The organism is Enterobacter sp. YSU, from assembly GCF_016082135.1.
GTDB classification, from domain to species: domain Bacteria; phylum Pseudomonadota; class Gammaproteobacteria; order Enterobacterales; family Enterobacteriaceae; genus Enterobacter; species Enterobacter hormaechei_C.
In genome coordinates, this window is sequence record NZ_CP059487.1 from 2,538,800 (window position 1) to 2,594,762 (window position 55,963).

The 55,963-nt window shown below is 55.9% G+C and carries 53 protein-coding genes, 1 tRNA gene and 1 pseudogene (1 of these 55 only partly in view); 25 read left to right on the top strand and 30 right to left on the bottom strand.

Annotation, left to right across the window (positions count from 1 at the left end; genetic code table 11):
* Positions 1 to 69: 69 nt before the first annotated feature.
* Positions 70 to 1,080, top strand: a pseudogene (locus tag H2Z33_RS12360) (DUF3362 domain-containing protein); the annotation flags it as partial.
* A gap of 86 nt (positions 1,081 to 1,166) precedes the next feature.
* On the opposite strand, the gene dkgA reads toward H2Z33_RS12360, so the two are convergent.
* Positions 1,167 to 1,994, bottom strand: a complete 828-nt coding sequence (dkgA, locus tag H2Z33_RS12365) for a 2,5-didehydrogluconate reductase DkgA (RefSeq protein ID WP_003862493.1) — start codon at positions 1,992 to 1,994, stop codon at positions 1,167 to 1,169.
* A gap of 105 nt (positions 1,995 to 2,099) precedes the next feature.
* Positions 2,100 to 3,263, bottom strand: a complete 1,164-nt coding sequence (gene yqhD / locus H2Z33_RS12370; RefSeq protein WP_032672000.1) for an alcohol dehydrogenase — start codon at positions 3,261 to 3,263, stop codon at positions 2,100 to 2,102.
* 195 nt (positions 3,264 to 3,458) lie between these two features.
* On the opposite strand from yqhD, the gene H2Z33_RS12375 reads away from it, so the two are divergent.
* The gene (locus H2Z33_RS12375; RefSeq protein ID WP_017382749.1) at positions 3,459 to 4,358 is read left to right on the top strand and encodes an AraC family transcriptional regulator; all 900 of its coding nucleotides are present in this window, start codon (positions 3,459 to 3,461) and stop codon (positions 4,356 to 4,358) included.
* 45 nt (positions 4,359 to 4,403) lie between these two features.
* Here H2Z33_RS12375 and yghB read toward each other — a convergent pair whose 3' ends face one another.
* Complete coding sequence (yghB, locus tag H2Z33_RS12380) at positions 4,404 to 5,063, bottom strand: DedA family general envelope maintenance protein YghB (RefSeq protein WP_015571869.1); 660 nt, start codon at positions 5,061 to 5,063, stop codon at positions 4,404 to 4,406.
* Positions 5,064 to 5,205: 142 nt separating this feature from the next.
* Complete coding sequence (metC, locus tag H2Z33_RS12385) at positions 5,206 to 6,393, bottom strand: cystathionine beta-lyase (RefSeq protein WP_015571868.1); 1,188 nt, start codon at positions 6,391 to 6,393, stop codon at positions 5,206 to 5,208.
* Positions 6,394 to 6,644: 251 nt separating this feature from the next.
* Between metC and exbB the strand changes: the two genes are divergently transcribed.
* Entirely contained in the window at positions 6,645 to 7,376 is a 732-nt protein-coding gene (gene exbB / locus H2Z33_RS12390) for a tol-pal system-associated acyl-CoA thioesterase (RefSeq protein WP_003862482.1), read from the top strand.
* Between the two features lie 4 nt (positions 7,377 to 7,380).
* Positions 7,381 to 7,806: a TonB system transport protein ExbD gene (gene exbD / locus H2Z33_RS12395; protein ID WP_001251472.1), complete on the top strand. Its 426-nt coding sequence runs from the start codon at positions 7,381 to 7,383 to the stop codon at positions 7,804 to 7,806.
* A gap of 80 nt (positions 7,807 to 7,886) precedes the next feature.
* Here exbD and H2Z33_RS12400 read toward each other — a convergent pair whose 3' ends face one another.
* Together H2Z33_RS12400 and H2Z33_RS12405 are read right to left on the bottom strand one after the other, a co-directional pair.
* Positions 7,887 to 8,312 carry a hypothetical protein gene (locus tag H2Z33_RS12400; RefSeq protein WP_017382748.1) on the bottom strand — a complete coding sequence of 142 codons (426 nt, stop codon included), beginning with the start codon at positions 8,310 to 8,312 and terminating at the stop codon, positions 7,887 to 7,889.
* A gap of 1 nt (position 8,313) precedes the next feature.
* Entirely contained in the window at positions 8,314 to 8,718 is a 405-nt protein-coding gene (locus H2Z33_RS12405) for a hypothetical protein (protein ID WP_032649523.1), read from the bottom strand.
* 103 nt (positions 8,719 to 8,821) lie between these two features.
* Between H2Z33_RS12405 and H2Z33_RS12410 the strand changes: the two genes are divergently transcribed.
* Together H2Z33_RS12410 and H2Z33_RS12415 are read left to right on the top strand one after the other, a co-directional pair.
* Positions 8,822 to 9,325 (top strand): ESA_00282 family adhesion-associated protein, encoded by a 504-nt coding sequence (locus H2Z33_RS12410; protein ID WP_033487658.1) that lies wholly within the window; start codon positions 8,822 to 8,824, stop codon positions 9,323 to 9,325.
* 43 nt (positions 9,326 to 9,368) lie between these two features.
* The gene (locus H2Z33_RS12415) at positions 9,369 to 9,857 is read left to right on the top strand and encodes a TIGR00645 family protein (RefSeq protein ID WP_006811956.1); all 489 of its coding nucleotides are present in this window, start codon (positions 9,369 to 9,371) and stop codon (positions 9,855 to 9,857) included.
* A gap of 113 nt (positions 9,858 to 9,970) precedes the next feature.
* Here the strand turns inward: H2Z33_RS12415 and H2Z33_RS12420 are convergent, their stop codons facing one another.
* Complete coding sequence (locus H2Z33_RS12420; RefSeq protein WP_032649519.1) at positions 9,971 to 11,011, bottom strand: aldo/keto reductase; 1,041 nt, start codon at positions 11,009 to 11,011, stop codon at positions 9,971 to 9,973.
* A gap of 151 nt (positions 11,012 to 11,162) precedes the next feature.
* Here H2Z33_RS12420 and H2Z33_RS12425 point away from each other — a divergent pair, with 151 nt between their 5' ends.
* Entirely contained in the window at positions 11,163 to 12,710 is a 1,548-nt protein-coding gene (locus H2Z33_RS12425; protein WP_063134828.1) for a methyl-accepting chemotaxis protein, read from the top strand.
* Here the strand turns inward: H2Z33_RS12425 and fucR are convergent.
* Complete coding sequence (fucR, locus tag H2Z33_RS12430; RefSeq protein WP_063134829.1) at positions 12,700 to 13,461, bottom strand: L-fucose operon activator; 762 nt, start codon at positions 13,459 to 13,461, stop codon at positions 12,700 to 12,702. The genes H2Z33_RS12425 and fucR overlap by 11 nt on opposite strands.
* Before the next feature lie 76 nt (positions 13,462 to 13,537).
* Positions 13,538 to 14,404, bottom strand: a complete 867-nt coding sequence (gene yghU / locus H2Z33_RS12435; protein ID WP_003862465.1) for a glutathione-dependent disulfide-bond oxidoreductase — start codon at positions 14,402 to 14,404, stop codon at positions 13,538 to 13,540.
* Between the two features lie 183 nt (positions 14,405 to 14,587).
* Between yghU and gss the strand changes: the two genes are divergently transcribed.
* Positions 14,588 to 16,450, top strand: a complete 1,863-nt coding sequence (gene gss / locus H2Z33_RS12440; protein ID WP_032655021.1) for a bifunctional glutathionylspermidine amidase/synthase — start codon at positions 14,588 to 14,590, stop codon at positions 16,448 to 16,450.
* 52 nt (positions 16,451 to 16,502) lie between these two features.
* Here gss and pgaD read toward each other — a convergent pair whose 3' ends face one another.
* Genes pgaD through pgaA form a run of 4 tightly spaced genes read right to left on the bottom strand, consistent with a single transcriptional unit; the run spans position 16,503 to position 22,642 of the window.
* Positions 16,503 to 16,937 (bottom strand): poly-beta-1,6-N-acetyl-D-glucosamine biosynthesis protein PgaD, encoded by a 435-nt coding sequence (gene pgaD, locus H2Z33_RS12445; RefSeq protein ID WP_032655018.1) that lies wholly within the window; start codon positions 16,935 to 16,937, stop codon positions 16,503 to 16,505.
* Positions 16,934 to 18,265 (bottom strand): poly-beta-1,6-N-acetyl-D-glucosamine synthase, encoded by a 1,332-nt coding sequence (gene pgaC, locus H2Z33_RS12450; RefSeq protein ID WP_015571860.1) that lies wholly within the window; start codon positions 18,263 to 18,265, stop codon positions 16,934 to 16,936. The genes pgaD and pgaC overlap by 4 nt, the downstream gene beginning before the upstream one ends.
* Entirely contained in the window at positions 18,258 to 20,195 is a 1,938-nt protein-coding gene (gene pgaB, locus H2Z33_RS12455; RefSeq protein ID WP_063134830.1) for a poly-beta-1,6-N-acetyl-D-glucosamine N-deacetylase PgaB, read from the bottom strand. The genes pgaC and pgaB overlap by 8 nt, the downstream gene beginning before the upstream one ends.
* A gap of 8 nt (positions 20,196 to 20,203) precedes the next feature.
* A complete protein-coding gene (pgaA, locus tag H2Z33_RS12460; RefSeq protein WP_063134831.1) occupies positions 20,204 to 22,642 on the bottom strand; it encodes a poly-beta-1,6 N-acetyl-D-glucosamine export porin PgaA in 2,439 nt (812 codons plus the stop codon).
* Between the two features lie 668 nt (positions 22,643 to 23,310).
* Between pgaA and H2Z33_RS12465 the strand changes: the two genes are divergently transcribed.
* On the top strand, positions 23,311 to 23,838 hold the full coding sequence (locus H2Z33_RS12465; RefSeq protein ID WP_045324834.1) for a helix-turn-helix transcriptional regulator: 528 nt from the start codon (positions 23,311 to 23,313) through the stop codon (positions 23,836 to 23,838).
* Positions 23,839 to 23,899: 61 nt separating this feature from the next.
* Here H2Z33_RS12465 and H2Z33_RS12470 read toward each other — a convergent pair whose 3' ends face one another.
* Both H2Z33_RS12470 and H2Z33_RS12475 read right to left on the bottom strand, forming a co-directional pair.
* Positions 23,900 to 26,947, bottom strand: a complete 3,048-nt coding sequence (locus H2Z33_RS12470) for an autotransporter outer membrane beta-barrel domain-containing protein (RefSeq protein WP_063134832.1) — start codon at positions 26,945 to 26,947, stop codon at positions 23,900 to 23,902.
* 116 nt (positions 26,948 to 27,063) lie between these two features.
* Positions 27,064 to 27,378 carry a lipoprotein gene (locus H2Z33_RS12475; protein WP_017382737.1) on the bottom strand — a complete coding sequence of 105 codons (315 nt, stop codon included), beginning with the start codon at positions 27,376 to 27,378 and terminating at the stop codon, positions 27,064 to 27,066.
* Positions 27,379 to 27,553: 175 nt separating this feature from the next.
* Here H2Z33_RS12475 and H2Z33_RS12480 point away from each other — a divergent pair, with 175 nt between their 5' ends.
* The 3 genes from H2Z33_RS12480 to H2Z33_RS12490 all read left to right on the top strand — a co-directional run bounded on the left by H2Z33_RS12480 (position 27,554) and on the right by H2Z33_RS12490 (position 30,698).
* Positions 27,554 to 28,186 (top strand): response regulator transcription factor, encoded by a 633-nt coding sequence (locus H2Z33_RS12480; protein ID WP_063134833.1) that lies wholly within the window; start codon positions 27,554 to 27,556, stop codon positions 28,184 to 28,186.
* On the top strand, positions 28,183 to 29,970 hold the full coding sequence (locus H2Z33_RS12485; protein ID WP_063134834.1) for a hybrid sensor histidine kinase/response regulator: 1,788 nt from the start codon (positions 28,183 to 28,185) through the stop codon (positions 29,968 to 29,970). The genes H2Z33_RS12480 and H2Z33_RS12485 overlap by 4 nt, the downstream gene beginning before the upstream one ends.
* 401 nt (positions 29,971 to 30,371) lie before the next feature.
* Positions 30,372 to 30,698 (top strand): hypothetical protein, encoded by a 327-nt coding sequence (locus tag H2Z33_RS12490; protein ID WP_023298582.1) that lies wholly within the window; start codon positions 30,372 to 30,374, stop codon positions 30,696 to 30,698.
* On the opposite strand, the gene H2Z33_RS12495 is transcribed toward H2Z33_RS12490, so the two are convergent.
* The 3 genes from H2Z33_RS12495 to H2Z33_RS12505 all read right to left on the bottom strand — a co-directional run bounded on the left by H2Z33_RS12495 (position 30,676) and on the right by H2Z33_RS12505 (position 32,900).
* Positions 30,676 to 31,494 carry a DUF4225 domain-containing protein gene (locus H2Z33_RS12495; RefSeq protein ID WP_063134835.1) on the bottom strand — a complete coding sequence of 273 codons (819 nt, stop codon included), beginning with the start codon at positions 31,492 to 31,494 and terminating at the stop codon, positions 30,676 to 30,678. The genes H2Z33_RS12490 and H2Z33_RS12495 overlap by 23 nt on opposite strands.
* Before the next feature lie 521 nt (positions 31,495 to 32,015).
* Positions 32,016 to 32,091, bottom strand: a tRNA-Phe gene (locus tag H2Z33_RS12500).
* A gap of 95 nt (positions 32,092 to 32,186) precedes the next feature.
* A complete protein-coding gene (locus H2Z33_RS12505) occupies positions 32,187 to 32,900 on the bottom strand; it encodes a DUF554 domain-containing protein (RefSeq protein WP_017692680.1) in 714 nt (237 codons plus the stop codon).
* Positions 32,901 to 33,081: 181 nt separating this feature from the next.
* Between H2Z33_RS12505 and H2Z33_RS12510 the strand changes: the two genes are divergently transcribed.
* Positions 33,082 to 35,226 carry an ornithine decarboxylase gene (locus H2Z33_RS12510; RefSeq protein ID WP_063134944.1) on the top strand — a complete coding sequence of 715 codons (2,145 nt, stop codon included), beginning with the start codon at positions 33,082 to 33,084 and terminating at the stop codon, positions 35,224 to 35,226.
* Between the two features lie 69 nt (positions 35,227 to 35,295).
* Here H2Z33_RS12510 and H2Z33_RS12515 read toward each other — a convergent pair whose 3' ends face one another.
* Both H2Z33_RS12515 and H2Z33_RS12520 read right to left on the bottom strand, forming a co-directional pair.
* Positions 35,296 to 35,988, bottom strand: coding sequence for a response regulator (locus H2Z33_RS12515; RefSeq protein WP_015571854.1), 693 nt, complete (start codon positions 35,986 to 35,988; stop codon positions 35,296 to 35,298).
* Positions 35,978 to 37,615 carry a sensor histidine kinase gene (locus H2Z33_RS12520; RefSeq protein WP_015571853.1) on the bottom strand — a complete coding sequence of 546 codons (1,638 nt, stop codon included), beginning with the start codon at positions 37,613 to 37,615 and terminating at the stop codon, positions 35,978 to 35,980. Before H2Z33_RS12520 ends, H2Z33_RS12515 begins: the two co-directional genes overlap by 11 nt.
* A gap of 345 nt (positions 37,616 to 37,960) precedes the next feature.
* Between H2Z33_RS12520 and H2Z33_RS12525 the strand changes: the two genes are divergently transcribed.
* The 8 genes from H2Z33_RS12525 to citG are packed head-to-tail and all read left to right on the top strand — an operon-like array spanning position 37,961 to position 45,272.
* The gene (locus H2Z33_RS12525) at positions 37,961 to 39,322 is read left to right on the top strand and encodes a 2-hydroxycarboxylate transporter family protein (protein WP_063134836.1); all 1,362 of its coding nucleotides are present in this window, start codon (positions 37,961 to 37,963) and stop codon (positions 39,320 to 39,322) included.
* A gap of 17 nt (positions 39,323 to 39,339) precedes the next feature.
* Positions 39,340 to 40,203 carry a fumarylacetoacetate hydrolase family protein gene (locus H2Z33_RS12530; protein ID WP_033487651.1) on the top strand — a complete coding sequence of 288 codons (864 nt, stop codon included), beginning with the start codon at positions 39,340 to 39,342 and terminating at the stop codon, positions 40,201 to 40,203.
* A gap of 13 nt (positions 40,204 to 40,216) precedes the next feature.
* A complete protein-coding gene (gene citC / locus H2Z33_RS12535; RefSeq protein ID WP_032671991.1) occupies positions 40,217 to 41,239 on the top strand; it encodes a [citrate (pro-3S)-lyase] ligase in 1,023 nt (340 codons plus the stop codon).
* A 16-nt stretch (positions 41,240 to 41,255) separates the two neighbouring features.
* Positions 41,256 to 41,549 carry a citrate lyase acyl carrier protein gene (gene citD, locus H2Z33_RS12540; protein WP_017382935.1) on the top strand — a complete coding sequence of 98 codons (294 nt, stop codon included), beginning with the start codon at positions 41,256 to 41,258 and terminating at the stop codon, positions 41,547 to 41,549.
* Entirely contained in the window at positions 41,546 to 42,421 is an 876-nt protein-coding gene (gene citE, locus H2Z33_RS12545) for a citrate (pro-3S)-lyase subunit beta (protein ID WP_047726770.1), read from the top strand. Before citD ends, citE begins: the two co-directional genes overlap by 4 nt.
* A 10-nt stretch (positions 42,422 to 42,431) precedes the next feature.
* Complete coding sequence (gene citF / locus H2Z33_RS12550; protein ID WP_023295416.1) at positions 42,432 to 43,955, top strand: citrate lyase subunit alpha; 1,524 nt, start codon at positions 42,432 to 42,434, stop codon at positions 43,953 to 43,955.
* Entirely contained in the window at positions 43,952 to 44,491 is a 540-nt protein-coding gene (gene citX / locus H2Z33_RS12555; RefSeq protein ID WP_022651835.1) for a citrate lyase holo-[acyl-carrier protein] synthase, read from the top strand. The genes citF and citX overlap by 4 nt, the downstream gene beginning before the upstream one ends.
* Positions 44,469 to 45,272 (top strand): triphosphoribosyl-dephospho-CoA synthase CitG, encoded by an 804-nt coding sequence (citG, locus tag H2Z33_RS12560; protein ID WP_032654999.1) that lies wholly within the window; start codon positions 44,469 to 44,471, stop codon positions 45,270 to 45,272. Before citX ends, citG begins: the two co-directional genes overlap by 23 nt.
* A 79-nt stretch (positions 45,273 to 45,351) precedes the next feature.
* Here citG and H2Z33_RS12565 read toward each other — a convergent pair whose 3' ends face one another.
* The 4 genes from H2Z33_RS12565 to mutY all read right to left on the bottom strand — a co-directional run bounded on the left by H2Z33_RS12565 (position 45,352) and on the right by mutY (position 49,444).
* On the bottom strand, positions 45,352 to 46,608 hold the full coding sequence (locus tag H2Z33_RS12565) for a nucleoside permease (protein ID WP_015571846.1): 1,257 nt from the start codon (positions 46,606 to 46,608) through the stop codon (positions 45,352 to 45,354).
* A gap of 283 nt (positions 46,609 to 46,891) precedes the next feature.
* A complete protein-coding gene (gene mltC / locus H2Z33_RS12570; RefSeq protein WP_017382930.1) occupies positions 46,892 to 47,968 on the bottom strand; it encodes a membrane-bound lytic murein transglycosylase MltC in 1,077 nt (358 codons plus the stop codon).
* A gap of 124 nt (positions 47,969 to 48,092) precedes the next feature.
* Positions 48,093 to 48,365: an oxidative damage protection protein gene (locus H2Z33_RS12575; protein ID WP_003862425.1), complete on the bottom strand. Its 273-nt coding sequence runs from the start codon at positions 48,363 to 48,365 to the stop codon at positions 48,093 to 48,095.
* Between the two features lie 26 nt (positions 48,366 to 48,391).
* Positions 48,392 to 49,444 (bottom strand): A/G-specific adenine glycosylase, encoded by a 1,053-nt coding sequence (gene mutY, locus H2Z33_RS12580; protein WP_169804727.1) that lies wholly within the window; start codon positions 49,442 to 49,444, stop codon positions 48,392 to 48,394.
* Between the two features lie 144 nt (positions 49,445 to 49,588).
* On the opposite strand from mutY, the gene trmB reads away from it, so the two are divergent.
* The 3 genes from trmB to H2Z33_RS12595 are packed head-to-tail and all read left to right on the top strand — an operon-like array spanning position 49,589 to position 51,407.
* The gene (gene trmB / locus H2Z33_RS12585; RefSeq protein WP_015571843.1) at positions 49,589 to 50,308 is read left to right on the top strand and encodes a tRNA (guanosine(46)-N7)-methyltransferase TrmB; all 720 of its coding nucleotides are present in this window, start codon (positions 49,589 to 49,591) and stop codon (positions 50,306 to 50,308) included.
* Positions 50,308 to 50,634, top strand: a complete 327-nt coding sequence (locus H2Z33_RS12590; RefSeq protein WP_003862421.1) for a YggL family protein — start codon at positions 50,308 to 50,310, stop codon at positions 50,632 to 50,634. Before trmB ends, H2Z33_RS12590 begins: the two co-directional genes overlap by 1 nt.
* Positions 50,635 to 50,690: 56 nt before the next feature.
* Complete coding sequence (locus H2Z33_RS12595) at positions 50,691 to 51,407, top strand: DUF2884 domain-containing protein (protein ID WP_063134839.1); 717 nt, start codon at positions 50,691 to 50,693, stop codon at positions 51,405 to 51,407.
* Positions 51,408 to 51,490: 83 nt separating this feature from the next.
* Here H2Z33_RS12595 and H2Z33_RS12600 read toward each other — a convergent pair whose 3' ends face one another.
* The 6 genes from H2Z33_RS12600 to H2Z33_RS12625 are packed head-to-tail and all read right to left on the bottom strand — an operon-like array spanning position 51,491 to position 55,206.
* Complete coding sequence (locus H2Z33_RS12600; protein WP_047726774.1) at positions 51,491 to 51,829, bottom strand: endonuclease domain-containing protein; 339 nt, start codon at positions 51,827 to 51,829, stop codon at positions 51,491 to 51,493.
* A gap of 56 nt (positions 51,830 to 51,885) precedes the next feature.
* A complete protein-coding gene (hemW, locus tag H2Z33_RS12605; protein ID WP_017382926.1) occupies positions 51,886 to 53,034 on the bottom strand; it encodes a radical SAM family heme chaperone HemW in 1,149 nt (382 codons plus the stop codon).
* Entirely contained in the window at positions 53,027 to 53,620 is a 594-nt protein-coding gene (locus tag H2Z33_RS12610) for an XTP/dITP diphosphatase (RefSeq protein ID WP_063134840.1), read from the bottom strand. Before H2Z33_RS12610 ends, hemW begins: the two co-directional genes overlap by 8 nt.
* 3 nt (positions 53,621 to 53,623) lie before the next feature.
* A complete protein-coding gene (yggU, locus tag H2Z33_RS12615) occupies positions 53,624 to 53,920 on the bottom strand; it encodes a DUF167 family protein YggU (RefSeq protein WP_003860023.1) in 297 nt (98 codons plus the stop codon).
* Complete coding sequence (locus H2Z33_RS12620; RefSeq protein WP_015571838.1) at positions 53,917 to 54,483, bottom strand: YggT family protein; 567 nt, start codon at positions 54,481 to 54,483, stop codon at positions 53,917 to 53,919. The genes yggU and H2Z33_RS12620 overlap by 4 nt, the downstream gene beginning before the upstream one ends.
* Positions 54,484 to 54,504: 21 nt before the next feature.
* The gene (locus H2Z33_RS12625) at positions 54,505 to 55,206 is read right to left on the bottom strand and encodes a YggS family pyridoxal phosphate-dependent enzyme (protein WP_017382925.1); all 702 of its coding nucleotides are present in this window, start codon (positions 55,204 to 55,206) and stop codon (positions 54,505 to 54,507) included.
* A gap of 17 nt (positions 55,207 to 55,223) precedes the next feature.
* Between H2Z33_RS12625 and H2Z33_RS12630 the strand changes: the two genes are divergently transcribed.
* On the top strand, positions 55,224 to 55,963 hold the 5' portion of the coding sequence (locus H2Z33_RS12630; RefSeq protein WP_032669250.1) for a type IV pilus twitching motility protein PilT. It continues 241 nt past the right edge of the window; the window shows 740 of its 981 coding nt (coding positions 1-740); it begins with the start codon at positions 55,224 to 55,226; the stop codon falls past the right edge of the window.

Genomic DNA, 55,963 nt, shown 5'->3' on the forward strand with positions numbered 1-55,963 from the left:
TTAGAAAAATGAAATCTTTCAATTCATTGATTTTAAACGCAAAAAAATTTCTAAATGATCAGAATTATAGGGTGCTCGCTCTGTTCGATCACCGAACATGAAGGCCGTATTATTCAGAGCCGTTCCGAAGAGTCGATTGTTAACGAGATCGAAGCGATTCGCGACACGGTGCCGGGCTTTACCGGCGTGATCTCCGATCTGGGTGGTCCAACGGCCAACATGTACATGCTGCGCTGTAAATCGCCGCGCGCCGAGCAGACCTGCCGTCGTCTCTCCTGCGTCTATCCGAGCATTTGCGAGCATATGGACACCAACCACGAGCCGACTATCAATCTTTACCGTCGCGCCCGTGACCTGAAAGGCATCAAGAAGATCCTGATCGCCTCCGGCGTGCGTTACGACATTGCGGTGGAAGATCCGCGCTACATCAAAGAGCTGGCGACGCACCACGTTGGCGGTTATCTGAAGATCGCCCCGGAGCACACCGAAGAAGGCCCGCTGTCCAAAATGATGAAGCCAGGCATGGGCAGCTATGACCGCTTTAAACAGCTGTTTGATACCTATTCAAAACAGGCGGGGAAAGAGCAGTATCTGATCCCATACTTCATCTCCGCACACCCCGGCACCCGTGATGAAGACATGGTGAATCTGGCGCTGTGGCTGAAGCAGCGTCGATTCCGTCTGGATCAGGTGCAGAACTTCTACCCGTCGCCGCTCGCCAACTCGACGACCATGTATTACACCGGCAAAAACCCGCTGAGTAAGATTGGTTATAAGAGCGAAGACGTGGTGGTGCCGAAAGGGGATAAACAGCGCCGTCTGCATAAAGCGCTGCTGCGCTATCACGATCCGAAAAACTGGCCGCTGATCCGTCAGGCGCTGGAAGATATGGGGAAAAAGCACCTGATCGGCTCGCGTCGTGATTGCCTGGTGCCAGCGCCAACGCTGGAAGAGATGCGCGAAGCGCGCCGCCAGAACCGCAACACGCGCCCGGCGCTGACCAAGCACACGCCTATTGCGCATCAGCGTTCGAACGGTGTTGCGGGAACGAAGAAGAACGTAAAACGTAAGACCGGTTAAACCTGTAACAATGCCCGGTGGCGCTGCGCTTACCGGGCCTACAGGTCTAACCCTCTCCCCTCCGGGGAGAGGGCAGGGTGAGAGGATCACCCGCCAAACTGATCCGGGTCCGGCCCAAGCCGTTTGCCCTGATCCAGCTTCGCAATTTCACCCAGCTCGTCTTTATCCAGGCGGAAATCCCAGACGTCGAAGTTCTCGGCGATACGCGATGGCGTGACCGATTTCGGGATCACCACCAGACCGCTATCCAGATGCCAGCGAATGACGATCTGCGCCGGGGTTTTACCGTACTTATCCGCCAGTTCACGGATGATTTTCTGGTCAAACACCCCTTCGCCGCCCTGGGCCAACGGGCTCCAGGATTCGGTCTGGATCTTGTGCGTGGCGTTCCATGAATGAAGCTGGCGCTGCTGCATCAGCGGGTGCAGCTCAATCTGGTTAATTACCGGCGCGACGCCCGTTTCATCAATCAGGCGTTGCAGATGATGAACCTGGAAATTACAGACGCCGATGCTTTTTATCAGCCCCTCTTTTTGCAGTTCAATCATCCCTTTCCAGGCATCAACGTAATGGTCGATAGCCGGTACCGGCCAGTGCATGAGATAAAGATCGACGAAATCGAGCTGGAGTTTCTCCAGACTCTCCTGCAACGCTTCGCGGGGACGCTTTTGATCGTCGTTCCACAGCTTGGTGGTGATGAAAAGCTCATCCCGGGGAACGCCGGCGCTGGCAAGCGCTTTCCCCACGCCGTCCTCGTTTTTATAGGCGGCGGCGGTATCGATGGACCGATAGCCGACTTCCAGGGCTTTATGAATGGCGGAGACGACCTCGTCGTTACCGGCTTTCCATACACCTAGCCCCAGCTGGGGCATCACGTTGCCGTCCTGTAGCTTGATTACGGTTTGGTTTGCCATTTTTCCTCCTTCAGGTGCTCATCGCCGGAGGGAACCTCCGACGATGTGATGTGCATTAAGTCTGGACGAAATGTCAAAAAACGAAAGTCAGGATCCTAAAAACGCTTAGCGTGCCGCTTCGTAAATACGACGGCTGACGTCCAGGGTGATGTCGCCATGCTCGCCGATCTGCGTCATACCGTGTGCTTCCAGTTTCGCCAGCAGGGCAGGGATGGAACTGCCGTCCAGGCCATAGCCAGAGAGACGCGTTGGCACGCCCAGGCTTTCAAAGAAGTGACGGGTGGCTTCAATCGCGGCATCGATACGCGCATCGTCGGAACCGTCGGTGATGTTCCACACGCGTTCGGCGTACTGGAGCAGTTTGGCGCGTTTAGCGTCACGTTTTTCGTTCCACAGCGCAGGCAGAACCACCGCCAGCGTCTGGGCGTGATCCAGGCCGTGCATCGCCGTCAGCTCGTGGCCGAGCATATGGGTAGCCCAGTCCTGCGGCACGCCTGCGCCGATCAGGCCGTTCAGCGCCTGGGTGGCAGCCCACATCACGTTGGCACGCACGTCGTAATTTTCAGGCTCTTTCAGCGCTTTTGGACCTTCTTCAATCAGCGTCAGCAGAATGCCTTCCGCGAAACGATCCTGAATTTTGGCGTTTACCGGGTAAGTAACGTACTGCTCAACGGTGTGAACAAAGGCGTCGACCACGCCGTTCGCCACCTGACGCGCAGGCAGGGTATAGGTGTAAACCGGATCGAGGATCGCGAACACGGGCTGAACGTGTTCGTTCATAAAGGCCTGCTTGTCACCGGTGGTTTTACGAGAGATGACCGCGCCTTTGTTGGACTCTGATCCGGTGGCCGGCAGCGTCAGCACGGAGCCCATCGGGATCGCACTGCTGATGTCGCTGCCGCCCGTTTCCAGAATATGCCACGGGTCGATGTCGTCAGCGTAATGGGCCGCCGCCGCGATGAATTTGGTGCCGTCCAGCACGGAGCCGCCGCCCACCGCCAGCAGGAAGGTGATTTGCTCATCACGGGCGATTTTCACCGCGTTCATCAGCGTTTCATAAGACGGGTTAGGCTCGATACCGCCGAACTCGCGCACGTCCAGACCTTCCAGAGCGCTGTACACCTGATCCAGTACGCCGGTTTTTTTCACGCTGCCGCCGCCGTAGGTAATCAGGACGCGGGCGTCAGCGGGGATTTGCGCGCGCAGGTCGGCGATGGCGTCTTTACCAAACAGAATGCGGGTTGGGGTATGAAGATTAAAGTTGTTCATGGCTTGTTCCCTGTAGTGGGTAAAAAATCGTGGTGGCGCAGAAGGCAACCTGATGCTGCTCATTGTGGCGGGCAGGCGCTATCCTCTCAATGCACATTCCTGCCGATGTCTTGCCCATTTCTACAGCGCGCTGGAGAAACGGTAAGAAAATGCGCACACTGTCAGCGTCGGAAACCGTACCCGGAGTAACTGAAAATGAACCGTGATGCCATCTGCCGCCAGCTAACGTCGCAGATTAAAAGACTGATAGATAACGGAAATGATTCGGCTGAGCTGTTGCCGGATATCCGATTGCTGTACGGTACCCAGCCCGGGACGCGCACCCCGGTGATGTATCAGCCCGGCATCGTGTTTCTCTTTTCTGGCCATAAGATTGGCTATATCAATGAGCGCGTGTTCCGTTACGACACCAATGAATATTTGCTTCTGACAGTACCTTTACCCTTCGAATGTGAAACTTTCGCGACAGAGGAGGTACCGCTGGCCGGGATCCGCGTCAACGTCGACATCCTCCAGTTGCAGGAGCTGCTGATGGAGATTGGGGAGGACGAACTTTTCCGGCCGTCAATGGCGGCAAGCGGTATCAACTCCGCGACCCTGTCGGAGGAAATTCTCTGCGCGATTGAACGCCTGTTAGACGTGATGGAAAGGCCGCTGGATGCGCGTATTCTCGGAAAACAGATTATCCGCGAAATTCTTTACCATGTGCTGCTGGGACCGGGCGGCGGGGCGCTGCTGGCGCTGGTAAGCCGGCAAACGCACTTCAGCCTGATTAGCCGCGTGCTGAAGCGCATCGAGAGCCAGTACACGGAAAACCTCAGTGTTGACCAGCTGGCGGCGGAAGCCAATATGAGCGTCTCGGCGTTTCACCATAACTTTAAATCTGTCACCAGCACGTCGCCGTTGCAGTACCTCAAAACCTACCGTCTGCATAAGGCGCGGATGCTGATGATCCACGATGGCATGAAGGCCAGCGCCGCGGCGATGCGGGTCGGGTATGAAAGCGCGTCGCAGTTTAGTCGGGAGTTTAAGCGCTACTTCGGCGTCACGCCGGGGGAAGATGCGTCACGTATAAGAACCATGCAGGGAGCCTGAGGGGAAACGGAGGCCGGGTAAGCGGTAGCGCCACCCGGCTTTTATTTATGCGCTGCAATACTTTTTCTTAATCACCACCGCAATGGTACCCACCAGCCCTGCAACCAGCAGGAAAATCGGCAGGATCATCAGGAAGGTCATCACCTGGTCTTCATGGCGCTTAACAAAGGGGATCATATTCAGCGCGTAGCCGAGCGTGGTGACCACGCCTACCCAGAGCAGGGCGCTCAGCCAGTTGAAGAACTGGAAGCGGCGGTTAGAGAGGCCTGAAATACCCGCCATGGTAGGCAACAGGGTACGAACAAACGCCAGAAAACGCCCGGCAAGTAACGCCAGCAGGCCGTGACGGTCAAACATGCAGGTCGCGCGCTGGTGATATTTATGCGGCAGCTGCGCCAGCCAGCCTTTCACCACGCGAGTGTTTCCAAGCCAGCGCCCTTGCAGGTAGCTCAGCCAACAGCCGAGACTGGCCGCAGAGGTGAGGATCACCATTGTCGGTGCGAAGTCCATCACGCCCTTGCCGATTAACGCCCCTGCGAGCAGGAGCAGGCTGTCACCGGGTAAAAATGAGGCTGGCAGTAATCCATTTTCCAGAAACAGCGTCGCGAACATCACGAAATAGACAATCCCGACGACATGCGGGTCCGCCAGCGCGGCAAAATCGTGTTGCCAGAGCGCCGTGATGATATTTTGAATAACAGCCATGGACTTTCCTGTGGAACAGCAGATATAACGCTATTGTACTCCCAATTTTGCCTGTCGGGGTTGATCGCAGGCGCATCTCATACAGACTTTTCTGCTTGCGGTGTTCAGAATAGCGTCCGGGGAGTACATTTCAGCCAGCACTTTACACGATGCGCTCAAATCCTGCCGATAAATCCGCAATTAAATCGTCCACATTTTCCAGCCCAATATGCAGGCGGATTAAGGTCCCCTCGAAGTCCACCTCGCCGCCCGGGCGCAGGGCCGCAATCTGCTCCGGCTGGTTGGGCAGGATCAGCGATTCAAACCCACCCCATGAATAGGCCATGCTGAAGAGGGTAAAGTTATCCAGATAGCTTGCCAGTTCGGCGTCATTCAGGCGCTTTTTAAGAACAAATGAGAACAACCCGCTGCTGCCCGTAAAGTCACGTTGCCAGTATTCGTGGCCCTTGCTGCCCGGCAGCGCCGGATGGTTAACGCGCTCCACCTGCGGATGCAGCGCCAGCCACTGTGCAATTTGCAGGCTGCTTTCGTGATGCTGACGCAAACGCACGCCGAGCGTACGGATGCCCCGGCTGGTCATGTAGGCGGTATCGGCATCCACCATCTGGCCCATCAGGTAGGCGTTTTCACGCAATTGATCCCAGCAGCGGGCGTTAGACACCGCCGTACCGATCATGCCGTCGGAATGGCCAATCAGGTATTTGGTCGCCGCCTGAATGGAGATATCGATGTCAAATTCCAGGGCTTTAAACAGCACACCTGCCGCCCAGGTGTTGTCGATCATGATGATCGCTTCCGGCGCTATGCTGCGCACCGCCTTCACGATGGCCGGGACGTCATGCACTTCCATGGTGATGGAGCCGGGAGATTCCAGGAACACAACGCGCGTGTTGGGCTGAATAAGCGCGGCAATACCGGCCCCAATCAGCGGATCGAACCAGCTGGTGGTGACGCCGAGCTTGCTGAGTATTTTGGTGCAGAAGTCCTGGCTTGGCTCGTAGGCGGTATTGGTCATCAGGACGTGGTCACCCTGTTCCACAAACGCCAGAATGGTATTGGCGACCGCCGCCGCGCCGCACGGGAACAGCGCGCAGCCCGCGCCGCCCTCCAGTTCGCACATGGCTTCCTGCAACGAGAAATGGGTTAACGTGCCACGACGACCGTAAAACAGCCCGCCCTTCGCGCGATTACGCGTAGCGATTTTTTTATCTTCAACGGTATCAAACACCAGCGAGGAGGCGCGCTGGATCACGCTGTTGACCGAGCCCTGCGTGTATTTTTTACTGCGTCCTGCCTGCACCAGCGTGGTCTCAAGCTGCTTTTTAGTCATGTTCGCTAACCCTTTTTTTATACGTCTGGACGTCCAGACTACCACGATTGTCAGAATGTGCATCCGGATGCTTATCGAATAAGCAGAAAATATTATCAAAAATTCGCATAAGAAATTTTTACTGCGTAAGCGCAAGGAAAGTGAGCGAAAATTACGGCACTATGTAAATACTAATGAGAACTACTATCAATTCGACGACGTTTTGATATTATTACGTTCAGATTTTGTGATTTGCGTCCTGGAGATACAGAGTGGGTAATAATTTGATGCAGACGGATCTCTCCGTTTGGGGCATGTATCAACATGCTGACATCGTAGTTAAGATTGTGATGATCGGCCTGATTCTGGCGTCCGTGATCACCTGGGCTATCTTCTTCAGCAAGAGCGCCGAACTTCTTTCACAAAAACGCCGCCTCAAGCGTGAGCAGAAGCAGCTGGCGGAAGCCCGCTCTCTGGATCAGGCTTCTGATATCACCTCATCCTTCCATGCGAAAAGCCTGACTACCCTGTTAGTGAACGAAGCGCAGAACGAGCTGGAACTCTCCGCAGGCAGTGAAGATAACGAAGGCATTAAAGAGCGTACCGGCTTCCGTCTGGAGCGTCGCGTTGCGGCCGTGGGTCGTCATATGGGCCGCGGTAACGGCTACCTGGCGACTATCGGCGCCATCTCCCCGTTCGTCGGCCTGTTCGGTACCGTCTGGGGCATCATGAACAGCTTTATCGGTATCGCCCAGACGCAGACCACTAACCTTGCGGTCGTCGCGCCGGGTATCGCAGAAGCGCTGCTGGCCACGGCTATCGGTCTGGTTGCCGCTATCCCGGCGGTTGTTATCTATAACATCTTCGCGCGCATGATTGGCAGTTACAAAGCCACACTGGGTGACGTTGCCGCGCAGGTTCTGCTGCTGCAAAGCCGCGATCTGGACCTGAACGCCAGCGCCGTTAAACCGGTACATGCGGCGTCCAAACTGCGCGTAGGTTGATTGTATGGCAATGCGTCTTAATGAAAATCTGGACGATAACGGTGAAATGCATGAGATCAACGTGACGCCGTTTATCGACGTCATGCTGGTTCTGCTGATTATCTTTATGGTTGCCGCACCGCTGGCGACGGTGGACGTGAAGGTGAATCTGCCTGCGTCCTCCAGCCAGCCGCAGCCGCGTCCGGAAAAACCTATCTACCTGTCCGTGAAGGCCGATAAGTCCATGTTCCTGGGCAACGACCCGGTGACGGATGCCTCGGTTATTCCGGCGCTGGACCAGCTGACCGGCGGCAAGAAAGACACCACCGTCTTCTTCCGCGCGGATAAAACCGTCGATTATGAAACCATGATGAAGGTAATGGACACGCTGCATCAGGCGGGATACCTGAAGATTGGTCTGGTCGGCGAAGAGAAAGCGGCCGCGAAGTAAAACGAAGGCTTTTGCAGCCTTCCCTGCCGGGTGGCGGCGTCGCCTTACCCGGCCTGCATTCCGCAACAATCATTGTTGACTCACACTGAAGGCGCCGTCGGCGCCTCTTCATCAAGCGCTACACAGGTCACGTTTGAAGTTCGGTAATGACCTTCCGAGAGTTTACGGGTCAGGCGCAGGGTGGCTGTCTCGCGTGCCAGCAGGTACTGATAGTTCGCCTCCAGTCGCCCGAGGATCTTCTCTTTAAGCTCAGGGCGCTGTTCAATAATGGCGTTCATCACCGCGCCGTAAATCTCCTCCTTGGCCTGCAAGGCGTAAATCTCCCGACGGTTCTGCCATTTCAGACGCACCAGCGTGGCCGGAATCGAAACCAAATCCTGCGTAATTCGCGTCATCTCGTCATTTTTTATCTTTTTCAGGGCGTCGAGATTCTGCTTTAAGATAAATTCATCGCTTTTCTTATCATCTAAAGTCAAATAAACGTTATTACCGCTGTCATCATTCACGTTAATCTTCCCCCAGGTTATAAAAAATGGGATTGTTTTTTTCACGCGTAATTAAATTAAGCCAAATTTCATTGCCGGCCTCATTTATTTGCTGCGTTTTCTCGGTCATTATTTGACTTAGCGTCTGGGCATCTATTTCCCCTTCGGCCTGTAAATCATTTAGTAGATGAACTAAGGCTTCAATCTTGATGGCGCGAAATAAACGCTCTTTTAAATGGCGATCGTGCTCTTCGAGCACCATATTACGGGATTTGCCGGTGCGTGAAACACCAATTAATATGTCGGCTTCATAGTCGGAGAGTTTTCTTTTTCCTTGAGTGAAATTCGCCTCTTTATCTGCTTCCGTCGAAGGCTGTTCCACAGGCGTAATGTGGTACTTTGCCGGGACAAGATTGTCGGGCAGCATTTTAATTTCCTTTAATTTCAAAAAAGGTGGGGGTGGAAAAAGGGTGAGATTCGTTGACAATAACATGAGGCAATTTTAAAATCAAAAAAAATGGAGCCTACCCATGAACAGCATTTTCTTTACGGTCATAACGTTACTATTACTGACCGCTGGCGTGCTTTTATTGATGCAAGAGTTAAATAAACCGAAAGCGTCAAAAGACGTCAGTGAACCGCCGCAGCCTGAATTGATGTCGAAAGAGGAGGGGGAAGATCATTTCTCCGTATTGATGAACGCCGTGACGCCGGTCTGGTACTGGCGGGTAAATCACGAATATATCGATTTTCTCCATGCGACAATTAAGCGAATGAAAATGGCTGAAATTAATGATACGCCCGGCCTGTTCGACGCGCAGCGCCGTTGTAGCGACCTTAATTCGGCGGTTTATAAATATTACGACAATATCAAAAAGCGCTGTCTGAATGGCGAGAAGGTGTCGTACTCCGATTTAGACGTATTAAATCTGCGCCAGTGTTTTCGCGAGTTTAGCCTGGAAGCCTACCCGGAACTGGTCGCGCTGGTCTGGCCGGAGTATGCGCGTCCGGATGTGGATCCCAACGAGGTATAGTTGAGATATACTGAGTGCTGGTTTCGTTTGCAGACAGGATTTTATGGAACGCTTCTTTGAAAACGCAATGTATGCCTCTCGCTGGCTGCTCGCACCCGTCTATTTTGGTCTCTCCCTGGCGCTGGTCGCCCTGACGATCAAGTTCTTCCAGGAGATATTTCATGTCCTGCCAAACATTTTCTCCGTGGCAGAAGCCGATTTGATTCTGGTTCTGCTGTCGCTGGTGGATATGACGCTGGTGGGGGGATTACTGGTGATGGTGATGTTCTCCGGTTATGAGAATTTCGTCTCTCAGCTTGATATCGCCGAGCACAAAGAAAAGCTCAACTGGCTGGGGAAAATGGATGCCTCATCGCTGAAGAATAAAGTCGCGGCGTCGATTGTGGCGATTTCGTCTATACACCTGTTACGCGTCTTTATGGACGCGAAAAACGTCCCGGATAATAAGCTGATGTGGTATGTGATTATCCACCTGACGTTTGTGCTGTCGGCGTTTGTGATGGGGTATCTGGATAAGATCAGTAAGAAATAAATCCACCATGCCCCTCACCCTGCCCTCTCCCCAGAGGGGAGAGGGTGTTCAAGTTCCCTCTCCCCTCTGGGGAGAGGGTTAGGGTGAGGGGCGAAAGTATCGGACCGCACTATTTATTTATCCGACGACGCCTGCCACAAATTCAGCTCACCATCCGCAACGTGCTGGTCAATCCGCGTCAGTTCATCTTCGCTAAAGCGCAGGTTATTCAGCGCCTGAACGTTCTCTTCCAGCTGCTCCGGGCGGCTCGCGCCAATCAGCACCGACGTTACACGCTCATCTTTCAACAGCCAGCTTAGCGCCATCTGCGCCATCGTCTGCCCGCGCGCGTGCGCCATCTCGTTCAGCAAACGAAGGCTGCTCAGGTTGGCTTCCGTCAGCATTTTCTCCGTCAGGCCGCGCACTTTTTTCCCTTCGCGTTGCATACGTGAACCGTCCGGAATACCGTTCAGGTATTTTCCGGTGAGCAGGCCCTGTGCCAGCGGGGTAAAGGCGATACAGCCCGTTCCGTTTTTCTCCAGCGCGTCCAGCAGGCCGGTCTTGTCGACCCAGCGGTTAAGCAGGTTGTAAGACGGCTGGTGGATCAAAAGCGGGATCTTCCACTCGCGCAGCAATTCGGCCATTACCGCCGTGCGTTCCGTGGAGTAGGACGAAATGCCGACGTACAGCGCTTTTCCGCTCTGCACCGCGTGCGCCAGCGCGGAGGCGGTCTCTTCCATCGGCGTGTTTTCGTCTACGCGGTGAGAATAGAAAATATCCACATACTCCACACCCATGCGTTTCAGGCTCTGGTCGAGGCTGGCGAGCAGGTATTTACGTGAACCGCCCGAACCATACGGCCCTGGCCACATGTCGTAGCCCGCTTTGGTGGAGATGATCAGCTCGTCACGATACCCGGCAAAATCCTCCCGCAGCAGACGGCCAAAATTCTCTTCAGCGCTGCCTGGTGGGGGGCCGTAGTTGTTGGCAAGGTCAAAGTGGGTAATACCGAGATCGAAGGCCTTACGCAGCAGCGCGCGCTGGGAATCGAGCGGCTGAACGTGACCGAAGCTGTGCCACAGGCCCAGCGACAGTGCCGGTAAGCGCAGGCCGCTTTTGCCGCAGTATCGGTACTGCATGTTTTCGTATCGGCCGGTGTAAGGGTGCCAGGACATGATGTCTCCTTTCTTGTCGGTGAATTTTCGAAACAACGTTTTCATTCTATGCCGACTCGATAACAAAAAAGTATATTTTCTGCAGTATCTGCCGATAAAGAGGGTAGTACTCGCCTCTGGGCGAATTCACCCTCACGGCAAGGAATACTCAATGAAGATGCTTCGTAATTTCACCATCCGTTTCGTCATGCTGACGATACTGGGGATCTTTTGTGTCATGTGGGCAGGCGTGGGGCTTTACAGCACCTGGTCTCTGTCTCGTGTTTCTGATGGTAATGATGTTGACCGCCAGCTGGTCCGGCAAATGACGGTGCTGAGCCAGGGCAACGATCAGTATTTCCGTTTCGTCACCCGCCTGAGCCGGGCGATGGAAGTTAAAGCGGCGGGCGGCACGCCGGACCTGGCTCCTGCTCAGCAGGCGCTGGATAACATGAGTAAAAAGCTGGCAGAGATGAAAGCTATCTCTCCGGGCCCGATGGATGAAAAGGTGTCTGCGCAGGTGATTTCCACCTGGCAGGCGCTGCTCGATCGGGGCGTGACGCCGCAGATGGCGCAGGCGAAGCAGGAGACGCTCGAAGGCTATCGTCAGCATGCCAACAACGTCACGCCGCCGCTAAGCCGTGCATTCGGGGCAGCGGCTGAGAACTTTAACAACACCGCGGCGAAGGCGCTCGACAGCACGCGCGTGGTGGTCGACGGCCTCACCAGCATGACCCGGACGGTGATTATCACCGCCACGATCGTGGGTCTGTTGATCCTGCTGTTCACCGACCGCTACCTGGTGGCGATACTGGTAAAACCGCTGGATCGTATCCGTCAGCAGTTCCGCCAGATTGCGCAGGGCGATCTCAGCCAGCCGATTGAATCCTTTGGCCGCAACTGCGTGGGGCAACTGGTGCCGCTGCTGAGCGCCATGCAGGACAGCCTGCGGGAAGCGGTCAGCACGATTCGTTCCGGCAGTGAGAATATCTGGCGCGGGGCAACGGAGATCTCCAGCGGGAATAACGATCTCTCTTCGCGTACCGAAGAGCAGGCCGCCGCGCTGGAAGAGACCGCGGCCAGCATGGAGCAGCTAACCGCAACGGTGAAGCTGAACGCCGAAAGTGCGCGCCAGGCCAGCCAGCTTGCGGATGTCGCCTCCAGTACGGCCAGCCGCGGCGGCTCGCTGGTGGAAGATGTGGTCACAACCATGAGCGGCATTTCGGACAGCTCGAAAAAAATCGCTGAAATCACTACCGTCATCAACAGCATCGCCTTCCAGACCAATATTCTGGCGCTGAACGCCGCGGTGGAAGCGGCCCGGGCCGGGGAGCAGGGGCGGGGCTTTGCGGTCGTGGCGGGTGAGGTGCGTAATCTGGCCAGCCGCAGCGCGAATGCGGCAAAAGAGATCGAAGGGCTGATTGCAGATTCCGTTGCCCGCGTGGAGCATGGGGCGCAGCTGGTGAACGATACCGGCACCACGATGGAAGCGATCCTGCGCGACGTGACGGAAGTGACCGTCATTATGAAGCAGATCGCCACCGCGTCAGAGGAGCAGAGCAAAGGTATTTCTCAGGTCGGCGTTGCCATCACGCAGATGGACGGCGTGACCCAGCAGAACGCCTCGCTGGTGGAGCAGGTTTCCGCCGCCGCCGCCGCACTTGAACGGCAGACCGAAGAACTCCAGCGCTCAGTGCAGAAATTCCGTCTCACCGCGTAACCTCTCGTGTCAGGCCGTCTCTGGCGGCCTGACGTTTATCGCTCTGAATAATCTGTGTCACCTGCGACAGCTGACCAATTTTCACTTCACTTGCCCGCATAAATTTACTTTTGTCGATCAGCAGCAGCGACTGGCTGGCGCGGTTTAACAGCAGCGCCTTAAAGCCCGCGTTGTGCTCGGACGGATCCCAAAGGACGCCACGCTCATCGACCCCTTCACACGAGAAGATGAACAGATCGATCTCCAGCCCTTTTAGCTGCGTCACCAGCGCCGCGTTAACATAGCAGCGATACTTACGCTCAAGCGTTCCGCCGGAGCAGATAAGCGTGATCCGCTCGCGCTTTGCCATCTCGTGGCAGATAGGCAGACTGTTGGTAAATACGGTGAGGTTGATGTCCGGCAACTGGCGCGCCAGATGAAAGCAGGTTGAGCTGGCGTCGAGGGCGATGGTCATCCCTTCGCTGATCCAGCCCAGCGCGTGGCGGGCAATATCGGCTTTGTCGGCATAATGGCTTTTCAGGCGTGCGCCAAAGGGTTCACCGCTGTCGCGGCTGTCCGGATGAATCAGACGCGCGCGCCCGTGCTGGCGCAGAAGCTTCCCCTGCTGCTGCAACGACTTCAGATCCCGGCGGATGGTCTCTTTGCTGACGGAGAGCTTTTCAGCCAGCACATCGGTAGTCAGCCAGTCGCTTTTACTCAGCAAGGTGATAAGACTCTGCTGTCGGGTCGCTTTTAGCGTCTGGTCTGACATACGAGGCTCCTTGCGCACGCGTGCTGACGCATTTTTCTCATCGCGGAAGAAGGGCGGCGAACCGCCCGGTCATGGATCAACCCTGACGTTTATCTTCCGTCTGGGTATCGAAGTCGCTTGCTGAATGACGCTCATGTAACTGCTCGTTCAGCTCGCCGTTGGTACGGTTAACAATGCGCCCGCGTTTAACAGCCGGACGATTCGCCACATCTTTTGCCCAGCGCTGCACGTTGGTGTACTTCCCGGCATCCAGGAACTCGGCGGCGTTATACACGCTGCCCAGCGCCACGCAGCCAAACCATGGCCAGACTGCCATATCCGCAATGGTATATTCCTCACCCGCTACGTAACGACCGCGCGCCAGCTGTTTGTCCAGCACGTCGAACAGGCGTTTAGCTTCCATGGTGAAGCGATCGATAGCGTACTCAATCTTCACTGGTGCGTAGTTATAGAAGTGGCCAAAACCGCCGCCGAGGAACGGGGCCGCGCCCTGTAACCAGAACAGCCAGTTCAGGGTTTCCGTTCGTCCTGCCGGATCTTTTGGCAGGAAGTGACCAAATTTCTCGGCCAGGTAGAGCAGGATATTGCCGGATTCAAAGACGCGCGTCGGCGGGGTGGTGGAGTGGTCACGCAGGGCCGGGATCTTCGAGTTCGGGTTCACGTCGACAAAACCGCTGGAGAACTGATCGCCCTCACCAATGCGGATTAACCATGCGTCGTATTCCGCGCCCGTCACGCCCAGCGCCAGCAGCTCTTCCAGCATGATGGTAACTTTCTGTCCATTCGGCGTACCGAGAGAGTACAGCTGGAGCGGGTGCGCGCCCACAGGTAGCTCTTTCTCGTGCGTCGCGCCCGAGACGGGACGGTTGATATTGGCGAACGCGCCGCCGTTATTCTGTTTCCATTCCCACACTTTCGGTGGCTGATAGGTGTTATCTGACATGTTGGCCTGCCTTTTTGGTGTTGTGTTGAGGCAGTGTAGCAGGAGATGCAGGAACCGTTTAACGATGCGAGCGTAATGGGCAGGGCGGGTGTATGATAACGCCACCTCTGTCAGTTAATTACAACGTGCAGACGACGACAACCCCACAAAAAAATTGCCGCCTGCCTGTATTAGGTTGGACACATGCGTAAAGGAACGTTAAGCAGTGACGCACCCTTCGGGACGTTATTAGGTTATGCGCCGGGTGGCGTGGCGATTTACTCTTCAAATTACGGCAGTCTCGATCCGCGTCACTACCCGGAAGACGCGGAATTCCGCAGCTATATCGGCAACGAATACATGGGCCATAAATGGCAGTGCGTTGAGTTTGCGCGCCGTTTCCTGTTTCTCAATCACGGGTTTGTTTTTACCGACGTCGGGATGGCGTGGGAGATCTTCTCCCTGCGTTTTTTGCGCCAGGTGGTAAATGACAATATTTTGCCGCTACAGGCCTTTGCTAATGGCTCAAAACGCGCGCCGCAGGCCGGTGCGCTGCTCATCTGGCAAAAGGGCGGTGAGTTTCATGAGACCGGCCACGTCGCCGTCATTACCCAGCTGCTGGATGACAGAGTGCGCATTGCCGAGCAGAACGTTATTCACTCCCCGCTGCCGATGGGGCAGCAGTGGACGCGCGAGCTTCGTCTGAGCGTGGAGGACGGTTGCTATACGCTTCATGACACGTTCAACGATACCGAGATCCTCGGGTGGATGATCCAGACGGAGGAGACGGAACACAGTATTCCTCAGCCGGAGATCGACGGTGAACTGCTGAAAATCAGCGGCGCGCGATTGAAGAACAACCGTCAGTTCGACGGAAAATGGCTCAATGAAAACGACGCCCTGCAACAGGCGTACGTTCGCGCCAACGGCCACGTTATCAACAACGATCCCTGCCAGTACTTCACCATTACCGAAAGCGCCGAGCAGGAGCTGATCAAAGCCACCAACGAACTGCACCTGATGTACCTTCATGCCACCGACAAGGTGCTGAAAGACGACAGCTTACTCGCGCTTTTCGACATCCCGAAAATTCTCTGGCCGCGTCTGCGTCTTTCATGGCAGTGGCGTCGTCACCATATGATCACCGGTCGTATGGATTTCTGCATGGATGAGCGCGGCATCAAGGTTTACGAGTACAACGCGGATTCCGCCTCCTGCCATACCGAGGGCGGGCTCATTCTTGAAGAGTGGGTGAAAAACGGCTATCGCGGCACCGGCCACAATCCGGCGGAAGGCTTGCTGGAGGAGCTGACCGGCGCATGGAAGCACAGCCACGCTCGGCCGTTCGTCCATATCATGCAGGACAACGATACCGAAGAGGATTACCACGCGCTCTTTATTCAGCGCTCGCTGATCCAGGCCGGGTTTGAAACCAAAATCCTGCATGGACTGGGGGCGCTGAGCTGGGATGCCGCCGGGCAACTGATTGATGATGAAGGCCGTCACGTCAACTGCGTATGGAAAACCTGGGCGTGGGAAACGGCGATTGAGCAGATCCGCGAGGTGAGCGAAACCGAGTACGCCGCCGTGCCTATCCGCACTGGTCACCCCCAAGGTGAAGTGCGCCTGATTGATGTCCTGCTGCGCCCGGAAGTGCTGGTCTTTGAACCGCTGTGGACGGTGATCCCTGGTAACAAGGCGATCCTGCCGGTGCTGTGGCAGCTGTTCCCGAACCACCGTTACCTGCTGGATACCGATTTTGAGGTCAACGATCTGCTCAAACGGACCGGTTATGCCGTTAAACCGATCGCCGGACGCTGCGGGAGCAATATCGATCTGATCGGCGCCCAGGACGAACTGCTGGACCAGTCCAGCGGCAAGTTTGTTGACCGCAAAAATATCTACCAGCAGCTATGGTGCCTGCCGAAAGTTGACGGCAGATACATTCAGGTCTGCACCTTTACCGTGGGCGGGAACTATGGCGGAACCTGTCTGCGCGGGGATGACTCGCTGGTGGTGAAGAAAGAGAGCGATATTGAACCGCTGATTGTGGTGAAAGATAAATAACGTCTCCCTGTTATAAAAACGCCCCCGCAGGGCATGTTGCGGGGGCGTTTCATTACTGCTCTTCCTCTTCCTGCTGCTCGCTGATCTTCAAATCAATGATCCGGCCAATCTGGTCATGGTAAACCGTCAGCAGGTTGTACTGGCTCATCTCGGACATAATTTGCGGCGTGACGTTAAAACTTTGGGCAAGCTCGTCATGGCGCAACATTTCCGGATGACGCCGCCTCACATGCGCGCGGCGGCGATTGTACTGATACCACAGGATCAGCAGCCAGCCGTTGAACGCGGCAATCAGCAGATAGACCAGCACCGTATTAAAAGAGGCGATAATCACGCTCCAGCGGTGATCGCCCTCCTCGGTTAACTGCATCCACAGCCTGGCGTAAAGGAAAAACAGGAATCCTCCCCAGGCTATCAGCGTTAATGCGGCATCGAAAAGACGCGGTGCCAGCCGCTGTTCAGTCAAAATTAACGTATTCTCGTTCATTGAATGCTCCCTTTACCCCGGTCCGGACTGATCCAGCGCGCGCGGGCGCGTTTACGTTTAAGCATGACTTTCGGAAATGCCACGAGGGTGGTAAACAGGCCAATCATCCAGTACACCATCGGGAACCAGATTACCCAGAACAGCGAGCCTGCCACTTTCCGCTCGTAGCGCCGCTCGATATACAAACTGACGAGGAATTGCAGCAGGCACATCACACCCAGCAGCAGCCCGGTAAACGCCGGGGGAAACAGGCTCGCAACGGCCAGGTTCGCGGGAAGAGGGATAATATGGCTGAGAATGAACAACACCACGGTTGCCCCATAGGCAAACGCCCACAGCGTTGATAGCGCGTACTCAAGAAACAGGGGCCACATGCGATGATGCTCCCAGCGGGCCATCTTGCGCAGGTTAACCAGAAACACCTCTGCCCCCCCCTGCGCCCAGCGCAGACGCTGTTTCCACAGCCCCTTTAGCGTCTCCGGCATCAGGATCCAGCACAGTGCCCGCGGCTCGAAAAAGATATCCCAGTGGCGAAGCTGAAGCTTCCAGCTTATGTCGATATCCTCTGTGATCATGTCCGGGCTCCAGTACCCGACATCCGCCAGCGCCTGTCGGCGAAAGGCGGCGATGACGCCGGAGACGGTAAAGACCCGGCCATAGATCCGCTGCGTTCGCTTGATAAGGCCAATAATGGAAGAAAACTCGCCCACCTGAATGCGGCCAATCAGCGTTGAGCGCGTGCGAATACGCGGATTCCCGGTGACGGCCCCAACGTGGGGATACTGAATCAGCGGTGCCACCAGATACGCCGCGGTGTCGCGGTCGAGCAGGGCGTCGCCGTCAATGCAGACCAGCAAATCGCCCCGGGCCGCCGCAGCGCCGGCCTTGAGCGCCACGGCTTTCCCCTGGTTCTCCGCGAGATTAATCACCCGCAGGCGCGGTTGCTCTCGCGCCAGCTGTTGCAGTACCTCCGCCGTGTTATCAGAAGAACCGTCGTTGATGGCGATAACTTCCACATTCCAGTACCGCTGACCCAGCGCGGCGCTAATGGTCTCCCGTGCGTTGCGTTCCTCATTGAAGCAGGGAATAAGAATCGAGATTAACGGCTCACCGGCTAAGGCGGGGGCGGGTGTTGCGTTATCCCACGACCAGTGCCGTTCAAGCTGAAACCAGAAATAGAGGCCGCCGGTTACCCAGAGCACGGACATAAACAGCGGCCAGAAAAAGACAAAGTCCAGAATCAGTTCGCCGGTAAACAGCGCGGCTACGCCTAACGGCAACCCGAATACCAGACACAAAATAGAGAAGGCGATAATGCGATCAGTCATTGTCAGGATACCAGTACGAAGAAAATTCAGGTCTGATACGTGAGATATCAGGTTGGTTGTTGAGGAAGTCGTCGGGGTAATAACCGTAATTTTTGATGCCGTTCAGCTGGAGCACCCGCATCCACTCCATCAGACGTTCATCGGCTACGGCACGCTGCGGTTTCTGTGCCCAGTCCCTGGCCTGTAGCTCAAAAATCGTTTTATTCAGCGCGCCGGGGCGTGCGGCGACGGCTTTGACTAAACGCGTCAGCCAGGCATTGCTCTCTTCTGCCGGGACGGACTCCATCAGCGGCATTGCCATCGGCACCGTCCAGTCGTAGGCCGCCAGAAAATCATCGAGATTTTGCGCAAACCATGCCTCGCTTTCCGGCTCGAGAATGGGCAACGCGAACATGTTCCGCGCGGTTTTGATCTGCGGGCCACGGATGTTTTTCACCGCCTGGCTCAGGGTGCGTGTAAAGCCGATAAGTCGCTGACTCTTCTGTCGGGTCGTGTCCTGTCCTGCATCGTCAACGTCCGTCAGCACCGCGTCGTCATGAAATAAGATGCCATTGAAGCTGGCATAGCGGGCCAGATCTTCATAGATCTCCGTCACCTGCTGGCGAACCTGCGGACTCCAGGGGGAGAGCCTGATATAGGGCTCGGCGGCCACGGTCAACTCTCCCGTTTGACGATCCTGGCGCTGCACGCGCGGCAAGGCTGGACTGAGATCGAAAGAGAGAACCGGCATCCACGCGAAGACTTTCACTCCCGCGCGGGTTTGTAGCTGCCAGGCGACAAAATTAAAGAGATCGGCCCGGACCGGGAGCCGACGGTTGGGGAAATAGAGCGCATCGATCCTGCCGTCGCCCCGCGGATCCGAAAAAGCCTGGAGAAACACATGGCTGATTTTCATGTCGTAGACCCGCTGGACGAGTTTGTTGATGTTTTTCGTCTGCTGAGCCGGATCGGGATCGTAGACGTAATCGAGATCGACATGCATGACGCGCACCGGGTCAAACTCCTGAACGCGGCTAACCGTGTTGGCAAAGGTTTTTATCGACGGATTTCCGGCGATCAGCAGGCGCGGGATGTTGCCGAGGTCGCGCACGTTTCCCAGCCCGTCTTCCAGGGTAAAGGCCAACTGATAGCCCTGTTTTTGGGCGATAGCGAGCGACGTACCGTTGGCAGCCCCATAGGGCCACACCCAGGCACGCGGCGCTTTTCCCGTCACCTGGGTGATTTTATCGGTGACTTTCCGTACGTCTGCGGCGATCCGCTGGTTGAAGTGTTCATCGGTTTCGTAATGCCCCGTCGCGTTATCGAAAAAACGGTTGGCGATGGCGGGTTCACGGCTTCCCTGCGGGTTGGCCGGAATGCCGTAATGCGAGTCCCAGGTATGCGAGCCAATCTCAATCAGCGGGGACTGGCTGAGCTCTCGTACCATATCCCAGGTGGCAAAGCGATCGCGGGGCGTCATCAGACCGCCGAAGTTAACTTTTTGATTTGCCGGCGTATCCACCCAACTGCCCACCGGCGCCCACAGCGCAGGAACGTTCCAGGCCTGAAGCAGGGGCCAGACCCGGGTGTAAAAGCTGCTGTAGCCGTCGTCAAAGCTGAGCAAAACGGCTTTCGGCGGCAGCGCTTTTTTCCCTTCATGCGCATCCAGAATGTCCTGCACGCTGATGGCGTGATAGCCGTTGTGCAAAAGCCAGCTTATCTGCTCGTTTAACGCGCTGGTGCGAACGGAGAGGTAGCGCTGATCGGCGGCATCATCTTCAACGTCGTGGTAGGCCAGGACCAGAAACTGATTCTCCGGCCACGGTTTGCTGGCCTCCAGCTGCGGCCTCTCTTCAGGGGACATAAAGGATAGCGGCTGCGCGCAGAGGCTCGCGCTGAGGCAGAGCCAGCCGATGACGATCAGGCTTACAGAAAAACGTGTGTTCAGCATATTCATCCTTAAAAGCGTAAAGTCGCATCTAACGTGACGGAGAGATTGCTCTCGCGTTTGCCGTCGTAAGGGCGCTTATCCCAGTTCAGCATCACGCCAGTATCGACAACGTTGTTCCACTGGATGCGTTGCCCGTAACCCAGCAGGGTAACGGCACCCGCGGACTGATTTTTCTGCCAGTAGCTGCCCCCTCCTGCCACGAACTGCTGGCTCCAGAGGGTGTCGTAGTGGCGGTACATCTCATGGTCAACGGACAGGGCAGCCGTCACGGACAGATCCCGTGCCGGGTTGTAATAGAGCGTATTCCGCAGGCTGTTTTTACTGGCGGCGATCCCCGGTTCGAGATCCAGCGTCAGGGTCGGGGTCTGCCAGAGACGCTCTTTCCCAGAGAGGGTGTATTCCTGACGGCGGTTGTGGTCTGAGAAGCGGCTGACGGCGGCGTTGAACTGGTATTCACGTCGCTCGTTTTGATACCAGCGCACCCCACCTTCACCCCGGTTGGCGCTGATCCCATTGCGTAATGCCCGTAAGGGTGTGGCGCGTGACAAGCGTTCGAGGTTACCGCTGACCTGCCAGTTATCACTCAGGCTGTAGGTTGTTGAGAGCCGTGCGCCCGGCCTGTTTGTACCGTGATAGCGGTTGCTGGAGAGCTCGGCTTCGAGCGTGAGGTCACGGGGGCGCCACTCAACGCCGCCCAGCAGGTGGCGGCTGGTGCCTTTACCTTCGTCGAAATTCCCCTGGGCATAGCGGGCGCCGGCAAACAGCCGCCAGTTATCCGCCACGGGCGGGCCATAGAGCGTGGCGTCCCAGCTCATGTCGTGGCTACCGCTGACGGGGTTATCTGAGTGCAATCCTTTACCCGCGTTCAGACGCAGCTCAGACATATGGTGGACCGCACTGAGTCTGTCCAGGCGACGGGCGCTGCGATCGGCGGGGGCGCGAGCAATTACGTCAGCAGCCAGTAAATCCATCTGGCGCCACTCCTGAAGGTCCATTGCGACGTAAGCCTGCTGTTTTTCAAGCTCCAGATTCGCGGGTTCAAGCGCCTCTGCTCGTTTAAGCTTTTGCTCGGCCGCGCGCGGCAGGCCTCTGGCCTGAAGCAGGGCGGCATAATCAATCTGTAACCCCTGATTTCCCGGCGCCGTTGATGCCAGACGATACGACAGCTTTTCGGCCTCCGGCAGGGCGTTGGTCGCCAGCAAATAGTTAAGTTTGAGAGACTGTCCGGTGAGCCACCGATCGTTCGGCTGAGCGGTCGGGGATCCGAAATCGTAGCGGGTCCAGGGAACGCTGCGGGTCTCGCGCTCAACGTAGTGGCGGGCGGTCTGATACTGCCCCGTATCCAGCCAGGCGTAGAAAAGCGCATGCTCCTCATCCTGCGGATCGGAGGCGTAGTGTGGATAGCGTTGCACAAGCGAGAAGGCGGCGACGGTGTTTTTCTCCTGCAAATATGCCGAGATCACCCAGCCGATGGCCCAGTCCGGTACCGGATGCTGTGCGGCCGTCAGCGCCTCATATTCGCTAATGACCTGCCGGTAATTACCCTGCGCATACAGGGCGCCAAGCCGATCGATACGTGCAAGGACGACGTCTTCAGCCGCCTGCGGTTCGTTTTGCCAGCGGGAAAGCAGGGCGTGATAGCGATCTAACGCGTTTTGTGCCAGCCGCAGGCGCTCTTTCTCCGTTCTGCCAGGCACATCCGCCAGGCGTACCCTTTCAGCCGCGGCGTTACGCTCAAGGCGGCGGCGCTCCGCGGGAGACATCGCCGCGCTTTGCGACAGCCAGAGTGCGGGCGTGCTCACCCGGTTTTCCGTTAACACATCGATCGTCTCGCGAAGAAGGGCATTATTCCCGGGTGCGGCGTTCAGTGCGCGCATGTCCGCCAGCAGCCGGTCCCCGTTTTTACCCTGGCGCATCCAGACATAGGAGAGCGTCTCAAGGTGCGCGGGAGAAGGATTGTCCTTAACCAGCCGCCGGGCTTCCGAAAGCGCGAGGCGATCTCTGCGGGCATCGGCCAGGGTCTTAACATAGCCGATGCGGTAATCGTCGTTATCTGGCGCAAGGCTGAGCGCCTCTTTCCACAGCGATAAGGCGGATGGCCAGGCTTTTTGGTTTCTTCTGGATTGGGCGACGGCAGCGATGGCGCGAGCGGGCAGCGGCATATAAATACCATAACGCTGCCAGACCCGGATAACCTCATCATCGCGTCCTGCCCAGGAGGCTACCTGTAACCAGTCCGCAACCTGTCCGGGTGTTAAAGCATGCTGTTGCTCATAGCGCTGTAGGTAATCAAGAAACAGAGCGTAATTACCGTTACGTGCCTGTTGTATCTGATGCTCATAAACGGATTCATCAGCCTGAACCAGAACAGGAAAGAGTAAAAGCAGGAGCAATAATATTGTGGTGCGATAAAAGAATAACGTAGTGAAGCTAAGCGATCTTTCCATATCTATTTGCCATTTGTTTATCGTGAATCCATTGCATAACACGGCCGCCTTTTAACTCTGTGTTAAAGGGCATAAAGGAGAACATTAAATCTGAATGATGCTACGTTATGGGGTACTTACTTAAAGGTAATTATGAGCCCTCATCTCAGTGGTCTGATTGGGCTTAATGTACACCCGATATGTTGGGGGATAAATAAGTTGAAAAGCGGCTGGGAGGTTTTGAGATAATTCTGGAAGAAGTAAGTTTTTTAGATAATTCAGTGCAGGATTGTTCTTTTTAACTGATTGATGTTAAATGTTTTTTCTTTTGCTGCTTCCTGTTTTTTTATATTAGAAATGAAGTTCTGCTGAGTTAATTAAAGTACTTTCTGGTGCATGTTTGGGAAGTTTCATGACAAAAATTCTTAATGTTCAGAGAAGTGACTTTTCTGAAATTCTTTTTTATTTATAATTAACGCCAGGCATTGAGTGATAGTCTACAAAAAGTCTAGCTCACCAATGTCATATTGAGGGATGATCAAAGCCAGAAAACATTTGCCGTTAATGTAAAACGCTATAAACGAAAGCGTTCTTGTTTCTTAAGAGGCGGGCTTGCTTTAATCTAAAAGGGATGGTTAGTGGCGACTTCAATAGTGTTAGTGACTCAGGATTGTTTCCTTGTCAGGGGGATGCGGCTATTTTTCCCGGATATAATTTGCCTCAGTTCGATAGACAGAAACATATTTGATACCGACGCAAATGAATATACTGTACTGATTGATAGCCGTACGCCGCTCCGTTTATATGATTACCTGATACGCCATCCGGCCAGAACGAGAAAAACGATCTGCTGCGTTATGCTGGATATGCGTCCTCGAGAGGAGGATCTTCTCAGTATGAAGCTGTTTATGAACACGTCGCTTACGGCTCCGGATATGGCGTCGTTATTCAATCTGGTGCTTGATATGAAAGGCAGGCGTCTGACAACCAAATGGCTGCTTAACTTACGGCTGAGTCGACACGAAGCGATAATGATCAGGTTGCTGAAGGCAGGGAGGTCAATGGAAGAGATTGCAGATAAGCTGAATATGTCGGTTAAAAGCCTCTATCGCAAGCGAACGGTGCTGTCGGAGCGGTTAGGGGCAGGGAACTTCAACGAGGCGTGTTTGTTTATCTTTAAAAACAAACTGCTGGACGTGGTTGGGAACGATCCCTAGCTTTGTCAGAAGCCAAAACCAGAAACCCGCCACGAGGGCGGGTTCTTTTAATGGAAATAATTCAGAACGACCAGCGCAGATTGGCGTTAACAGAGTTGACGCGGGTATCCGCACCATATTGTCCCTGGTAACCCACATCCAGCGTCGCAGCACGCGACAGCTGTACGCTCACGCCGATATCACCGAGCATCACATCCTCATCCACGGCCTGTCCCTGAGTAATGAACGCGTCGCTGCCCGCAAACGCCATGCGCGAAGAGGTATTCTTATCGCCATAGGCGTGCTGCCAGCCCAACGAACCGTAGAGGTTAACGTGCTTCGGCAACTCGGTCACACCGCGCAACCCGAGTGTCGTATAGAAGGTGTTCATCGTTTCGTTACGGACGCTCAGCGCAGCGGCACCGCCGTCTTCCCTGAAGCTGTCGGTATGCAGCCGGATGTACGATAAATTGACGAACGGCTCAATATTCCTGTCTGGCTGGCCGAAACGGTAGCCCGCTTCGGTGAACGCCAGCAGGGAGTTCGCGTCGTAATCTGACTTCAGCCGATCCGAGAAGCCGCTGAAATCAACATTGCGCTCGCCTTCGATCTTGTGCCAGGTGTAACCCAGCGCGCCGCGAAGGGAGAACGCATCCTGTTGACCCGCCGCATACAGACCAAGGTGATAGTTGTCGGTATCCGTTGAGGAGCGACGGCTGTCGACGTCATAATCACCCCGGCTGTAGCCGAAGTAGCCGCCGACACGCACGTTATGGTCCGCCAGTTTGCGATCTGCCCCCAGCAGGAAGCCGGTGGTGTTGCCGTCCAGCTTGCCCACGTTACCGTCGCCGCTGTTTCGGCTCCAGGAGCTGAAGGTCTGGCCCCAGACGCCATTGTTTTGCGGCTCCGGCTGCTGCACCAGCGACATGGCTAACGGTGGTATCGGCAGGCTGTCGTTATCAAACGCGCGCTGCATCCGCTGGTTTAACACGTTAAACACCTGCGTGCTGCCAGCGATCAGGTTGGACTGCATTGACGGATAAACTTCACCAGAAAGCTGGTTGAACGCCTCGCGCGCTTCCGGTGCGCTTAGCAGAAGCAGCGAGTTATACAGCGCCAGCGACGGGCCGCTTTGCGTCAGCGTGGAGAGTGCGCCAGCGGTATTCCACTGGTTGCTGCTTTGGGCCACGGTCTGGAAAATGCCCGGCTTGCCGCTGCCCGGGTTTTCACCGCCAGGATTCTCACCGCCCGGGTTTTCACCTCCGGGGTTTTCACCGCCAGGATTTTCGCCACCGGGGTTTTCGCCTCCGGGGTTTTCACCGCCAGGGTTTTCGCCTCCGGGGTTTTCTCCTCCAGGATTCTCGCCACCGGTCTCTTTCTGCGCGATGGTCAGATCGACGGCGTTGGTGCTTTGCTTAAGCGCCACGTCGAGGAATGCGGATTTGGAGATCGCTCCGGCGAACTCACCGTCGATTCCCCCGTCGGAGGTCAAAATGCGGTAGCTTTGGCCCGTTTTATAGCTGGTTTGCGGATCCAGCGCGGTGACCTGTACCTTAGCCTGATTGCTGATGGTGGTTTTGCCCGATACCAGTAGCTGGTCGCTGCGGCCATCTCCTGCGATATCGACGTCATAGAAGGATTCGCCGATAAAGTTCAGATAGCGTTTCAGCGTCAACGTACCGATATTGCCGTCGCCGGGCGAGATATGTCCGCCGGACAGGATCTCGGTCTGGCCCAGCGTCCCGTTGCCGCCCAGCGTGCCGCCGGACTTGATTGACGCGGCGCTGCTGTAACCCACCCCGTTGCTGACGTCTGAACCCGCCGTCGCATTGAGGATCAGCGTGCCGCCGTTCTCCGCGCTAAGGGTCTGGACGTCAAAGATATCGTCTTCTGGCTGGGTATTAATATTGCTGGCAATGATGACTTTACCGCCCCGCGCGGTTACGTTCGCCTTGAGTGCGGAAAGATCGCCGTTCAGCGTCGTCTGCCCGGAGGTGTTGATCACATCACCTTCACCGCTCATCGTGTTGCCGAAGAGGTAATTTCCGTCGGTATGGTTGAAGTAGACATAGCTGCCGAACAGTCCGCCACGCAGGCTGATTGCCGTCTTCGCATCGAGGGTACCTGCGCCGCCCGCCGTGCCTGGCGTTGGCTCAGTTAAACCCGTGCCGGTGTCCATATTGCCGCGGCTGCCGATAATGAGCGCACCCCGGTTCGAGCCGGAACCCGATGTCCCCACGATCAGCGCATTGCTGCCTGCGGAAAATGAACCGCCGTCAATCACAGACAGCACGCCATTGCCATAATCGCCCACGCTCACGCTGCTGCCGCTGGTAAAGCGCGAGTCCTTGCCCGCAATAACCAGTTCGGCGGTTTTCCCTGCGCCGGAGACGCCCGCCACCTGCACGCCGCCAACGTTAACCACCCCGCCGTTCAGCACGTCCAGGTCGCCATAAAGCGTCAACGTACGGCCAACGTTCCACTGTGACCCGCTCCCCATGACGGTGGCTTTCGGGCTCAGCGTGTCGGTTTCACCCGGTCCGGTACCGTTGCCGATGCGTGCATCGTAAGCGGTATTGAGCGCAGCGCCGTCTTCAATCGCAAGCGTAGAGCGTGCGCCCAGATCGGTGCCTACGCTAAGAAAATTACTGGTCACACGAGAACCGGCACCCGTGGCGATTAGGTGGCTGTCGTAGCCGCGGGTGGTGCCGACAACGATCTCCTTCGCGCTCGCAAGCGCGCCCTCTTCGACTCGCAGGGTGCCGAGGCCAAGATTCAGGTCGCCGCGCAGGACGTACCGATCGTTCACCGCGTTAAGCTCAGCGTCTGGCCCACGGACCGTGACCACGCTTTCATAAATTTGGCCGTCGAACAGCCGACCGATATTGATGTTATAGGCGGTGATTTTGCCATTATCGATCAGCAGGTTTCCGCGTTGGTTACGTCCAACATAAACATCTCCGGTGTAACCCAGCGTTTCGGTAATACGCGACTCGCCATCAAAAAAGGCATCGGCTGCACGCGCGACATCGGCAGGTAAAAAAAGTAACAGCGGCGCGGAAAATAGAGCGAGGTAAAGTCTGGAAAGCGGTGTCTTAACCGCTAAAGAATGTGATGTAGAGTTATTCACGGGCTATCTCCGTACTCATTAGCATGATGTCAGGAACATCGTTTTTATATGAAAACTCAGATACGTCAGATAACGTAAAAGGCGTTATTTCAGTACGCCTTTTAATGCGGTGCTAATTATTTATGTGTGACAACTGGTGTACAGGTTGGCGCGCTCAGCGTCGGTGCAGATCCTAAAATTCCCGGCATCATCATCGATGAACAATCGAAAATACGCCCTTTTTCTGTCGTGGCGCGATAAGAGAGTTTTTGTCCTCCCAGTGCGTCCGGCTGGGCGCCATTAACGTTGGATACAGTTATTTCATCCGATGAGCCCAGTCCCAGCATTTTAGCGGTCTCCGCCTGTAGGAGTGGAATAGCCTGATCGGTTTTCAACGTGGAACAACCGGCTAGCATCAACGTAACGGTTAAAACGATTAGTGGTTTTTTCATAAATTATCCTTGATATCCAACCAGTTAATTTCACTGATTGTATTTATGTTTTCTTTTACCCAAATCAGCGAATAATATATTTCTCTTTCCTAATCGAAAAAACCCTCCTAAAGTAGGGTGGGTAGATAATAATTCATCTGTACTCTAAGATATGCGAAGGTAAAAGGAGGCTCCTTTGGGACAGAATTATGCGTTAGTCGTTGATGACCATCCATTGGTAGCAAGCGGCATCGCCAATTATCTGATTACACATTGCCAGTTTAAACAGGCGTGTGTGGTGACGAATGAGGATGATTGCTACCGCCAAATTAGGGATCATGGCCCGCCACGTTTGCTGGTAATCGATTTTTGGCTCTCTTCCGGAACGGCCCTGAAATTACTCAAAGAAGTAAAGCAACTTTACCCACAGGTACGACTCCTGGTGGTCAGCGGGGATGACAATAATGATATCTGGCGCAAAGTTAATGCCGCCGGGGGGCACGGTTTTGTATTGAAAAGCGAGCCACCTGAGATGTTCTCGCGGGCCGTTTTCGCACTCACTGATAATCAGACCTGGTTTCCTGAGGGAAACGAAATTTCCGTTAAGACGAATAATGAGAAGTTAAGTAAATTTAACTTAACGCCGCGACAAATAGACGTGTTAAATATGATTATGCGCGGCCTGCCAAATAAACGCATCGCCGCACAGCTTTCAATTTCTGAGCCCACGGTCAAAGAACACATCAGCAATATATTGAAAAAGATAGGCGTTAACAGCCGGGTCGAAGCCATCACGCTTCTGCATGGCAAGCAGGAACCGTCGGAATGAGGTTTTTTCAGAGCTTACAAAATGATGGTATCTCTGCTCCGGCGCAGATCCGTTTGCTAAACAACACCTTTCTGCGGCTGGTATTTAGCTTTAGTGCAGTGCCCTTTGTTGGTATTCCTTTCGCCATCTGGATTTATATGCTTGGGGACGACCTCGGCCCAACGATTATCTGGATAATTATTTATCTGCTATGTGCCGTGGCGATACGAATATTGCACCGACGCTATCAGCGTGAAGCGAAAGAAAACGGTGAAAGGGACGTTCTGCGACGCTGGCTTCCGCGTATCAATAATATTGCCTTTATTCACGGGCTGGGAATTTCATCACTCTATTTAATTACGCCACAGACGCAGAATTTTGACTTTTTCCTGTTACTTAATATCAGCATTGCCGCCATCGTCGCCGCCAATGCGACGCATCTGACGCCTGTCATCAGTACCTTTACGCGTTTTTTCTTCGCCTCCTGGGGGGTGCTGAACCTCGGTATTATCTGGCGGCTGGATGAGTTGATGTTCATCGTGCTCATGCTGAATCTGCTTTACGGCTTCGCGATTTACCGCCATGCGTTAACTTCCCATGCGTTCTTTATTCAGCAAGCGCTGCTTGAGGAAAAAAGCTCACGCCTTGCGGAACAGTTTCGTCAGGCCAAAGAGGACGCGGAGCAGGCACTGCTGGATAAAAATCAGTTTCTGACCACCGCCAGCCACGATCTGCGCCAGCCCGTACACGCAATGGGCTTTCTGATCGAAGCCATCCTCCACCGAAACCGGGACGACAGCCTGACGCCGCAACTCCTTGACCTTCAGCAGAGCGTTCGCTCGGTGCATTTAATGCTCAATTCTCTGCTCGATCTGAGCAAAATAGAATCCGGGAATGTCCTCTCTGCCCCGACCAAAGTGGATATCGGTGCTCTGCTCGACTCGGTCATCACGCTGTTTCGTGAAGAGGCCAACAGCCGCGCGCTTAGGCTGTGCATCCGGCGGCCTAAACGCCGTATCGACGTGATGGGCGATCCGCTGCTGGTGCGACAGTCCCTGATTAACCTGATTCAAAACGCCCTTCGCTACACGCTCCAGGGCGGGGTGCTGGTCGCCATCCGACCGCGCGGTGACGAGTGTATGGTGGAGGTGTGGGACACGGGAGTCGGTATCGCCGATGAAGAGAAGGGCAAAATCTTCTCACCTTACTACCGCCCCGAGCTGGCATGGAAGATCGACAGCGCCGGACACGGGCTGGGACTGGCCGTCGTTGCCCGTTGTGCCAAGCTCATGAAGGTGAAATACGGGATGCAATCCATTGAAGGGAAAGGCTCACGCTTCTGGATGCGCTTTACCCAATATGCTGGCGAAGACATCGCGCTGGACACCCCGCCCGCCGCTGACAACACCGCCACGCCGGTACGCTATGCGCCGCTGCACGGTTCCTGCCTGGTCGTCGATGACGACCCGCTGGTGACGTCTGCCTGGGAGAGCCTGATGAGCGTCTGGGGAATCGACGTACGCTGTGCGGCCTCCGCTGAAGAAGCGTTTGCCATCATCGAAGACGGCTTTACGCCGTTCGCCGTGCTGTGCGACCAGCGCCTGCGATCGGGCGAAAGCGGCTTCGACATCCTGAAAGCGCTTTTTGACCGTTTGCCGGATATGAGCGGCGCGATAGTCAGCGGCGAATTTAATTCACCGGTTCTGCTGGAGGCGGAGCAGGAGGGATACCTGGTGCTCCGCAAGCCTCTGGAGCCGGCTAAACTGCATGCGCTGCTGACGCAGTGGTCAGGGTGTCGTGGATAGGGGAATAGATAATAGCAGCATTGCGCTTCACTGTAGGGCCAGATAGTACGCGGTGTCCTGCTGTGATGCCAATGTGTCGGTATGGTTGAGCCGCTGAGGGAGGATTTCGCGGGCCTGATTAATGATTTCATCGTGCATGATTCAGCCTCCTGTGGTGATCTGCATGTTGCTTCTACCGGGCAGGGCGGGAGATGTTGGAAACGGCCCCGAAGGAGTCATTAGAGTTGCTACCAGCGAAGTTCCGCAGTGGGCAATAATGTCAGTTTTCGAGCGTATACTCTAAGATATCTTCAACTCGTTGATATATATAAATTTGACGAATATCGTCAGGTAGCGATTTATCCGCCAAATTAAGTTAAACTTCGTCACAGGTTTCAGTGAGTTATGGGACGGATAATAGAATGACCAGCGAAGAGGCACTTTTAAAATCAGGTTTTAGCAAACGAGATCTTCAAAAGTTAAAAAACAATATTGAAAATTACGGTGGTTCGTTTGATAGCGTAACTCATGATCTGGCCAATCGTTTTAAGGCTATGAAGTGGATAACTATTATTGCCTTCATCATACTGGCTTTAACTCTTTTACTTGCATCCAAGGATACAAGCCTGACACTTGCGCTCACATTATTGATTGTACTACCTTTCATCTGGTATATAACGCCAGCAAAACTTGGCTACAAATCCTGGCGTTATCGTAAAATGCTGACTAATTCTGGGACGGGTCGCTGACGGACAACAGATCAAAAATAATCTTAGCTTTCACGCCATAACCCGCTATTTTCATTGTAAGCTGCGGGCGGCTCAGTGTGCTCACCTTTCGGTAATAGTCAGCAGGGAGATAACGAAACAGTCGCCAGGTACCAGGTCGCCGTAACAAGCCAAAAATGGTGTACGCATTAGCGGCCAGTGAAATTGATTTGTAGACACCTAACCCATTCTCACGACTAAAGCCCATAAACTCAGCTGTAGACATCGCGGCATTCGCGACCAGCCCTTCACTGGTAGTGTTGTTAGTTGCGTAGCGAGCCACTTCTTTACTGATGCTGTTTGTCCCGTCAGTAACCAGAATCGCACCAGCAAGAACCCCGAGAGGGGTCATAGTGCCTATGAGGGTAAATCCTGCGGCTATTTCAGCACCGGCCAGGACAACACTAACAGCCGAGATCACATACCCAACAATTTTGTTATTCTCTCGGATAAACTCGACTTTAGCGTAAAGCTTCGCTGCCTTCGTTCTTAATAAACGCGCTTGTTCCAGCAGGTTACTGTTTTCTTCTCTGAGAATTTTAACGCATTCCATGCATTCTTCATCTGATTTAGCCCGACGAGCTAACGTAAACTGATGTTCTATGAGGTCCCGAATTTCCTGAACAAACTTCATTCGAGTCAAACTATCGCTGAGATGAAAAGCCGACAGAGTGTTGGCTGTATTTACCAGTTTCCTGGCTTCCATATTCACCATAGTTTCCGCCCAGGCTTTATTTCTTCCATCTGAGCGCATCATGTTAAGTAATGCTGCATCCATTGTAGTTCCTCTCAATTGCTTTACCGGCCTCTGCTTAGACTGATAAATGCCCCCATGACAGCCATGCGTGCCAACGCACACACAATATAGTAGCAATGTGGTTACGGTGTCTGAAGTAGAAGTCGCTTTTTACAGCTTCGTTCCTCGGCCTACTTTACTGCGGTTAGCCAGGGCCTGTTCCAGCAGTGTACGGAACGCCGAAAGGTCACTTTTCAGGATGCCCCGGATGGATTTACCACCGATGAATCTAATAAAACAGTTAGCCGATGGGGGGTAATCACGGATACGTGATGCCGCTCTGTCGGGCTCTGTCCAATTGATATGTGCATTTGTAATGCTCAAATAGATCGGTGAAGGTCAGGTTTTTCTGCTTCTGTGTGGCGGTAAAGGCGGTAAACAACGCCAGTTGTACCACCGGGAAGCGGGGCCGGAGGAAAGATAAGGGCGGTAACTACTGGTAAACGAACAAGTTGTTGATTCAAAAAGCAAAAACCCCCGCCGAAGCGAGGGTTATAAATAAGTGGTGCCCGGACTCGGAATCGAACCAAGGACACGGGGATTTTCAATCCCCTGCTCTACCGACTGAGCTATCCGGGCAACGGGGCGCATTAAACCCGATCCTCCCTCCGGCGTCAACGAAATTTGTTGCTTTCGGTGCAGACTGCACACTCTCTCACCATTTCGTCGCAAACTTAAGCGAAAAAGCGCGTCCAGAGCGCGGAAAGCGGCATCGCGAGCAGCAGGGCAGGGAGCATGTTCACCACTGCAAACATCTTAATGCCACAGATGCGCAGCCCTGTCGCCAGCAGCAACAGGCCGCCGACGGCGGTAAAGTCTGCCATCATCGCTGGCGTTGTCAGCGGCAGGATCAGCGTGGCGCAGGTGGCCAGCGCCAGCTGAATAAGCAACATCGGCACACAAATCGCGGCGACGGCGATGCCGAGGGTGGTGGCAAAAATGGTGGCAGTAAAGAAATCCAGAAACGCTTTCGCAATCAATATGCTGGGATCGCCGGTCATCCCTTCCTGCATCGAACCGAATATCCCCGTGCCGCTGGCGCAGAACAGAATAATGATCGCAACGTAGTTCTGAATAAACGACTCGTGCGTGCCGTGCTTTGCCTTGCCCGGTCGGGCAATCAGATTTTTGGCTTTGCCTACCGCGTGATTAATACCTTTTTCCAGATAGCAAAACTCGCCGATGAGCGCGCCGAGCAGCGTCGCCAGTACCATCACCGGCAGGTTGGCGCATTTCACCACTAAAAGGATACCAATCCCTAACGACGCCAGGCCAAAAATAGAAGGCATGGAGACGCGAATACGCTCCGGCAGGCGCTGACTTAATACTGCCCCAAGTACACCGCCCAGCAATACGGCTCCCGCATTGATAAAGGGTCCAATTACCACGTTTAACTCCTGTTATTTAAGCACTGGCATTGCATGATTATGGCACGTTCGTCCCAGATTACGCTTAGCTTTGGGAGGTGTAACGCATACTGATTCCTTCTTGCACCTGAAAATAAAAGGTGACATGATTGCGCGAATTTTCTCCTTCCTGTCTCGCCGTTCGGTGAGGGTATTTGCGCCTATGAAAACCATGAAAATTGCCGTCAGCCGTGAGCTGGTATCCAAAGTTTCTACGCATCGCGAAAAAGTTATGCTGGATAACACCGATTTCACCGATGTGGCGGCAGTTGTCATTACGGTTGTTGAAAGCTACAGCGGCATTCTCGCATTGCTGAAGCGTACGGGCTTTCAGTTACCGGTATTTTTGTTCTCAACAGAGCCAGGAGAGGTGCCAGAGGGTGTCACGGCGATCATCTCGGGTAAAGCACAGGAATTGCTGGAACTGGAATCTGCCGCCTGCCGGTATGAAGAGAACCTGCTGCCACCCTTTTTTGACACCCTGAGCCAGTATGTGGCGATGGGAAACAGCACCTTTGCCTGTCCGGGTCACCAGCACGGTGCCTTTTTCAAAAAACACCCGGCGGGGCGGCAGTTCTATGATTTCTTCGGTGAGAACGTTTTTCGCGCCGACATGTGCAACGCCGACGTTAAGCTGGGCGATCTGCTGATCCACGAAGGCTCCGCCAAGCACGCGCAAAAGTTCGCGGCGAAAGTATTCAACGCGGACAAAACCTACTTTGTGCTGAACGGCACGTCGGCGGCCAACAAGGTGGTGACCAACGCGCTGCTGACCCGTGGCGACCTGGTACTGTTCGACCGCAACAACCATAAGTCCAACCATCATGGGGCGCTGATCCAGGCCGGGGCAACGCCTGTCTATCTTGAGGCAGCCCGTAATCCGGTTGGTTTTATCGGCGGGATTGATGAGCACTGCTTTGATGAGGCCTGGCTGCGGGAACTGATCCGTGACGTCGCGCCGCAGAAAGCCGCCGAGGCGCGCCCGTTCCGCCTGGCGATCATTCAGCTCGGCACCTATGATGGCACGATCTACAACGCCCGTCAGGTGATCGACAAGATCGGTCACCTTTGCGACTACATCCTCTTTGACTCCGCCTGGGTCGGCTACGAGCAATTTATCCCGATGATGGCGGAAACGTCTCCGCTTCTGCTGGAACTGAACGAGAACGATCCGGGAATTTTCGTGACCCAGTCGGTCCACAAGCAGCAGGCCGGGTTCTCGCAAACGTCGCAGATCCATAAAAAGGATAACCATATTCGCGGTCAGTCGCGCTTCTGCCCGCACAAGCGGTTGAACAATGCGTTCATGCTGCATGCCTCCACCAGCCCGTTTTACCCGCTGTTTGCTGCGCTGGACGTGAACGCCAAGATCCACGAGGGCGAGAGCGGACGCAGGCTGTGGGCGGAGTGCGTCGAGCTGGGCATTGAAGCACGCAAGGCCATCATCGCCAACTGCAATATGATCAAACCGTTTATCCCGCCGGTGGTGGCGGGGCGGCCATGGCAGGATCACCCCACACAGGCTATCGCCAGCGAGCGTCGCTTCTTTAGTTTTGAACCGGGTGCAAAATGGCACGGTTTTGAAGGCTATGCCCGCGAGCAGTATTTCGTCGATCCGTGCAAGCTGCTGCTGACCACGCCGGGCATTGATGCTGAAACAGGTCACTATACCGATTTCGGCATTCCGGCGACCATTCTCGCCCACTACCTGCGCGAAAACGGCATTGTGCCGGAGAAGTGCGATCTCAACTCCATCCTGTTCCTGCTGACGCCAGCCGAGAGCGCGGAGAAGCTAATGCAGCTCGTGGCAATGCTGGGGCAGTTTGAACAGCATATTGAAGACGATACGCCGCTCGCGGATGTGCTTCCGACCATCTGTCAGAAATACCCGGTGCGTTACCGCGACTACACGATCCGTCAGCTGAGCCAGGAGATGCACGATCTCTACGTCAGCTTTAACGTGAAGGATTTACAGAAGGCGATGTTCCGTCAGGAGAGCCTGCCTGCCGTGGTGATGAACCCGCAGGATGCCAACCAGGAGTACATTCGCGGGAACGTCGAACTGGTGCGTATTCGTGACGCCGAAGGACGCATTGCCGCCGAAGGTGCGCTGCCATACCCGCCGGGCGTGCTGTGTGTGGTGCCCGGGGAAGTCTGGGGTGGAGCAGTACAGCGCTACTTCCTGGCACTGGAAGAGGGCATTAATATGCTGCCGGGTTTCTCGCCAGAGTTGCAGGGCGTTTACAGCGAGAAAGATGCGGACGGGATTAAGCGGCTGTATGGATACGTATTGAATGTCCGAACGTAGGCCGGGTAAGCGTTAGCGCCACCCGGCGAGTGCCCGGCGGCGCAAGCTTACCGGGCCTACAATACTGCGTCAGGCTTCTGCGCGGCGGTACATCCTTCTCGGATGCCCAATCTTCCCGTACAGCATCTCCACCGTCAGAAAACCCACCTCCACGCAGTGTTCCAGATAGCGCCGGGTGGTGGTTTTACTCAGGCCCGTCTCGCTCACCACCTCATCCACCGTAAAACAGTGCGCCGCCTTGTTGTTAAACAGCATTTGCACCCGCGCCAGCGTGTTCTCCTCTATCCCTTTGCTGCCGTTGTCCAGGCGATAGTTTTTCGCCTGCAATTGATAGAGTGAATCGACGTTCTGCTGGTCGACGATCTTCCAGACGCGCTGCTGTTCGGCAAACTGCACAAAACGTTCCAGCGACTGGCTCAGGCGCTTCCAGGAAACCGGCTTGAGGATGTAGTCGAACGCGCCGTTACGAATTGCCTGGCTACAGGTGTCCATATCGCTGGCGGCGGTGATGAAAATCACCGAGCAGTTGGCGCGGGTGAGCATCGGGTTGCTGATAAGGGTGATGCCTTTGCCGTCCGGCAGGTAGTTATCCAGCAGCATCAGCTTCGGCTGTTTGCTCTCCAGTTGTACCTGCGCGTCGGCCAGCGACGCGGCAATCCCCACCAGCCTCAGGCGCGGATGTTTACCGATAAGCTCCGCGTGCAGTTGCGCCAGTTCGTTCTCGTCTTCAACAATCAGTACGTCGATAAGTTCATGTTGCATAGTCGGTATCTTCCAGTTCCTGTACGGGGTGCCGGGCCGTTCCCGTGGCGGGAATAAACAGTGAGAAAATGGCACCGCGTGGGGTGTTATCGGCAACTTCAATTGCACCGCCAGCCTGTGTGACATAGCTTTCAATCAGATACAGGCCAATACCATGATCGCCGCGCGTTTTGGTGGTGATGCCGCGCTCAAAGATCCGGTCGCGTATCTCCGGTGTGATGCCGACGCCCTGGTCGGCGACTTCAATAATCAGTTCCTGCTCGTTCAGCTTTATCAGCACGTCCACCGGGGCATGCGGGAGCGGTGCACGCTGGGTCGCTTCAATGGCGTTATCCAGCAAGTTCCCGATGATCGAGATAAGTTCCGATTCGAGCAGCGGCAGGAACGGTTTATCCACCCGGCAGGCCGGGTCGAAACTCAGCTCAACGCCTTTTTCACGCGCGCGGGCGGCCTTTCCAAGCAGCAAACCACACAGCGTCGGAGAGCTAAAGCGGGACGAGATAAAGTCCAGCAGCTCCTGAGCGTGTTCCGACTGCGCCTGTATGTAGCGAATCGCTTCGTCATAACGGCCCATATGCAGCAGGCCGGACAGCGTAGTCATGCGGTTCAGCTGTTCATGGCGCATGATGCGCAGGTTATCAACGTAGCGCTTCACCTGGCTGAGCTGGGCGCTGAGCGAGTCGATCTCGTTGCGATCGCGAAAGGTGATCACCCAGCCCTGCAACGCATCTTCCAGCATGATCCGCACCCGGCTGGCAATAACTGTGAGATCGTTAAAGCGACAGATCTCATCGTGGGTGTCTTTCGCAAGCATGGTTTGCGCGTTGAAGAACGGGACGGGCGCGATCACCTGGCTGATGAGTTGACCCCGCAGTTCGCGGGCGGGCTGACGTAAGCCTAATAATTTACGCGCCGCCTGGTTAATCACCTCAATGCGAAGATCGTCGTCGATGGCAATCACCCCTTCATAAATGGATTCCATCATCGCCTTTTGCTGGCGCACCAGCAGGCCGATTTCGCGCGGCTCCAGAGAGAATATCTGCTTCTTGATGCTGCGGGTGAAGAACCAGGAGAAAATAAACAGGGCGATAAGCAGCAGCACGGCGGCAATCAGGATATTAACCACCTTGCTGACGGTGATGGTGTCCAGATAGCTCGTGAGATAGCCTACCGAAACAATCCCCACCACCTGCCCGGCATCATTAAAAATGGGCGCTTTGCTGCGCAGCGAAATGCCTAACCCGCCCTTGCGGATGGTGATGGTGCTTTTGCCGTGTAATACCTCGTCGTTATCTCCGCCAACCAGCGTTTTGCCTACCCGGTCGGCAAACACGGAGTGGAAAAGATGCAGCCCCTTATTGTCACCAATCACAATAAAACTGGCGTCGCTGCGGGCGGCTATTTTCTGCATAAAGTCATGGATACCCAGGATATCCTTTTGTTCGACTTCTTTTCGCAGGGTAGGAATAAGCGCAATTTCTTCGGCCTGTATTTTTGCGCGCGCGCTCATTTCCTGATAAAGCTGTCTGCCGACATCGACATAATAATATCCGCCCAGTAATGCGAACAGCACTGAGAAAAAGGCGACCAGCGAAATAAACAGCTTGATCTGAAACGATACTTTCATAACTATCACGCGAGATATCAACAGGTCGGCTGAATATATCATCTTTTAAGGCCAGGATGCCCGCTTTGCCGAAAACTTGTGATCCCTTGCACAGCGCAGCCTGTAAAAGATTTTTCCGAAAGTCTCATCCTCTTAAGGTTAAATGAATAAATGTTATTTCTTTGTTCAGTTAAGAAAAGAAACCATAAAAACCACGGCAATAAATAAGGCGTAAATCACATTAAATAAAAGAAACCATTAAAACCATAGCGTCCATTAAAACTTCGCTTTTAATATGCCATCCCTCACATAAAGTAAGCCTTTGTGACTCTAAGCTGAACGCACAAAATAACTAAGGGGCTTATTATGAGCACAACTGACGATTCATTCTCTGTTACCCACGACCCGATTGATATTCAGCGGCCATCGCTCAAAGAGCGCTGGTGGCATATTATAGATACCTGGAAAATCGGCATTATTCCTCTGCCGCTGTTCGTTCTGGCGGGTGCGCTGATTGCGATTGATTGCCTGGGCGGAAAACTGCCGAGCGACATTGTGGTCATGGTGGCCACGCTGGCCTTCTTCGGCTTTGCCTGCGGTGAATTCGGCAAACGCCTGCCGATTGTCGGCAAGCTCGGTGCGGCGGCAATTTGCGCCACCTTTATCCCTTCCGCGCTGGTCTATTACGGCCTGCTGCCGGACGTGGTGGTTGAGTCCACGACCAAATTCTATAAATCCACCAATATTCTCTACCTCTATATCTGCTGCATTATCGTCGGCAGCATCATGAGTATGAACCGCACCGTGCTGATCCAGGGCTTCCTGCGCATCTTCTTCCCGATGCTGTGCGGTGAAATCGTCGGCATGATTGTCGGCATGGGTGTTGGGCTGGCGCTGGGCCTCGAGCCGTTCCAGATCTTCTTCTTTATCATTCTGCCGATCATGGCGGGCGGCGTCGGGGAAGGGGCGATCCCGCTCTCTATCGGCTATGCCACCCTGCTGCATATGGATCAGGGCGTGGCGCTCGGCCGCGTGCTGCCGATGGTGATGCTCGGCGGCCTGACGGCGATCATTATCTCCGGCTGCCTCAACCAGCTCGGTAAACGCTACCCGCACCTGACCGGTGAAGGCCAGCTGATGCCGAATCGCGCCAACGCTGATGCCACTGTTTCCCAACCTGCGTTCTCCGGCAAAGCGGACGTGACGACAATCGCCTCGGGCGCGCTGCTGGCGGTGCTGCTGTACATGCTGGGCATGCTCGGTCACAAGCTGATTGGTCTGCCAGCGCCGGTGGGCATGTTGTTTATGGCGGTGCTGGTGAAGCTCTGCAACGGCGCCTCTCCGCGTCTGCTGGAGGGTTCCCAGGTGGTGTACAAATTCTTCCAGACCTCCGTGACCTACCCAATCCTCTTCGCTGTCGGCGTGGCGATTACCCCATGGCATGAACTGGTGGCGGCGTTCACCGTCAGCAACCTGCTGGTGATTGTCAGCACCGTTTCCGCGCTGGTGGCGACCGGATTCTTCGTTGGCAAAAAGATTGGTATGCACCCGATTGATGTCGCCATCGTCTCCTGCTGTCAGAGCGGGCAGGGTGGCACCGGTGACGTGGCGATCCTGACCGCAGGCAACCGCATGAGCCTGATGCCATTCGCCCAGATTGCTACCCGTATCGGCGGCGCGATTAACGTCTCTGTCTCACTGCTGATTCTGGGCAACTTCCTCGTTTAAGTTTTCAGGAAAGAACAATGAAACTCGCAAGCTTTTTATACCAGGGAAAACGCAGCTACGGCATCGTACAGGCCGAAGGCGTGATTGATTTGGGCCGCCGCCTGGGCGACCGCTATGGCGACCTTAAAGCGCTGTTGCAGGGGAACGGGCTGGCGCAGGCCACCCGTTTTCTGAACGACGTGGTGGATGTACCGCTGAACGCCATCACCTTCTTACCGGTGATTGTCCAGCCGGAAAAAATCCTCTGCGTGGGCATGAACTATGCCGACAAGCGCAAGGAGTTTGACCAGCACAACCCGGCCCCGACGCTGTTTGTCCGCTTCCCGGATTCACAGACCGGCCACAACGAGCCGGTGCTGAAGCCGCGCCACTCCAGCGAGTTCGACTACGAAGGCGAGCTGGCGGTGATCATCGGCAAAGGCGGGGAGAACATCAGCCGCGACGACGCCCTGCGCCACGTGGCGGGCTACAGCTGTTACATGGACGGCTCCGCCCGCGACTGGCAGCACACCTGGTTCACCGCCGGGAAAAACTGGCGGCAGACCGGAGCGTTCGGCCCGTGGATGGCGACGGCGGATGAGATCCCGGACCCGCACAGCCTGGCGATCCGCACCTGGCTGAACGGCCGCATGGTGCAGGAGGACAACACCAGCAGCATGATCCACAAGGTGGCGGAACTGATCGAGTACATCAGCACCTTCACCCGTCTCAGCCCGGGCGACGTGATCATCACCGGCTCGCCTGGCGGCGTGGGTAAAAAGCGCAACCCGCCGCTGTTTATGAAGGAGGGGGATCGCATTGAGGTGGAGATCGAGCATATCGGTCATCTGAGCAACGTGATCGTGGAAGCGCCAGCCGTCGGGCTCGCGGCAGCGCACTGAGTAAGGCGGCAGCATGCAATCGCAACCCATTGATTTTCGGCACACCGTTGTGGCGAAACACCCAGAACGCTTAAGCCAGATCCGCTACCTGCTGGCAGACAGCGGCCTTGGCCTGGACAACGACATCACGCTGTTTGTCGAAGCCTGGTCCGGCGCGCAGCTGGTGGGTTGCGCCGGGCTGGCTGCCAACGTCATCAAATGCGTGGCGGTCAACGAGCAGCTTCGTGGGGAAAACCTCAGCGCGCGTCTGCTTGCAGAGGTGGAAAACGCGGCGCTGGAGCGCGGCCATTTTCACCTCTTCCTCTGCACCCGTCCGTGCAATAAGGAGCGCTTTGGCCGCAGCGGTTTCTGGCCGATTGCCCAGAGCGGGAACAACGCGGTGCTAATGGAGAACACTCCGCAGGGGATCGCGCGCTACTGCCGATCCCTGCGCGCGAAGCGCCGGTGTGGGGAAAAAACGGGCGCGATCGTGATGAACGCCAATCCCTTCACCCTCGGCCATCGTCATCTGGTGGAGCAGGCGGCGACGCAGTGCGATGCCCTGCATCTGTTTGTGGTGCGTGAAGACGCCTCGTTCTTCCCGTTCAGCGCGCGCCTCGAGATGGTGCGTGCGGGCGTGGCGCATCTGCCGAACGTGGTGGTGCATGAAGGCTCGCAGTACATCATCTCCCGCGCCACCTTCCCGGCCTACTTCCTGAAGGAGACCGGCAAAGTGCAGCAGGCGTGGAGCGAGATCGACGTGCTGATCTTCCGGGACTATATCGCCCCGGCGCTGGGCATCACACACCGCTTCATCGGCTCGGAGCCGTTCTGCGACATCACGCGGCAGTACAACCAGACGCTGCACGACCTTCTGGCCTCGCATATTGAGGTGGTGGAGATGCCGCGCATCAAGGCCACCGGCAACGCCATTTCGGCCTCGGAAGTGCGCCGTTTACTCAAGACACAGCAGTTTTCCCGGATCCGGGAGATTGTCCCGGACTCCACCTTCGCGCACCTCGAAGCACATTATCGTGCGAGTGCGGAAGTCGCATAACTATCAGGAATTTATCATGAATATTGTAAGGGAGGCGCTGGCCGGAACGCAGGAGTCCAGCGACCTGATGGTGAAAATCGCCCCCGCTCACGGTGAGCTGGAGATTGTCATCCACAGTGAAGTGATTAAGCAGTTTGGCGAGCAGATACGCCAGGTGGTCAACGACACATTGCGCGCCATGAACGTGCACCAGGGATTAATCATTATTGAAGACAAAGGGGCGCTGGACTGTGTGATCCGCGCTCGCCTGCAAAGCGCGCTTCTGCGTGCCGCCGATGAACAGGCCATCAACTGGGGGGCGCTGAAATGAGCAAACTCCGCCGCAGTATGCTGTTCCTGCCAGGCGCCAATGCCGCCATGCTCTCTACCGCCTTTATCTACCGCCCCGACTCCATCATGTTTGACCTTGAGGACGCCGTGGCCCTGCGCGAGAAAGACACCGCACGCATGCTGGTGTTCCACGCGTTGCAACACCCAATGTATCAGGATATCGAAACCGTGGTGCGCATTAACCCGCTGAGCACGCCGTTTGGCCTGCTGGATCTGGAGGCCGCCGTGCGCGCGGGCGTGGACGTGATTCGCCTGCCGAAAACCGACACCCCGGACGATATTTACGAGCTGGAAGGCCACCTCAAGCGTATCGAGCAGGAGTGCGGGCGTGATGTGGGTTCCACCCGCGTGATGGCGGCGATTGAATCGGCCATTGGCGTCATCAACGCCGTGGCGATTGCCCGCAGCTCCCCGCGCCTGATCGGCATCGCGCTGGCCGCCTTTGACTACGTGATGGACATGCAGACCGAGCGCGGCGACGGCACCGAGCTGTTCTATGCCCGCTGCGCCGTGCTGCACGCCGCACGCGCCGCCGGTATCGACGCCTTCGACGTGGTGTGGTCCGACGTTAACGACGAAGCCGGGTTCCTGCGCGAGGTCGACCTGATCCGCAAGATGGGCTTCAACGGCAAATCGCTGATTAACCCGCGCCAGATAGACCTGCTGCACAACGCCTACGCCCCGACTCAGGAAGAGGTGGATCACGCCAAAAGGGTGATTGAGGCGGCAGAAGAGGGCGAGCGTAACGGCCTGGGCGTGGTGTCGCTCAACGGCAAAATGGTGGATGCACCGATTATTAACCACGCGCAGGTGGTGCTGGAGCGCGCGGCGGCCTCTGGCGTGCGTCGGTAAGGATGACATAATGAATCAGACAGAACTTCTCCATGTAAATTTCCCCCATCTGCGGGATCTGAAACCCTTTGATACCGCCCACAGCGCGACGCCGTGGCTGGCGGACAGCGAGGCGAAGCACAGCCGCAAGCTCTGCGCCTCTATTGAAGAGGCGGTTAAGCGCAGCGGCTTGCAGGACGGGATGACCATCTCCTTCCACCATGCCTTTCGCGAAGGCGACCGGGTGATCAACACCGTCGTGGCGCTGCTGGCGCGGATGGGCTTCAAAAATCTGACCCTGGCTTCCAGCTCGCTGATGACCTGCAATGACGCGCTGATCGAGCATATCGAGAGTGGCGTCATCACCCGGATTTACACCTCCGGCATGCGCGGCAGGCTGGCGGATGCCATCTCCCACGGGCTAATGGACGAGCCGGTACAAATTCACTCCCACGGCGGGCGCGTGAAGCTGCTCCAGGACGGCGAACTGAGCATCGACGTGGCATTTCTTGGCGTGCCGTGCAGCGATGAGTTTGGCAACGCCAACGGCACGCACGGAAAATCGTGCTGCGGTTCGCTGGGCTACGCCATGGTGGATGCGCACTTTGCCCGTAAGGTGGTGCTGCTGACCGAAGCGCTGGTGCCATTCCCCAATATGCCCGCCAGCCTGGTGCAGGATCAGGTGGACTACATCGTGCAGGTGGAGAGCGTGGGCGACCCGGCGAAAATCAGCGTCGGCGCGGCGCGCGTCACCAGCAACCCGCGCGAGCTGATGATCGCCCGCTATGCGGCGGACGTGATTGAACACTCTGGCTATTTCAAACCAGGCTTCTCGATGCAGACCGGCTCCGGCGCAGCGGCTACCGCCTGCACCCGTTTTATGGAAGAGAAGATGGAGCGCGGCGGCGTGAAGGCGCGCTTCGCCCTTGGCGGCATCACCGGCAGCCTGGTGGATCTGCACGAGAAGGGGCTCATCGAAAAGCTGCTCGACACCCAGTGCTTTGACGGCCAGGCAGCGGCCTCGCTGGCGCGCAATCCGAACCACGTGGAGATCTCCACCAACGTCTACGCCAACCCCGGCAGCAAGGCGGCAAGCTGCGACCAGCTCGACGTGGTGATCCTCAGTGCCCTGGAAATCGACGTCGACTTTAACGTCAATGTCATCACCGGCTCCGATGGCGTGATGCGTGGCGCATCCGGCGGACACTGCGACGTGGCGGCGGCAGCCAACCTGACCATTGTGGTCGCGCCGCTGCTGCGAAGCCGCATCCCGACGGTAGTGAAGCGCGTTACCACCCGCCTCACGCCGGGGGAGAGCATTGACGTGCTGGTCACCGACCACGGTATTGCGGTCAACCCGGCGCGCCCGGAGATCCGCGAACGACTTATGGAAGCAGGGCTGAAGGTTGTAGATATCAACGCGCTGTATGAGCGAGCGATTTCGTTGACAGGCGTACCGAAACCGATTGAGTTCACCGACAAAATCGTCGGGGTGATCCGCTACCGCGACGGCAGCGTGATCGACACCGTTCGACAGGTAAAGGAGGAAGTGTGACTATTGCGACACCCGTGCGGACGGGTGTCAGCCTGGACGAACTGCTGGCGGCGAAAGAGCGCCGCGCAGCGCGCCAGGCTGACATGCTTGCGCACTATCAACAACCGGTGATCTCCCTCACGCTGGTTACGCCCGGGGAAATCAAAGACAGCCTTCGCTATCGCAACACCATGGGCGTGGCGCTGCAAATGTGCGACCAGCTGCTGTGGGAAAACCGCTGGCAGGTGCTGGACCGTAAGGTGCTGTGGCTACCCACCGGACCTGAAGCCTTGTGGTGCATCGCGCATCCGGCGGCGGAAATTAAGGCGCACTGTGCAGAACTGGAGCAGACGCACCCACTCGGCAGGCTGTGGGATCTGGATGTGATCTGCCCTGAAAACGGCCACGTCGGGCGTCAGTCGCTGGGGGCGAATCTCAGACGCTGCCTGATCTGTGACGAGCCCGCTCATGCCTGTTCCCGTTCGCGCAATCACCCCGCTGAGCAGGTGGTTTCCCGCGTGGAGAAGATGATCGATGACTGGTTTGCTCGCGACTGAACCGCGCCCGGTTGATCTCCCTGCGCTTGCCGCAGAGGCGCTGTGGCAGGAGCTGGAGCTGACGCCAAAACCGGGGCTGGTGGACAGGCTCAATAACGGCTCCCATCGCGATATGGACCATGCCTTGTTTGTCCGCAGCATTATGGCGATTACGCCGTGGTTTGCCCGGTTTGCGGAACTGGGTGAAGCACATGCGGCCAAACCTGCCGATCGGCAGTTGCGGATTCTTCGCCCAATGGGAATGGCTTGCGAGCAGGCAATGTACGCCGCCACGGGCGGGGTAAATACCCACAAGGGCGGGATTTTTGCCCTCGGTTTGCTCTGCTTCGCCGCCGGGCGTGTGAAAAATATCTCTGCGGATAGCCTCTGTTGTGAGGTAAGTAACATCTGTCGTGGGCTGGTGGCGAGGGAGCTGGCCGGGCGCAGCGGGCAGGCAACGGCGGGGGAGCGGCAGTTTCAGCTGTACGGTTTAACCGGCGCGCGTGGCGAGGCAGAAAGCGGCTTTGCCACGGTGCGTAAGGCTTTGGATGCGTGGAACGGTCAGTCGCTTCACGGCCTGCTGTTGCGCCTGATGGCGGTAAATCAGGACAGCAATCTCGTTTCGCGCGGCGGCATTGAGGGGCTGCGCTACGTTCAGGGCTACGCGCGGGAATTACTGGCTAACGGCTGGGACTGCGAGGCGTTGCTGAAGATGGATAAGGCATTGATTGAACGCAATCTGAGCCCGGGCGGCAGCGCGGATTTGCTGTCGGTGGGGTGGGTGCTTTCTGGAATAAAATAGCCGGGTGGCGGCTACGCCTTACCCGGCCTACGGTCTGGTTTTGTAGGCCCGGTAAGCGCAGCGCCACCGGGCACAACAATCAATGCGCGATCGGCTGCGCACCGTGCGGCTCGCGCACGTGCTTGTACTTGAACAGCGCGATGAACGCGAAGAACAGCACCAGCGAGTACCCGGCGAAGATCAGCCACACTGGTTGCCAGTTGGTGATGCCGTTAGTGGTATACATCTCAACCACTTTGCCGCTCACCACGCCGCCCAGAATACAGCCGAAGCCGTTGGTCATCATCAGGAACATGCCCTGCGCACTGGCGCGGATTTCAGGCTTCACCTCTTTTTCCACAAACACCGAGCCGGAGATGTTGAAGAAGTCGAAGGCACAGCCGTAAACAATCATCGACAGAACCAGCAGCACGGTGCCGAACGCGCTCGGGTCGCCATAGGCGAACAGACCGAAGCGCAACATCCAGGCGGCGATACTGATCAGCATGACGTTCTTGATACCGTAGCGGCTCAGGAAGAACGGGATGGTCAGGATGAACAGCGTCTCGGAGATCTGCGAGATGGACATCATCACCGACGCGTGTTCGACGATAAAGCTCCCGGCAAACAGCGGATCGTTATCGAAGCTGTGCAGGAAGGTATTACCGAACATGTTGGTGATTTGCAGTTCCGCGCCCAGCAGCATGGAGAAGATAAAGAAGATCGCCATGCGCTTGTTTTTAAACAGTGCGAAGGCGTCCAGGCCAAGCATGGTGCTCCAGCTCTGGTTTTTCTGCTGATTAGATACCGGAATGGTGGGCAGTGTCAGGGTGAACAGCGCCAGCAGTACGGAGAGCGCCGCGCCGATGTAGAGCTGCATATGGCTCAGCTCGAAGCCCGCGAAGCTCACGCCCCACATCGCCATGATAAAGCCGATGGTGCCCCAGATACGGATTGGCGGGAAGTCGGTGACGATATCCAGACCGGCAGATTTCAGGCGATAGTAGGAGATGGTGTTGATCAGGCCAAGCGTTGGCATATAGGCCAGCGAGTTAAGCAGGATCACCATGAACATCGCCCCCGGCGTGGTCACTTCGGCCGCCATAAACAGCGTCCCCGCACCCACCAGGTGGCAAAGCATATACAGCCATTTCGCGCTTAGCCATTTATCCGCCACGATACCGAGCAGCGTTGGCATGAAGACAGCCGCAATACCCAGCGAGCTGTAAACGGCACCGATCGACGCACCATCGAACTTGAGCGTCACAAACATATAGGAGCCGAGTGTAGTCAGCCAGCTACCCCACAGGCAGAACTGCAGAAACGACAAGATTTTAAGCTGCAGCTTAAGGTTCATGTTACTTTCCTCACAAGTGAGCGGGAGATATGTTGTTTTGGGAACATTCAGGGTTGTTATTTGATGCAATTCTATCAGTTGGCAACGATATGTTTTGTTACCTCCCGCAAAAAAATGCAATCCACATTAATTTGCAGTCTGGATTGTGATGCAAATAGCATTTTCGTATGGGTGGGATGAGATGGGTGCGGTCTGATGTCCCCTCACCCTAACCCTCTCCCAGAGGGAGAGGGAACTTGAATACCCTCTCCCTCTGGGAGAGGGCAGGGTGAGGGGTAGTTTTCTAGCGGCGACGGTAGTTCTTCTGCGCCGTATTCACCTTATACAGATAGCGGCGTGATTCCGCAGACGGGTGGCGGGTGGTGAGGGTTGAGTAGACATCCCCCGGCGCCATGCTGTTGATGATGTTCGCGGCCTGCACTTTGTCATTTGAGAAGACGCGCAGCACGCTGCCCGCGCCACCGTTATAGGCGGTGATCACCGCATAGCGGCGTGAGGTTGGGTTATCAATCCCGCCCAGGTAGACATTGTTCAGCATCGCCAGGTAGGCCGTACCGGTATCAATGTTGCTTTGCGGATCGAACAGGTAGCTGCGGCTCGGCGTGCCGGATTTCCCCTGTGCGCGGAACACGTCTTTACCGGCGCTGTGCTGTACAACCTGCATCAGCCCCAGCGCGTCGGAACGGCTTACCGCGTAGGGGTTGAACGAGGACTCGGTCTGCATAATCGCCAGGATCAGCGACTCATCCACGCCATACTTACGCGACGCCTGACGCACCATGCCCAGATACTTATGCGCACGCTTGTCGAGGTGGTTCGGCACCAGGTTGATCGTGACGCTGTAGATCACTTTCAGGCCGTTGGTGCGGCTTTTCAGGCGCGTTTGCAGCAGGTAGTCGGCAAATTTCGTGGCGCGGCCTTCCCAGCGGATCGGCTGACCGGTCTGGTCAACGACCTGGCCATACAGAAACGGCTCTTTGGAGATGGTGATGTCATCGGCATCAGAGTAGAGGTCGATAGACCCCGGATCGTCGCCCATCAGCAGGGTTTTGATGATGGCCTGACGTAAATGCGCCGCAGGTTCAGTCCCTGCGATGGTTTCAACCGTAATCGTACCGTCATCGAAGTTGATGTGGCTACGGGTCTGATAGGCGTCGGTGTACTTAACGTAGTCCTTCGGTCCGGCAATAAGAACTTCGTTAAATCCCCATATGTTCTCGATGTTGTGGGCAAACTGCCCCATCAAAATGTCAAAACCGTTGGTGTCCTTGACCCAGGCTTCGTTGTATTCATCGCCTTTTTTGGAAGAACAAGACACAAGCAACGGCGCAACAAGGGCTAGCGCTAAAAGTTTTTTCATCATTCCGGGAGTGCGTGTTGTGTTTGCTTTGGGGTTGCTGTTGCCGGGTGGCGCTGCGCTTTCCCGGCCTACAAAACCGTAGGCCCGTGCAAGCGCAGCGCCGCAGGGCAGCAGCCGCAGAGTATTATTTTTCCGGTGGCGTATAGCCTTCGATATGGACGTCTTTACCCTCGAACAGGAAGTTCACCATCTCCTGCTCCAGCAGTTTGCGGTGTTCCGGGTTCATCATGCTGAGCTTTTTCTCGTTGATCAGCATGGTCTGCTTCTTCTGCCACTGTCCCCAGGCTTCTTTGGAGATCTCGTTGTAAATGCGCTTACCCAGGTCGCCCGGGTAGAGCTGGAAATCCTGGCCTTCAGCGTCGCGCTGTAGGAAAGTACAAAAAATGGTTCTGGCCATACTCATTCCTCTTTGTCTTGCCGATGCTAAACCATTGCACCGACACGTAATTGCTGTAACAGGCGCTCCACGGGAGCCGCCAGCCCGACTGATGGCGGTTGCGCTAAGTTATACCAGAGAGCGTTGCCTTCATCCATGCACGACGTGAATGAGGACACGGGAAGCCACATCGGCACAATATCCAGATGGAAATGGCTGAAGGTATGACGGAACGCGTTGAGTTGCGTCAGGGTATCGGCCGCAATGCCGCGCTGTTCAAGCCATGCCCGAAGCGAGGCTTCATCCTCAAACTGTGGGAAGCAGTATAGACCACCCCACAGGCCACTCGGCGGGCGCTGAGCGAGAAACACCTCGTCGCCATGCTGCATCAGCAGCATGTACCCGGTGCGTTCAGGCAGTGTCTGCTTCGGTTTTTTCCCCGGATACTGCGCCCAGGTGTGGTTCGCATACGCCACGCAGAGGTTGTTTACCGGGCAGAGTTCGCACTTCGGTTTTGAACGGGGGCAGACCATCGCGCCCAGATCCATCATCGCCTGGTTAAAACGCTCCACTCCTTTCGCCGGAGTGACCGCTTCACTGATCTCCCACAGGCGTTTCTCAACCTCTTTCTTGCCCGGCCAGCCATCTACGGCGTAGCAGCGTGCGAGCACGCGCTTGACGTTGCCGTCGAGAATAGGGAAATGTTTGCCTAAAGAGAGGGAGAGGATTGCGCCTGCGGTTGAACGCCCGACGCCGGGCAAATCCGCCACCTCGTCAAAGGTCTCCGGGAATTTACCGTTGTGGCGGGTGGCGACCTGCTTTGCGGCTTTGTGCAGGTTGCGCGCGCGGGCGTAATAGCCGAGGCCTGTCCACAGGTGCAGTACCTCGTCCAGCGGCGCGTTGGCCAGATCGGTGATTGTCGGGAAGCGCGCCATAAAACGCTCGAAGTAAGGAATGACCGTCGCGACCTGCGTTTGTTGCAACATCACCTCGGAGAGCCATACTTTGTACGGCGTTTTTTCAATTTGCCAGGGCAGGGTTTTACGCCCGTATTTGTCGTACCAGTCCAGCACCTGGGCTGAAAATTGAGAGGCTTGCATGGTCATCGATTCGCTTAATCAGGGACGCAGATTGCAGCACAGCGTCAATCTGCTGTAAACCGGATCTTTCCCATGCTTGCATAGAAGCCTTAACTTTGGATAATGCCCGTTTCCCGAACATTCTCACAAGCAGACAACTCTTTTATGAAAAACGACGTCATTTCACCGGAATTTGATGAAAACGGTCGCCCGCTGCGCCGTATTCGCAGCTTTGTCCGCCGTCAGGGGCGCCTGACAAAAGGGCAGCAACACGCGCTGGACAACTACTGGCCGGTGATGGGCGTTGAGTTCAGCGAGCAACCGCTCGACTTCACCGACCTGTTTGGCCGCGACGCGCCAGTGACGCTGGAGATTGGTTTTGGCATGGGCACCTCGCTGGTGACCATGGCAAAAGCGCGCCCGGAGCAGAACTTCCTCGGTATCGAAGTACACTCGCCGGGCGTCGGCGCGTGCCTGGCAACGGCCCACGAAGAGGGCGTTGAGAACCTGCGCGTCATGTGTCACGACGCGGTGGAAGTGCTGCACAAAATGATTCCTGACAATTCTTTGAACATGGTTCAGCTCTTTTTCCCTGACCCATGGCACAAAGCGCGTCATAATAAACGCCGTATCGTTCAGGCGCCGTTTGCCGAGCTGGTGAAAAGTAAGCTCAAGCTGGGCGGCGTTTTCCACATGGCAACCGACTGGGAACCTTATGCGGAACATATGCTGGAAGTGATGTCGTCCCTGGACGGGTATAAAAATCAGTCTGAAAGCAACGACTACGTACCGCGTCCGGATTCACGTCCGGTGACAAAATTTGAACAGCGTGGCCATCGTCTTGGTCACGGCGTATGGGACTTAATGTTCGAGAGGGTGAAATAATGGCAAAGAATCGTAGCCGTCGTCTGCGTAAAAAGATGCACATCGAAGAATTCCAGGAAGTGGGTTTCTCCGTTGCCTGGCGTTTCCCGGAAGGCACCAGTGTGGAACAGATCGATCAGGACGTTGATGCGTTCATCAACGAGGTGATCGAGCCAAACAAGCTGGCCTTCGACGGTAGCGGCTATCTGGCGTGGGAAGGTCTGATTTGCACCCAGGAAGTGGGGAAATGCACCGAAGAGCATCAGGCGCTGGTACGCAAATGGCTTGAAGACCACAAACTGGAAGATGTCCGCGTTAGCGAACTTTTCGACGTTTGGTGGGACTAATAAAGCAAGAACGGGCCAGCATTAGCTGGCCCATTTTGTCTGAGGGAGTGTTAAAGATGCGCAAAACGTTGCTGGCTGTTGCTTTACTGGCAATCGGAACCACCGCCCATGGGGAGTATAAATGTAGCGTCACCCCGCGTGATGACGTGGTGCTGAGTCCGCAAACCGTGCAGGTTAAGGGCGAGAATGGCAATCTGGTGATTACGCCGGATGGCAACGTGACCTTTAACGGCAAACCGCAAAACCTGACGGCCGCCCAGCGCGAGCAGGCGATGGACTACCAGGCCGAGTTGCGTACCGCGCTGCCCTGGATCAACGATGGCGCGCTGACCCGCGTTGAAAAGAGCCGCGTGGCGCTGGATAAAATCATCACCAAAGAGGTGGGGGAGAGCAGCAATATGCGCACCCGCCTGACGAAGCTGGATAAACAGCTGAAAGAGCAGATGAACCGTATTATCGAGACGCGCTCTGATGGCCTGACGTTCCACTATAAGGCGATCGATCAGGTGCATGCCGACGGTCAGCAGCTGGTGAACCAGGCGATGGGCGGCATTCTCCAGGACAGCATCAACGAGATGGGCGCCAAAGCGGTGCTGAAGGGTGGCGGTAATCCGTTGCAGGGTGTACTGGGTAGCCTGGGCGGACTGCAAACCTCGATTCAGAACGAGTGGAAGAATCAGGAAGCCGATTTCCAGCAGTTCGGCAAAGACGTGTGTAAACGCGTGGTGTCGCTGGAAGACAGCCGGAAGGCGCTGGTGGGGACGCTGAAGTAACGCCTCTGCGCGCAGGACCCCTCACCCCGGCCCTCTCCCACAGGGAGAGGGAGTAACCAGTTCCCTCTCCCTGTGGGAGAGGGTTAGGGTGAGGGCATCAGGCATTGCAGTCGTTGAAGAATGATATTTAACACTTCATCTTCGTTAACGCGAAATTCATTATTCCAGAACCGTACGACTTCCCATCCGTTCGTATTCAAAAACGCGGTACGACGTGAATCATAGTTCTCCTCATCCTGATGTTGCCCACCGTCCAGCTCAATAATCAGCTTCGCCTTAAAGCAGGCAAAATCCACGATATACGGCCCAACCGGCATCTGACGACGAAACTTATACCCGAAGAAACGACGACCTCTGAGCAAATACCAGAGGCGTACTTCTTCGGGTGTCATTTGTTTGCGGAGTTGTTTTGATTTTTCCATCCCCACACTCTGCCAGCCTTTCCCTCAGCCAGCAGAACGGGATGTAAAATTCTGAATCAGCCTTCAGGATTTTCAGCGAGGAACAGCTCAAGAAGGGAGTTTAAGAACAGCTTGCCGTGCTCGGTGATCTGCCAGGACTCATCACACTCGGTCAGATACCCCTGCGCCAGCGCCTCGTCAATCTGCGGACGAATCACTGACTCCGGCAGCCCGGTATAACGCGTAAATTCCGCGCGCGGTGCGGCTTCCAGCAGACGGAAGCGGTTCATAAAGAACTCAAACGGCTTATCCGCCGCCTCGACGTCGTGCTGACGCTCCAGGTAGCGGCCTTCCATATACCCGCGCGGGTGACGCGTTTTGGCGGTACGCAGAATGCGTCCGTCCGGGAAGGTCACTTTGCCATGTGCGCCGCAGCCAATTCCCAGATAATCACCAAAACGCCAGTAGTTCAGATTGTGCTGACACTGATAGCCCGGCTTCGCATACGCCGACGTTTCGTATTGCTGATACCCCGCCGCGGTCAAAAGCTGGTGGCCCTGCTCGAAGATATCCCACAGCGCGTCATCGTCCGGCAGCACCGGAGGACGGGAACCAAACAGGGTGTTAGGCTCAATGGTCAGCTGATACCACGACAGATGCGGCGGATTCAGTTCAATCGCCTGACGCAAATCGTCCAGCGCTTCTTCGAGCGACTGATCCGGCAGGCCATGCATCAGGTCGAGGTTAAAGCTGCGCAGCCCAAGCCCCGTTGCCAGGTTTGCCGCGCGCTTTGCCTCTTCCGGGCCGTGGATACGCCCCAGACGCTTCAGCTTTGGCTCGCTAAAGCTCTGCACGCCGATAGAGATACGGTTCACGCCCGCACGCTGATACTCGACAAAACGGTCGGCCTCAACGGTACCGGGGTTGGCTTCCATCGTAATTTCAGCATCCACTGCCAGGTTCAGGCGTGCGCGCACGCCATCCAGCAGCGTCTGCATCGCCGGGCCTGAAAGCAGGCTCGGTGTACCGCCACCAATAAAAATGGTCTTCACTTCACGTCCCTGTGCGTACGATACATCAGCATCCAGATCGGCCAGCAGATGCGCAACGTAATCATCGTGCGGCACTTCGCCCTTCAGCGCGTGCGAGTTGAAATCGCAGTACGGGCATTTCTGCACGCACCATGGGATGTGAATATAAAGACTCAGAGGCGGCAAATTAGCCATTACGCAGTGCTTCCAGTAACAGTTTCAGGGCGCGTCCACGGTGGGAGATCGCGCTTTTCTCTTCGCGGGTGAGTTCCGCAGCGGTTTTGCCCTCGGTCGGGACAAAGAAAATCGGGTCGTAACCAAAGCCGCCGTTGCCCGCCGCTTCACGGGTGATCACGCCCTGCCAGCTGCCGTGACAGACAATCGGCGTGGGATCTTCCGCGTGACGCATGTAGACCAGCACGCAGTGGAACTGCGCGGTACGCTGTTCGTCAGGGACGTCTTTCAGGGCCACAAGCAGCTTTTCCAGATTCTGCTGGTCGGTGGCGTCCACCCCGGAATAGCGGGCGGAGTAAATCCCCGGCGCACCGCCCAGAAAATCCACGGCCAGACCGGAGTCATCGGCTATCGCGGGCAGTCCGGTGATCTGCGCCGCATGGCGCGCTTTCAGAATGGCGTTTTCGATAAACGTCAGGCCGGTCTCTTCGGCGGAGTCCACGCCCAGCTCGGTCTGAGCCACCACGTCCAGCCCAAAATCATTTAATAGCGAGGCCAGCTCGCGCACTTTACCGGCGTTACCGGTGGCGAGAACAACTTTCTGCATGGTTTAGTCCTGTTCTGTCAGAGCCGCGACTTCCGTCGGGATAGATTGCGGGTTAAGGATTTTTACCTGTTTATGCCGGCCAAGTTCACCTTTCTCAATGATGACCTGGCTTTTAGCGACGCGAAACTGTTTAGCCAGATATTTGGTCAGATGCGCATTCGCCTGGCCGTCAACCGGCGGGGCAGTGATGGCGACTTTTAGCTCGTCGCCATGCAGCCCAACAATACTGTCGCGGCTGGCTTTCGGCTGAATGTACAGCCGTAAAACCAGCCCGTCGGCGCAGGGGCTAACTGCACTCATAACGCCATCCACAGCCCCGGCAGCAGCATATTACCCGTCGCCTGTAACAGTTCCGCGATACCCATATTCAGCACGTACAGCAGCAGAACGAGAAGCATCGGGGAGAAGTCGATTCCGCCCATTGCAGGCAGCAGGCTGCGAATCGGACGCAGCAACGGTTCGGTCAGCTGAATCAACGCGTACTCCACCGGGCTACGGCCCCGGCTTACCCAGCTCATAATCGCCATCACCAGCAGGACCCAGAAGATCAGCGAACCGACGGTTTTAACCAGGATCAGAACGGCTGAAATCCAGATAATCGGCTGGAAAGTGATGACCATAAACAGCACGATCGCTTTGATAACGCTCAGAATAAACGCCATCAGCAGAGATGAACTGTCAATTGGCCCCATTGCCGGAATGACGCGGCGAAGCGGCCCCACAACGGGCTGCGTGATTTTCACGATAAATTGTGAGAATGGATTGTAAAAATCACAACGGGCCCACTGCATCCAGACGCGCAACAGCAGCGCCATCGTATACAGTTCAATGACCGTTGAAAGCAGGAAAGTCAACGTCTTCATGGCGTTCCTCAGGTTTCCTTATTATTGGGGGTAATCGCGCGCACCGAAAATTGCCGTGCCGATGCGCACCATGGTGCTGCCTGCCGCGATGGCGGCTTCCATATCGTCCGACATGCCCAGAGAAAGCGTGTCTACCGTGTCATAGCGCGCCTTAAGCGCCTCAAATGCTACAGCCATTTGCTGTGCCACGGCAAACTGCCTTTCATAACTTGACTCTGGCGCCGGGATAGCCATCAGCCCGCGCAGGGTTAAACGCGGCAGCGCCGCCACGTCCGCCGCCAGCGCATCCAGTTCGCCCAGCGTAATGCCGGACTTGCTGTTTTCATCACTGATGTTGATTTGAATCAGCACGTTAATCGCTGGCATCTCCGCCGGGCGCTGGTCGCTCAGACGGGTAGCGATGCGCAGACGATCGATGGTGTGGCACCAGTCAAAGTGCTCTGCTACCAGACGGCTTTTGTTCGACTGTAGCGGACCGATAAAGTGCCATTGCAGGTCTGTATTTCCCCGTTCCCGGAAAGCGCGAATTTTATCCACGCCTTCCTGCACATAGTTTTCACCAAAGGCACGATGACCGGCGGCTATCGCTTCTGCGATGGCGCTCGCAGGCTTGGTTTTGCTGACTGCAAGCAACGTAATTTCTTCTGGAGCACGGCCGCAACGCGTTGCCGCGGCTGAGATTTTGTCCCGGACCTGTGCCAGGTTATGCGCAATGTCGTTCATTTTCCGAGGAGTAGTCTATGGATGTGGAAGAAATTGTGGCCCTTAGTGTAAAGCATAACGTCTCCGATCTACACCTGTGCAGTGATTCGCCACCGCGCTGGCGCAGGTCAGGCCGTCTTGAACCTGCGCCGTTTCCGCCCCCGGATGTGGAGGCGTTATTAAAAGCGTGGCTCAACGACGAACAGCAGGGCGCATGGTGGGCAAACGGGCAAGTGGATTTTGCCGTTACCCTCGCAGGCCGTCAGCGGCTGCGCGGCAGTGCGTTTAAGCATATGCTCGGCGTTTCGATTGCGCTGCGGCTGTTGCCGCTGACGTGCCCGCAGCTCTCTGCGCTAGGTGTGCCGCGAGCGATCCCGGAACTACTGTCCAATGACAATGGCCTGATTCTGGTCACCGGCGCCACCGGCAGTGGGAAATCGACCACCCTGGCCGCGATGGTCGATTTCCTCAATCACCATACGGACGGGCATATTCTGACCCTGGAAGATCCGGTGGAGTTTATGTACCAGAGCGAACGTTGCCTGATCCAGCAGCGGGAGATAGGCCAGCACAGCCCGTCCTTTGCCGAGGCGCTGCGCAGCGCGCTGCGTGAAGATCCGGATGTGATTCTGCTTGGTGAGCTGCGCGACAGCGAGACGATACGCCTGGCGCTGACGGCGGCGGAAACCGGCCATCTGGTGTTAGCCACGCTGCACACGCGCGGCGCGGCGCAGGCGATCGAGCGCCTGGTCGACACCTTTCCGGCGCAGGAGAAAGA

Excerpts from the sequence above, each read along its gene's own strand:
- H2Z33_RS12620 (WP_015571838.1), bottom strand. The coding sequence starts at position 54,483 with ATGAAGACGTTGACTTTCCTGCTTTCAACGGTCATTGAACTGTATACG.
- H2Z33_RS12610 (WP_063134840.1), bottom strand. The coding sequence starts at position 53,620 with ATGCAGAAAGTTGTTCTCGCCACCGGTAACGCCGGTAAAGTGCGCGAG.
- mltC (WP_017382930.1), bottom strand. The coding sequence starts at position 47,968 with ATGAAAAAACTTTTAGCGCTAGCCCTTGTTGCGCCGTTGCTTGTGTCT.
- H2Z33_RS12465 (WP_045324834.1), top strand. The coding sequence starts at position 23,311 with ATGCGGCTATTTTTCCCGGATATAATTTGCCTCAGTTCGATAGACAGA.
- citE (WP_047726770.1), top strand. The coding sequence starts at position 41,546 with ATGAGCAAACTCCGCCGCAGTATGCTGTTCCTGCCAGGCGCCAATGCC.
- citG (WP_032654999.1), top strand. The coding sequence starts at position 44,469 with ATGACTGGTTTGCTCGCGACTGAACCGCGCCCGGTTGATCTCCCTGCG.
- H2Z33_RS12485 (WP_063134834.1), top strand. The coding sequence starts at position 28,183 with ATGAGGTTTTTTCAGAGCTTACAAAATGATGGTATCTCTGCTCCGGCG.
- yghB (WP_015571869.1), bottom strand. The coding sequence starts at position 5,063 with ATGGCTGTTATTCAAAATATCATCACGGCGCTCTGGCAACACGATTTT.
- trmB (WP_015571843.1), top strand. The coding sequence starts at position 49,589 with ATGAAAAACGACGTCATTTCACCGGAATTTGATGAAAACGGTCGCCCG.
- H2Z33_RS12375 (WP_017382749.1), top strand. The coding sequence starts at position 3,459 with ATGAACCGTGATGCCATCTGCCGCCAGCTAACGTCGCAGATTAAAAGA.
- H2Z33_RS12425 (WP_063134828.1), top strand. The coding sequence starts at position 11,163 with ATGAAGATGCTTCGTAATTTCACCATCCGTTTCGTCATGCTGACGATA.
- pgaB (WP_063134830.1), bottom strand. The coding sequence starts at position 20,195 with ATGCTGAACACACGTTTTTCTGTAAGCCTGATCGTCATCGGCTGGCTC.
- H2Z33_RS12600 (WP_047726774.1), bottom strand. The coding sequence starts at position 51,829 with ATGGAAAAATCAAAACAACTCCGCAAACAAATGACACCCGAAGAAGTA.
- H2Z33_RS12475 (WP_017382737.1), bottom strand. The coding sequence starts at position 27,378 with ATGAAAAAACCACTAATCGTTTTAACCGTTACGTTGATGCTAGCCGGT.
- H2Z33_RS12530 (WP_033487651.1), top strand. The coding sequence starts at position 39,340 with ATGAAACTCGCAAGCTTTTTATACCAGGGAAAACGCAGCTACGGCATC.
- H2Z33_RS12575 (WP_003862425.1), bottom strand. The coding sequence starts at position 48,365 with ATGGCCAGAACCATTTTTTGTACTTTCCTACAGCGCGACGCTGAAGGC.
- H2Z33_RS12595 (WP_063134839.1), top strand. The coding sequence starts at position 50,691 with ATGCGCAAAACGTTGCTGGCTGTTGCTTTACTGGCAATCGGAACCACC.
- H2Z33_RS12410 (WP_033487658.1), top strand. The coding sequence starts at position 8,822 with ATGAACAGCATTTTCTTTACGGTCATAACGTTACTATTACTGACCGCT.
- hemW (WP_017382926.1), bottom strand. The coding sequence starts at position 53,034 with ATGGCTAATTTGCCGCCTCTGAGTCTTTATATTCACATCCCATGGTGC.
- H2Z33_RS12510 (WP_063134944.1), top strand. The coding sequence starts at position 33,082 with ATGAAAACCATGAAAATTGCCGTCAGCCGTGAGCTGGTATCCAAAGTT.
- H2Z33_RS12405 (WP_032649523.1), bottom strand. The coding sequence starts at position 8,718 with ATGCTGCCCGACAATCTTGTCCCGGCAAAGTACCACATTACGCCTGTG.
- metC (WP_015571868.1), bottom strand. The coding sequence starts at position 6,393 with ATGACTAAAAAGCAGCTTGAGACCACGCTGGTGCAGGCAGGACGCAGT.
- gss (WP_032655021.1), top strand. The coding sequence starts at position 14,588 with ATGCGTAAAGGAACGTTAAGCAGTGACGCACCCTTCGGGACGTTATTA.
- fucR (WP_063134829.1), bottom strand. The coding sequence starts at position 13,461 with ATGTCAGACCAGACGCTAAAAGCGACCCGACAGCAGAGTCTTATCACC.
- exbD (WP_001251472.1), top strand. The coding sequence starts at position 7,381 with ATGGCAATGCGTCTTAATGAAAATCTGGACGATAACGGTGAAATGCAT.
- citF (WP_023295416.1), top strand. The coding sequence starts at position 42,432 with ATGAATCAGACAGAACTTCTCCATGTAAATTTCCCCCATCTGCGGGAT.
- H2Z33_RS12565 (WP_015571846.1), bottom strand. The coding sequence starts at position 46,608 with ATGAACCTTAAGCTGCAGCTTAAAATCTTGTCGTTTCTGCAGTTCTGC.
- H2Z33_RS12625 (WP_017382925.1), bottom strand. The coding sequence starts at position 55,206 with ATGAACGACATTGCGCATAACCTGGCACAGGTCCGGGACAAAATCTCA.
- yggU (WP_003860023.1), bottom strand. The coding sequence starts at position 53,920 with ATGAGTGCAGTTAGCCCCTGCGCCGACGGGCTGGTTTTACGGCTGTAC.
- H2Z33_RS12420 (WP_032649519.1), bottom strand. The coding sequence starts at position 11,011 with ATGTCCTGGCACCCTTACACCGGCCGATACGAAAACATGCAGTACCGA.
- H2Z33_RS12490 (WP_023298582.1), top strand. The coding sequence starts at position 30,372 with ATGACCAGCGAAGAGGCACTTTTAAAATCAGGTTTTAGCAAACGAGAT.
- mutY (WP_169804727.1), bottom strand. The coding sequence starts at position 49,444 with ATGCAAGCCTCTCAATTTTCAGCCCAGGTGCTGGACTGGTACGACAAA.
- pgaC (WP_015571860.1), bottom strand. The coding sequence starts at position 18,265 with ATGACTGATCGCATTATCGCCTTCTCTATTTTGTGTCTGGTATTCGGG.
- pgaD (WP_032655018.1), bottom strand. The coding sequence starts at position 16,937 with ATGAACGAGAATACGTTAATTTTGACTGAACAGCGGCTGGCACCGCGT.
- yghU (WP_003862465.1), bottom strand. The coding sequence starts at position 14,404 with ATGTCAGATAACACCTATCAGCCACCGAAAGTGTGGGAATGGAAACAG.
- H2Z33_RS12590 (WP_003862421.1), top strand. The coding sequence starts at position 50,308 with ATGGCAAAGAATCGTAGCCGTCGTCTGCGTAAAAAGATGCACATCGAA.
- H2Z33_RS12415 (WP_006811956.1), top strand. The coding sequence starts at position 9,369 with ATGGAACGCTTCTTTGAAAACGCAATGTATGCCTCTCGCTGGCTGCTC.
- H2Z33_RS12515 (WP_015571854.1), bottom strand. The coding sequence starts at position 35,988 with ATGCAACATGAACTTATCGACGTACTGATTGTTGAAGACGAGAACGAA.
- citC (WP_032671991.1), top strand. The coding sequence starts at position 40,217 with ATGCAATCGCAACCCATTGATTTTCGGCACACCGTTGTGGCGAAACAC.
- H2Z33_RS12495 (WP_063134835.1), bottom strand. The coding sequence starts at position 31,494 with ATGGATGCAGCATTACTTAACATGATGCGCTCAGATGGAAGAAATAAA.
- citD (WP_017382935.1), top strand. The coding sequence starts at position 41,256 with ATGAATATTGTAAGGGAGGCGCTGGCCGGAACGCAGGAGTCCAGCGAC.
- yqhD (WP_032672000.1), bottom strand. The coding sequence starts at position 3,263 with ATGAACAACTTTAATCTTCATACCCCAACCCGCATTCTGTTTGGTAAA.
- pgaA (WP_063134831.1), bottom strand. The coding sequence starts at position 22,642 with ATGGAAAGATCGCTTAGCTTCACTACGTTATTCTTTTATCGCACCACA.
- dkgA (WP_003862493.1), bottom strand. The coding sequence starts at position 1,994 with ATGGCAAACCAAACCGTAATCAAGCTACAGGACGGCAACGTGATGCCC.
- H2Z33_RS12525 (WP_063134836.1), top strand. The coding sequence starts at position 37,961 with ATGAGCACAACTGACGATTCATTCTCTGTTACCCACGACCCGATTGAT.
- H2Z33_RS12520 (WP_015571853.1), bottom strand. The coding sequence starts at position 37,615 with ATGAAAGTATCGTTTCAGATCAAGCTGTTTATTTCGCTGGTCGCCTTT.